Below are 57671 nucleotides of genomic sequence, written 5' to 3'. Positions count from 1 at the left end.
TTGAGCAACTGCTTGGGAATGCCCAGACCCAGCCGGGTGCCGGTGCCGCCGGCCAGCACCACCGCCACCGTCCGTGAGGGTCGCCACGGCGTCCGGTCCTCCGGCGTGGTACCCGGATCGGTGGTCTGGTCCTGCGTCATTGCCGGTCCTCGCTCTCGGGGGTACATGACTGTGGTGGTAGGTGAACGGAAGGTTCCGCCGACGCGGCGACGGAGTGAACCATAACGCGCGGGCCGCGTCGCCCCAACGGGACAACGCGGCCCAAGATCCTGGGCACGCTCGGCGACGTCGCCGCTCGTTCACCCAGACTCTACTTGCCGTTCGTAAATGCCTCGTAAGCCGCCAGCACCTCACGAGTCGGACCGTCCATCCGGATCTCGCCGGATTCCAGCCAGATGGTCCGTTCGCAGGTGTCCCGTACGGAGGAGAGCTGGTGGCTGACCAGGAACACCGTGCCGGCGCTCTCCCGCAGCTCCCGTACCCGCTGCTCGCTGCGCTTGCGGAACGCCTTGTCCCCGGTCGCGAGGGCCTCGTCGATCAGCAGCACGTCGTGCTGCTTCGCGGCGGCGATGGAGAAGCGCAGCCGGGCCGACATGCCGGAGGAGTAGGTGCGCATCGGCAGCGAGGCGAAGTCGCCCCGCTGGTTGATGCCGGAGAACTCGATGATCTCCGGGAGCTTGCGCCGTACGTCAGCCGGCGACATGCCCATGGCCAGACAGCCGAGCGTGACGTTGCGCTCGCCCGGCAGGTCGTTGAGCAGGGCGGCGTTCACGCCCAGCAGCGAGGGCTGCCCCTGGGTGTAGACGGCCCCCCGCTCCACCGGCAGCAGGCCGGCGATGGCCCGCAGCAGGGTCGACTTGCCGGAGCCGTTGGTGCCGATCAGGCCGATGGCCTCACCCCGGTACGCGGTGAACGAGACCCCGCGCACCGCGTGCACCTCCCGGACGTTCGGTGTGGAGGTGCGGGTGACCAGCCGCTTGAAGGCGGCCACCGGGCTGGTGTTGCCGGCGGAACCCCGGTACACCCGGTAGACGACGTGCGCGTCGTCCACCACCACGGTGGGGATCCGCTCCTGGATTCGGGGGAGGGTCACCGTCACATCATTGGACATTTCAAGGTTAACCACGGCCGTACTCCTGTTCGCCGCGCCAGAAGTAGAAGTAGCCACCGAGCCCCGCGACGACCGCCCAGCCGAACGCGATCAGCCAGGTCAGCGGCAGCGACTCGTTGAGCAGGTGGGTGTTCTCCAGCAGGGAGATGCGGGCCAGCTCGATGTAGACAAGCATCGGGTTGAACTGCACGATGCCCGTGGCCCAGCCGGGCAGGTTCTCGGCGAACAGGGTGACGCTGTAGAGCACGCCGGAGCCGTACATCCAGGCCCGCAGGATGAACGGCATGACCTGCTTCAGGTCGGTGGCCTTGGCGCCCAGCCGGGCCATCGCCATGGTCAACCCGGCGTTGAAGATCGTCTGGAGCAGCACCGCCGGCACCAGCATCAGCCACATCAGGGTGATCGGCTCACCCGTGGCGACCACGATGACCATCAGCACCAGTAGCGAGCCGAGCAGTTGCTGGAGCTGGGTGGCGGTGATGGCCAGCGGCAGGCTGGCCCGGGGGAAGTGCAGGGCCCGGATCAGGCCGAGGTTGCCGCTGATCGCCTGGGTGCCCTGCTGCAGGCTGACCTGGGTGAAGTTGAAGATGAACACCCCGGTGGTCAGGTAGGCGATGAAGTTGTCCATGCCCCGGCTCTGTTCGAGCACCACACCGAAGATCAGGAAGTAGACCGCCGCGTTGCTCAGCGGGGTGAGCACCTGCCACAGCTGCCCGAGCCGGGCGTTGCTGAACGAGGCGGTCAGCTTCGCGTGGGAGTACGCGGAGATGAAGTGCCGGTAGCGCCACAGCTGGCCGCTGTAGGCGACGATCGAGGGCCGCTCGCCGGCCACCCGCAGCCCGTGTCGGGCGGCCAGCTGAGCTGGGGTGAGGCCGGAGTCGGGGTCGGCCAGCAGGTTGGCCATGGGGATGGGCGCTCCGATCTGTCGTGCCGGCGTTATGTCTCGCGATGAGTGAATCTAGCGTGGGTCAGTGCGGGAGCGCCGCCCGCGGTCGCTGGCTGGACAGTAGTCCGAAATACGTCGGGACGCAACCGTAGCGTCGTTGCGCTACGCTGTCCCGGTGACAGTCGAGAAGAGTTCCAGGTGACGGCCGAGAAGAGGCGCACACCGGCCGGTGCGGCGGTGCTCCGTGATGAGATCACCACGGCCATCCGTCGTGCCCTCATGCAGGAGCTCGCCGCAGTCGGGTACGGCCGGCTCTCCATCGAGGCGGTGGCCCGCCGGGCCGGGGTCAGCAAGACCGCGATCTACCGCCGCTGGAACTCGAAGCTCGACCTGGTGCTGGACGTGGTCTCGGCCGTCGCGAGCCGGAAGCTGCCGATGCTCGACACCGGGACCCTCGACGGCGACGTGCGGCTGCTGCTGCTGGTCGTGAGCGGGGCGCTCGGCCACCCGGTGGCGTCGCAGATCATCCCCGACCTGCTCGCCGAGGCGGCGCGCAACCCGCAGATCGCCGGGACCTTGCAGAGCGCGATGAAGGACTACCAGGACCGGATCGGCAAGATCGTCATCGGGCGGGCGGTCGACCGTGGGGAGTTGCCCGGCGGTGCCGACCCGCGGACCGCGGCCGACCTGATCGTCGGGCCGATCTACTGGCGGATGGCCATCGCCCGGTTGCCGCTGGACCCGCCCGAACTGGACCGGATGGCGCGGGCCGCCGTGGCCGCCCTGCGGGTTGCCTGCGCCGTGCCGGAGAACGATCTGGCCTGAGCTGCGCGGCGTCCGGACACCGAAACGTGAACGTCGACTGGACACCCCGTGAATGGCTTTCTGCTCTTCCGTGTCCAACGGACTAGTATCGCACCCCGAACTTGCGAACAGTCCTGCAACGGGAGGATCTTCTTCATGACTGGGCAGCGCCCGGCCTTCATACCGCCAGCCCGACCGATCATCGGCGAAGCCGAGATCGAGGCGGCTGTCAGGGTGTTGCGCAGCGGCAAGGTGGTACAGGGACCCGAGGTTGTCGCGTTCGAGCAGGAGTTCGGTGAACTCGTCGCCGGCCGACACTGCGTCGCCGTCAACTCCGGCACCTCCGCCCTCCAGTTGACCCTGCTGGCGCTCGGCGTCGGCCCGGGCGACGAGGTCATCGTGCCGTCGTTCTCCTTCGCGGCCAGCGCCAACGCGGTGCGGCTGGTCGGTGCCGAGCCGATCTTCGTGGACATCGAGCCGGGCAGCTTCTGCCTCGATCCGGCGGCGGTCGCCGCCGCAGTCACCGCGCGGACCGTCGCCGTCATGCCGGTCCACCTGTACGGCCACCCCGCCGCGATGGACCAGATCATGGCGGTGGCGCAGCGGCACAGCCTGGCCGTCGTCGAGGACGCCGCCCAGGCCCACGGTGCCAGCCTGCACGGCACCCCGGTCGGGGCGTTCGGCACCGCCGGTTGCTTCAGCTTCTACCCCACCAAGAACATGCACTCCCTGGAGGGAGGCATGATCAGCACCGCCGACGCCGGGCTCGCCCGCACCCTGCGGCTGCTGCGCAACCAGGGCATGGAGCAGCGGTACGCGAACGAGATCGTCGGGGCCAACGTGCGGATGACCGACGTGGCTGCCGCCATCGGCCGGGTGCAGTTGACCCAGCTCGCCGAGTGGACCGAGCAGCGCCGGGCCAACGCCAAGTACCTCGACTCCAACATCACCGGCATGATCACCCCACCGGTGGCGGACGCCGCCCGGCACGTGTACCACCAGTACACCGTCCGGGTCCGGGGCAACCGGGACGCCGCCCAGGCGCGGCTGGACGAGCTGGGCGTCGGCAACGCCGTCTACTACCCGACCCCGATCCACCGGCTCAAGCCGTACCTGGACAAGGACGGCCAGCCCGGCCCCTGGGAACTGCCGGAGACCGAGCGGGCCGCCGCCGAGGTGATCTCGCTGCCGGTGCACCCCTCGCTGAGCCCCGACGACCTTGAGCGGATCGCCGAGGCCGCCAACCTCGCCGGTGGTGCCCGGTGAACGCGCGGCAGGGGGGCAAACTGCGCGCCGGCCTGATCGGCCTCGGCGCGATGGGGCGCAACCACGCCCGGGTACTCTCCGGTCTGGACGGGGTCGAGCTGGTCGGAATCGTCGACCCGGCCGGTGACCAGAGCGGCCTGCTCCGGGCACCGGTGCTGCCCGATCTCGGCGAGCTGCTGGCCCGGGACATCGACTACGCGGTGGTCGCCTGCCCGACCGCGCTGCACGAGCAGGTCGGGCTGGAACTCGCCGCACACGGGGTGCCCGCGCTGATCGAGAAGCCGATCGCGCAGTCCGTCGAGGCGGCGACCCGGCTCGTCGAGGCGTTCGAAAGCCGTGGGCTGGTGGCCGGGGTCGGCCACATCGAGCGGTACAACCCCGCCCTGCAGAACCTGCGCATCCGCCTGGAGGCGGGCGAGCTGGGCGAGGTCTACCAGGTGGTGACCCGGCGGCAGGGTCCGTTCCCGCACCGGATCGCCGATGTCGGCGTGGTGATGGACCTGGCCACCCACGACATCGACCTGACCAGCTGGGTGACCGGCCAGGAGTACGTCTCGGTGTCAGCCCGGACGGTCTCCCGCAGTGGCCGACTGCACGAGGACATGGTCGCGGTCGTCGGCCAGCTCACCGGCGGCACGATGGTCAACCACCTGGTCAACTGGCTCAGCCCACTCAAGGAGCGGTCCACGGTCATCACCGGTGACCGGGGCTGCTTCGTCGCCGACACCCTCACCGCCGACCTGACCTTCTACGCCAACGGCGCCATCGACACCGAGTGGGAGGCGTTGCGGGCCTTCCGCGGCGTCGCCGAGGGCGACATGATCCGCTACGCCATCCCGAAGCGCGAACCGCTGCTTGTCGAGCACGAGCGATTCCGGGACGCGGTCGAGGGCAAGGAGAGCGACATCGTCACCCTCCGGCAGGGGCTGCGCACGGTGCGGGTCGCCGCGGGGCTGCTGGCGTCGGCCACCGACGGCGTGACGATTCCGATCGACACCGGGACGCCCCGGTGAAGGTCCTGATCGCCGGCGGTGCCGGATTCATCGGCAGCACGATCGCCTCGGCCTGTCTGGACGCCGGGACCACTCCGGTGATCCTGGACAACCTCAGTACCGGGCGGGCCGAGTTCGCGGCGGACCGGATCTTCTACCGCGGTGACATCGCCGACCGGCGACTGATCGACCGGATCTTCGCCGAGCATCCCGACATCGAGGCGGCCGTCCACTGTGCCGCACTGATCGTGGTGCCGGACTCGGTCGACCATCCGCTGACCTACTACCGCGAAAACGTCGGCAAGTCCGTGGAGTTCGTGGACGCGCTCGTCGGTAACGGATGCGACCGGTTACTCTTCAGCTCCTCGGCGGCGATCTACCAGCCCGGCGACGACTTCGCCGTCGACGAGTCCTCTCCGGTCGCCGCGACCAGCCCGTACGGGCGCAGCAAGGCGATGATGGAGCAGGTGCTCCAGGACACTGCCCGGGCCCACCCTCTGCACGTCATCTCGCTGCGCTACTTCAACCCGGTCGGCGCGGACCCGAAGATGCGTACCGGGCTCCAGTTGGCCCGTCCCACGCACGTACTCGGCAAGATGATCGAGGCTGCGCGTACCGGGTCGACGTTCCAGCTCACCGGGGCCGACTGGCCGACCCGCGACGGCTCCGGCATCCGTGACTACGTGCACGTGTGGGACCTCGCCCGCGCCCATGTCCACGCGTTGCGCCGGTTCGGCAGCATCCTGCCGACCGAGGACGGCGAGCGGTACCAGGCCATCAACCTGGGGACGGGCGACGGCACGACGGTGCGCGAGCTGTTGGCGGCCTTCCACACCGTGCTGGGCCGGCCTATCCCGACTGCGGTCTCCGACCGCAGGCCGGGCGACTCGGCCGGTACCTACACCCGCAGCGAGCGGGCCCGACAGCTGCTGGGCTGGGAGCCCACCCTGTCCCTACGCGACGGCATCCGGCACTCGTTGCAGTGGGACGAGTTGCGTGAACGGGTGCTGGGCACCGACGCGGACCCGCAACTGCTGCCGGTCGGCGCCACCGGCCTATAGCGCCGGGTCGGACTGGGCGCAACCGGCAAGGTCGGGCCCGACCGTGGCACGCCAAACGTCGCGTACGGGCCTCGCTGGTAGGCAGCTATCGGCGAGGCCCGTCGCGTCCGCCGGGTCGCCGCGTCGCGCCGCCCAGCAGGGGGTCAGTGGGTGGCGGCTCCCAGCAGGAGCCGGTCGAAGCGGTGCTTGACCACGGACCAGTCCCACGCGCCGAGCGCGTACTCGGCGGCCTCCCGGCCGCTGTCGCGCCACGCCTGGTCGGTGCCGGTGGTGGCGAGGATTCGCTCGACGGCCTCCTCCGGGCTGCCGATCACCCAGTCCTGCGGGTAAAGTGTGCGCGCACTGTGCGGCCGACCGGCGAAGAAGGGCCAGTCTCGCACCACCGGAACGGCACCGCTCGCGGCACCCTCCATCAGGCCACAGTGGCAGCCCTCGCGTACCGACGAACTGAGGATCACGCCGATGTCGGTGAGCACCTTCGGCACGTTGTTCGTCGGCCCGAACCGCCGCACCGCACCGGCCGCCACCAAGTCGTCCACGTCGCGGTTGAAAGCCTCGAGGTAATGCCGGCTGGCGACGCTGACATCGGGGTTCATGTCGCTGCCGACGAGGAGCAACCGGTAGCGGTCGTCGCGTCGGCGCAACAGCCGCAGCACCTGCAGTGCCCAGCGCGGGTCCTTGGCGACCTGACCGATGCCGACCAGACCCAGCTGGAACCGGGCCTCCGTCGACTTCTCGATCTGGAAGCCGCGCAGGTCCATCGCGTTGTCCAGGACGTGCATCCGGGGCGCGTCCGGGCCCTGTAGGTATGGCACCAGGGCGGTGGTCAGGTCCTTGATGTGGTCGGCCACGAAGATCAGGTCGTCGACCCGGGAGAAGTCCACCAGGTGCGGCCAGCGGGACAGCGCCTCGTAGCTGTGCAGCCGAACGATGATCCGGGTGGTGCCCGGGTCCACGACGGTGAACAGCGCGGCGGGGGCCACACACCAGTCCACGAACACCGTGTCGGCCCAGTCCAGGTAGCCGCGGAGCCGGTCCTCGACCCTCTGGTGGTACGGAGTGTCTTCGGCGGAGAGCCGGTCCTGGAGCATGTGCTTGGCGGCCCACGTGACGTTCTTGAGCGAGGCGTTCGCCGCCAGATCCAGGAAGCGGACCTCGACGCCCGGATGCGCGTCGTAGTGTTCCCGGATCAGCTTGAGGAAGTTGTCGTTGGCGCTGGTCGCGATCAACAGCCGCAGCGGTCGGTCGGTCGGCGGTGCGGCTGCCGGCTGCTGGCGACCGCGCGGCTTGGCCAACGTGGCCGCCGCCGCGGAGCGCCGGAACGGTGCCACGAATCCTTCCGGGTCCGTCGCCAACGGAGAGCTGAGCTGGTCGATGTGCAGCACCCGGTCGAAGGCGAGAGTCATCGCCCGGTTGAGTAGATCGGCCGCGGCAGCCTGCTCGCCGACCCGGTGCCGCTGGTCGGCGACGGAGAGTAGCGCGTTCACCGCGCTGTCCAGGTCGCGCGGTGGCATGCCCGCCTTCAGTTCCCGGCTGGCCGCGTCGGCCAACATCCGGGCCCGGGCGGCCGGCTTACGCAGCTTGCTGGCCGTGGCGGCGAGGATCAACGCCTCGCCGTCGGGCCGGTCGGCCCAGGCCATTCCCTCCGCCACCTGATATGCGAACTTGGACCGCATCGAGTCGGGTATCTTCGGCGCCCGCACCGCAGTCAGCCAGAGTTGGGTGCCGGCCTTGCTGCGCATGATCGGTCGGGCGGTGGCGACGTCGACCGCCGCCTGGGGCGCGGCCTTGATCAGGCGGTGTACGCGCTGCCGGACCGACGTCGTCGGGCGTTGCATTGACTTCGGCGCTGGCTGGCCCGGCCCGTCGAGCACGGCCTGCACTGCCGCCTGGACGCCGTACCGCGCGGCGGCAGCGGGGTTGCGCTGCGCCATCCGCCACACCGTGTAGATCGCGGGCGCGTCCAGGGCGACCAGCACGTCCGCGCTGTGGGCCTGCTCTCGTGCCCAGGAGTCGCGCCACACCTGGGTCCAGACCCGCTCACCCGGCGTCGCCCGGACGGCCGCCCGGTTAGGGGTCGCTTCCGCGATGTCCGCCGGCAGGGCGCAGAGCCCGTCCAGCGCCAGGTCGGCGGGAATGTCCTCGGTGTCGAGCGCCCCGACCAGGTAGACCCGCGCGCCGACCTCGCGCAGCCGGGTCACGGCGGTGGCCAGGATCCCCGGCTTCGGTGATACGCCGGTCACCAGCAACACATCGCTCATGCGAGTACCCCGCCCCCATGGTCGGACTTGATGCCGTCCAGTGCCACACCGTCGCCGGGCAGGTCGTGGCGGGCGGCGAGTGCTCGGTCCGCCAGTTGCCGAACGCCGGTCCGCATCAGGCTCTCCCGGGTGAAGGGGTCCGCGTGGGCGCGTACGCCGGCCCGTTCGGCCTCGGTCGCCTCCAGCACCATCCGGGCGGCACGCCGGAAGCTGTCGACCAACTGCAACTCGTCCAACCCGCAGGCGCCGGTCCACAGTGGATGGCCGGCGAGCACCCGGGAGGCATCATGATCGACTTCGTGCACCGACACGATCGGCAGGCCGGTGGCCATGTACTCGTACACCTTGCCGGAGGTTACGTAGCGCCCGCCGATCAGGATCAGCACCAGCGCGTCCCAGCCGGCGTAAACCTCGGGCACCTCCGCCTTGCGAACCGGGCCACCGAAGGAGACGCCGTCGGCCTCGGCCGCGCGGATGAGTTCGGTGAGCCCGTTGGCCTCCCGGTTGGCACCGGCACCGATGTGGCCGCGGATGTCAAACCTGGCGTTACGCAGCAGCGGCTCCCGCTCGCGGGCCTCCCGCCAGGCGTCCAGCACCACCTGCAACTGCCGGGTGGAGTAGTTCACCGTGCCGAGATAACCGAAGGTCAACCCGGCCTCGGGATCCGGCTGCCGCGGCTTGATCGAAGGCACGCTGTCCTTGTCGTAACCGTTGCGTACCACGTGCACCCGGTCGGCGACGTGCGGGTACCGCTGCCGGTAGTGGTCGGCGATCGGGTCGTTGACCACCCACAGCGAGAGACAGTGGTCGAGGATGCGACGCTCCCAGACACCGGCCTCCGAGTCCGCGGCGAACGCCTCACCGCCGTTGACCACGTCGATCGACCAGCCGTCCCGGAAGTCGACCGCGTAGGGAACGCGGTGGATCTCGTAGAGCTTCCACGCGGCGGCCAGGTTCACGTACGGCACGCAACTGGCCAACAGCAGGTCGGCCGGGTGCTGCTCGTGGATGTCGAGGACCGCCTGTTCGAGCGCGGCCCGCCAACTGCCGAACACCGGCTCCGGGAAGATTTTCGTCTCCCGCTTGCGGAGGTTGCTCAGCCACTTGACCGGGCGGAGGGCGCGCTCTTCGCTGAACTTGCGAATGTCGGTTTCGAGATCCTCCCGGGCGAGCGGTAGCTCCACCACCCTGATCTCGGGATCCACCTGCTCCAGCAGCGTGACGTCCAGACCGGAGTCACGCTCCCAGGACTCGGCGGCGATCGTCACCACGGTGACGTCCCAGCCCAACTGGCGGAACTGGTTGGCGGTCTCGCGCATCCGGTAGGCGCAGCTCTTGGCCGCGGGTGGGAAGCCGATGGCCAGGTAGATCAGGTGCGGCGGGACCTTGCGGTCGTTGCTGGAAGTGTGCACGTTCACCTCTGTGCCAGGATCGAGACGACCCGTTCGGCCGCACGGCCGTCGCCGTACGGGGTGCCCCGTTCAGCGGTGGGGGCCGGGCGTGCGGCGATGTCCGCCCACTCCCCAGGGGTCAGTGCAGCCGGCTCGGGCACCAGGTGGTTCCAATCCCCCGCCAGGGTCTCGATCCACTCGGTCTCCGGCCGCAGCGTGGTGCAGGGCCGCCCCAGCAGGTGCGCCTCTTTCTGCAACCCGCCGGAGTCGGTCACCACGCCGGTCGAGCCCAGCACGGCGGCGACCATGCTGGCGTAGGGCAGTGGCCGCCCGACGTGCAGCGCACCCCGGGCCAGCTTCACGCCGTACTCCTCGGCCTTGGCGAGCAACCGCGGGTGGGCCAGGAGGGCGACCGGGACGGGCAGGTCGGCCAGCGCGTCGACGAGGGCGGTCAGCCGCTCGGGCGAGTCGGTGTTCTCGGCGCGGTGCAGGGTGGCCAGCAGGTAGGGCTCCTCCGGCGATACGCCTTCGGGCAGGGCGGGCGCAGGATGCGTGCCGGCCAGCACGGCGTCGCGTACGCCGAGGCAGACGTCGACCATCACGTCACCGGTGAGCACCGACCGCTCGGCGAGCCCCTCCGCGGCGAGGTGTCGCATCGCCTCATTGGTCGGGGCGAGCAGGAGATCGGCGGCGTGGTCGGTGAGGATGCGGTTGTGTTCCTCCGGCATCCGGCGGTTGAAGGAACGCAGTCCGGCCTCCAGGTGGGCGACCGGAAGGTGCAGTTTGACGGCGGAGACGGCACCGGCGAGGGTCGAGTTGGTGTCGCCGTAGACGAGCACCCAGTCCGGCTTCTCGGCCATGAAAACCGGGTCCAACGCGGCCATTGCCTTGCCGGTCTGCACGCCGTGCGAGCCAGAGCCGATGCCCAGATGCACGTCCGGGTCCGGAATGCCGAGCCCGGAGAAGAAGACATCGGAGAGATCCGCGTCGTAATGCTGCCCGGTGTGCACGATGACGTGCTTGTGCTCCGTCTGGGCGAACGCGGCGGCGATGGGGGCAAGTTTGATCAGTTGAGGGCGCGCTCCGACGACGCTGACGACCTTCACTCGGGTGACTCCTCCAGTGTGTCGTGAAGGGCAGCCGCGCCGGGCACGGCCGTCTGGATTGCTGCCGCCGGATTGTGCCTCAGTCCCGCGGGGCGTTCCAAATCTACCCCCACGCCGACATGATCATCCCGAGCGGCTTTCCGAGCCCCGCCGAGGTGCCTGATCAGCGCGCCCGCAGCCGGCGCCCGCCCTCGCTGGTCAGGGCGAGGCGGTCCAGATCAACAGCAGATAGCCACCGTAGTAGGCGGACAATGCTGTCAGGGCGGCCAGCGCGACCGCGGCTCTCGGCCGGGTGGTCCGGGCAAGTCCCAGCGTCACCGGCAGGAGCAGGTCGCAGGGGTCGCCGCTTGGTCATTTGTTCCGTTCCTGATGAGGTGGGAAGATTCCGCGCGGGCACCCGGAGGGCCCCTCCTCGCTACCCGGTTGGATGGCGGCAGCCGCAGGACGTCTGCGGAGCGGGACCATGCCGGGAGGGACCCTGCGTCAGAGGTACGCCGTACCTCGTCGGTCGGCGGGACGCGGCTTCTGCTGCGCGACGCCGGGCAGGGCCGTCGCGGACAGGGTGCTGACCCTACAATAACGCCGGTTCGAGCGTCCGTCGTCTCGGCCGCCGTCCGATCCGTCCGGTGGCCGCCACGGTCGCCGTGGAGGTTGCGCCACATCATGACCATCCCCGACACCCGCGACCGCGAGCCCGTCCTCACCGGGAGCGCCGAAACGGCGCAGAGCGCCGCCGGCACGCCGCCGCGCACCGAGCCGGCGACCGTCGCTGGACGCGGTGCCACCCGGCGTTGGCCGGTCGACGTGCTGGCCGCCCTGGTGTTCCTCGCCGGCGCAGTCTGGGTCACCGGCCGAGGGTGGCTCGACCCCGACGGTCGGCTGCTCGGCAGCCGCCCCGACGACCAGGGCTTCAACGAGTGGATGCTGGCGTACGCGGCACACGCGGTCAGCCACCTGGAGAATCCGTTCTTCACCACGTTGCAGAACGCCCCGAACGGGGTCAACCTGGTGGCCAACGTCGGGTTGCAACTTCCCGGGCTGGTGCTCAGCCCGGTCACCCTGCTCTTCGGCGCGCCGGTCGCCTACCTGCTGTTCATCACCCTGAATCTGGCCGGCACCGGCTACGCCTGGTACCACGTGCTCTCCCGGCACGTGGTCGAATCCCGGGTGGCGGCCTTCCTGGGCGGCGTGTTCTGCGCGTTCGCCCCGGCACTGGTCTCACACAGCAACGGTCATCCGCACATCACGGCGCAATGGCTGGTGCCGTTCATCGTCTGGCGGCTGATCGCGCTCTCCCGGGGCGAGCACGTGGTCCGCGACGGTCTGGTGCTGGGCGCCCTGGTGACCGCGCAGTTCTTCGTCAGCCTGGAGATCCTTTTCCTCACCGCGCTCGGCTGTCTGATGCTGGTCCTGGCGTACCTCGCCGTCCGGCCGCGGGACGCGGTGCGCCGTGGGCGGGCGCTGCTGCCGGGCCTGGCGATCACCGCCGTGCTGGTGGCGGCCGTGGCCGTGTACCCGCTATGGATGTACTTCGCCGGCCCGCAACACCGCAGCGGCCATCCCGGTGCCCCCGACGTGTACGCCCTCAAGCTCGGCTCGTTCGCCCGGTTCGCCACCGAATCGGTGGCCGGCGGCCCGACCAGTGCCGTGGGCTGGGCGCCGAACACCACGGAACAGGCGAGTTTCTACGGCTGGCCCATGCTGCTGCTCGCTCTCGGCGCGTTGTGCTGGCTGCGGCGTGAGGCCGTCGCGTTGGTGCTTGGGGCCGTCGGACTGGTGACGGCACTGCTGTCGATCGGCACCACCTGGACCGTCGGCACCCGCCGTACCGACGTGCCGGCCCCGTTCGCGCTCGTGCAGCATCTACCGGCGTTCGACTCCGTGGTGGTGGCCCGATTCGCACTGATCACCACGGTGGCGCTCGGGGTACTGCTGGCGATGGCCGCCGACCGGCTCGCCACCCGCCCGGGTCGGCCGTTCGGCCGGTTCGCCCGCGTGGCCGGTGCGGTGGCCGTTGCCGTCGCGCTGGTGCCGATCCTGCCGACGCCGCTGCCGGCCCGTGGCCGGCCTCCGGTGCCGGACTTCGTCGCCAGCGGGGCGTGGCGCGACCATGTGGCGCCGGGCCGCACTCTGGTGCCGGTGCCGGTCACCCGGATGACCTCGGTGTACTGGGGCTCGGCTGCGCTGGCCGATTTCGCCGTGCCGGAAGGCTACTTTCTCGGACCGGTCTCCGCGACCGACGCCACCGGCCGCTGGGGAGTGGAGCCCCAGCCCACCGCGGCCCTGCTCACGGCCGTGTCGAAGGGTAAGCGGGACACCACGGTCGGCCCGGCGGAGATCATCCAGGCGCGCGCCGACGTCCGCCACTGGAAAGCCGACGCGGTGGCGCTGCCCGATCGGGGTGCTCGGCGCCACGATGCGCTGAAGACCGTGCTCGACGCCCTGTACGGCCCGGGACAGCGGATCGACGACGTCTGGCTGTGGGACGTGCGTCCGTTCACCCGGTGAGCGTCGCGCCCCGGCCACCGGTCAGGGCGACCACGGCCAGATCAGCAGCAGGTAACCGCCGAAGTAGGTGGCGAAGGCGACCATCGCCACGAGCACGGTGGTCGCCCGCGCCCAGCCGGCCCGGGCCAGCGCCACGGCCGCCGGCAGCAGCAGCGGGAAGGCCGGCAGCAGGAACCGGGCCTTGGACTGGTAGTAGCCGGCCGTGCCCAACGTGGTGACCAGTAGCAGCCCGCTGTAGAGCAGTAGCTGCCACGGCTGCCGGTCGAGCAGGCTCAGCACGAAGAACATCAGCGCCAGCAGCACCACCAGGCTCACCACGAACAGTTGCGGCGGCGCCGTCTGCGCCAGCGCCTCGCGACCCCGGCCCACGGTGTAGACGCCGAAGTCGAAGGTGCTGCCCCAGCCGGCGGACTGGATGTGGAACCAGCCGTCCGGGCGTCCGACCTCGCTGCCCACCCAGGCCAGGTAACCGAGCCAGCCGGCGGGGGCGAGCAGCGCGGCGACCCAGGGACGCCAGCCGTCCCGGCGTCGGACGATCGCCACCAGCGCGGCCAGCCCCACCACCGGTATCAACGAGGAGGCGGTCGGGCGGGTCAGGCCGGCGAAGAGACAGAGCAGGCCGGCGGTGATCCAGTGGCCGCGCAGCAGGGCGTGGAGCGTCCAGGCGGTGAGGGCGGTGAACAGGGTCTCGCTGTACGCCATCGATTCGACGACGGCGTGCGGCACGGCCGCCCACAGCGCGGCGAGCAGTACGCCGGTGCGCCGGTCGTGCAGGTACGCGCCGATCGCGAACAGCCCCCAGGCGGCGGCCAGGCCGGCCAGCCAGGCCACGATCAGCCCCGCGTCGCGGGTGCTGAGCGGCGAGATCCGGTCCAGCGCGGCGGTCAGCCCGGGGTAGAGCGGGAAGAAGGCCATGTTGGACTGCGTCTTCTCGTACCCGTCGTACCCGTGCTGGGCGATCGCTAGGTACCAGACCCCGTCCGACTTCGCCAGGGACTCGCTGGGCGAGGCGCCGACGTGGTCGGCCCAGACGGCGACGACCACCACGCCGACCAGGCGGATCAGCGCGTACGCGGCGAGCCCGGGCAGGGCGTACCGGGCGGCTTGACGTAGTCGTCGGGCCCGACCGGGTCGCGTCGGTGCGGCAGGGGCCGCCGGTTGCTGCTCTCGCTCAGCCGTCACCACGCCCGATGAAGCCGTCCGACCGGAACCGCGCAGCGCGCGCTCGCCGCAGCCGACCCGGGGGTCAGCCGGGCCGCAGGTTGAGGTGGGGAAGGGTGCAATGGATGATCCCGTCCGTGCCGAAAGGGGACGATCCGACAGCTCCTTCGCGGTGCGGCCGGGCGGCACGACACCGAAGCGAAAACGGTCATCGGTCGTCGAACAGTACGGAGGTTAGCAATCGACGCGACAGGTCGCGGACCGCCGACCGCCACGGAGTTCGGGGCCGGGATCCTGCCGTACACTCGCTCGGGTCCGCGGGCGGGTGGCACCGGCGACGACGGAAACGGGCAACGATGGGATCTGACGACCTCGATGGGGGTGGCCTGGTGAACGCGCCGGACGTGACGGTTGTCGTCGCCGTCTACAACACCATGCCGTACCTGACCACCTGCCTGGACTCGCTGGTCGGGCAGAGCATCGGTCTGGAGCGGCTCGAGGTGGTCGCGGTGGACGACGGCTCGACCGACGGCAGCGGTGAGGAACTGGACCGCTTCGCCAAGCGGTACCCCGGCACCGTCACCGTGCTGCACCAACCCAACTCGGGTGGTCCGGCGGTGCCGAGCAACCGGGCCCTGGACGTGGCGCAGGGGCGCTACGTCTTCTTCATCGGTTCGGACGACTACCTGGGCCCGGAGGCGCTGGAACGGCTGGTGGACGCCGCCGACCGGTGGGGTTCGGACGTGGTGCTCGGTCGGATGGTCGGCACCAACAACCGCTACGTGCACCAGGCCATCTACGCCAGCACGGAGGAACAGGTCGACCTGTTCGACAGCGCGCTGCCCTGGTCGCTGTCGAACACCAAGCTGTTCCGGCGGGACCTGATCGAACGGTACGGTCTGCGGTTCCGCGAGGACATGCGGATGGGCAGCGACCAGCCCTTCACCCTGGAGGCCTGCGTACGCGCCGGACGTATCTCGGTCCTCGCCGACTACGTCTACTACTACGCGGTCAAACGCGACAACGCGCAGAACATCACCTACGCGAGTCGGTTCGAGGAACGGCTGCGCTGCGCCGAGGAGCTGATCAACTTTGTGGCCGGGTTGATCGAGCCCGGTCCCCGGCGCGACGCCGTCCTGTTGCGGAACTTCAGCTGGGAGGTGGCCAAGCTGCTGCGGGCCGACTTCCTCGACCTCGACCCATCGGTGCAGGAGCATAACCACCAGCGGATCCGCCGGTTGGCCGAGAGCTTCCTGACCGACGCCATCCGGGACCAGCTCGCCCCCGACGTACGCCTGCGCCTGCTGCTCGCCCGGCACGGGAGCCTGGCGCAGCTACGCGAGTTGATCCGTCAGCAGAGCGACAAGCTGCTGCCCGCGTTGACGGTTGACGGCGACCGCTGCTTCGCCGGCTACGTCGGCTTCCGCGACCCGGAACTGGGCTTCCCGGACGAGTGGTACGACGTCACCGACCGGGCCGCCAAACTGGCGGTCAAGACCACCGTGACCGAGCTTGCCTGGGGCCGCGACGCCGCAGGTGGGTTGACCCTCGTGATCACGGCGCAGAACCCCTGGGCGCGCATGGTCGATCTCACCGGGGACGCGGTGCGGGTCACCATCGGTGACCAGCCGGCCGTCGTCTCGCTGCGCCCGGACAGCGCCGGTACCCTGCTACGTGCGGAGTTCCCGGTGAAACAGCTGCTCGCGGCGGGTGCCCAACGGTGGAAGGCCGGCGCCAAGCTCACCGTGTTCGGCGGGCTCAGCACGGTGCCGCTGCGGGCGAAGGGTCAGCTCACCGCGACGCGCCAGGCGTTGTGGCGCGGGTTGCGGTTGCACCGAGTCACCGCCAACACGGACCGCAAGCATCAGGTGCTCTTGACGATCAAGCGCGTCAGGTACCGCCAGGTCGCCGCCACCCGTCTGGCCCGTCTGCGGCCCTCGAGAGGAAAGTAAAGCCATGAACATCTGCGTCGTCGCCCTCGGGAAGATCGGCCTGCCGCTGGCCGTGCAGTTCGCCTCGAAGGGACACCGGGTGGTCGGCGCCGACGTCTCCGAGCGGGTCGTCGAGCTGGTCAACGACGGGGCCGTACCGTTCCCGGGCGAGACGGACCTGGACGTCAAGCTGAAGGAGGCGGTGGCCGCCGGCCTGCTGTCGGCGACCACCGACACCACCGCCGCGGTGGCCGCCTCCGAGGCGGTCGTGGTGGTCGTGCCGCTCTTCGTCGACGCCGACGGGGTACCGGACTTCGGTTGGATGGACGACGCCACCCGGGCGATCGCCGCCGGTCTCAAGCCGGGCACCCTCGTCAGCTACGAGACCACCCTGCCGGTCGGCACCACCCGGGACCGGTGGGCACCCATGCTGGAGGCGGGTTCCGGGCTCACCGCCGGTACGGACTTCCACCTGGTCTTCAGCCCGGAGCGGGTGCTCACCGGTCGGGTCTTCGCCGACCTGCGCCGGTACCCGAAGCTGGTCGGCGGCATCGACGAGGCGTCCGGTGCGCACGGTGTGCGCTTCTACGAAGCGGTGCTGGACTTCGACGAGCGGCCCGACCTGAACCGTCCGAACGGCGTCTGGGACCTGGGCTCGGCCGAGGCGTCCGAGCTGGCCAAGCTGGCCGAGACGACGTACCGGGACGTCAACATCGGCCTGGCGAACCAGTTCGCCCGGTTCGCCGACACGGTGGGCGTCGACGTCATCAAGGTGATCGAGGCGTGCAACACCCAGCCGTACAGCCACATCCACTCCCCGGGCATCGCCGTCGGCGGGCACTGCATCCCGGTCTATCCACGGATGTACCTGTGGAACGACCCGGCGGCCACCGTGGTGCGTTCGGCCCGGGAGGCCAACGTCGCCATGCCGGAGTACGCCGTCGACCTGCTGGCCGCCGCGTACGGCGACCTGACCGGCGTCGGTGTGCTGGTGCTCGGCGCCGCCTACCGGGGCGGCGTCAAGGAGACCGCCTTCTCCGGTGTCTTCCCGACGGTGGGGGCGCTGCGCCGGCGGGGCGCGAAGCCCTACGTCTCCGACCCGATGTACACAAACGAGGAACTGGTGGCGCTCGGCCTGCCGGGCTACGCCGGTGAGCCGGTCAGCGCCGCCGTCATCCAGGCCGACCACGCCGAGTACCGGACCCTCGGCTCCGCCGATCTGCCCGGCGTGACGGTGCTGGTCGACGGGCGACGGGTCACCGAACCAGCCCGTTGGACGGGCGTCCGCCGGGTGGTCATCGGGGGCTGAACGAGCCGTACCCGGGGCCCGGCGGCTACCGCTCGGGCCCCGGTCGTAACCGGGTCAGTGGTCCCGTCGGGGCGGGTCGTCCAGGTCCCGCGAGACGACCTCGCCCCGCTCGTCGACCCAGCCCTTCGGCCGGGCCGGGTTGCCCGCGACCAGTTGGTAGGGTGCCACGTCCCGGGTGACCACCGAACCGGCGGCGATCATCGCGTACTCGCCGACCTCGATGCCGCAGACCAGGGTGGCGTTCGCGCCGATCGAGGCGCCACGGCGCACCACGGTGGGGGTGATCTTCCAGTCCGGGTTCTGGGCACGGGGACGGAAGTCATTGGTGAAGACCGCGCACGGGCCGACGAACACCTCGTCCTCCAGGAGCACCCCCTGGTAGACGGAGACATTGTTCTGGATCTTCACCAGGTCACCGATCGTCACGCCCGCGTCGACATAGACGTTACGACCGATGACGCAGCCGGCGCCCACCCGGGCCGACGACCGGATGTGGGCCAGATGCCACACCTTGGTCCCGTCGCCGACCTCGGCCCCCTGCTCGACGTCGGCGGTGGGATGGACGAAGACGGAGGGGGAGCTCTTGTCAGTCAACCTTCAGATCCCATCGGGTGTGCACGGTCTGGCGGAACTCGGCGCAGCATACCGGGCCGTGTGATGACCGGGTCCGGACCCGACTCCGACTACGCTCCTTGCCGATCCGCCGGCATCATCGGCCGAGCGTGCGCTGCGTACGCCCCGAGCTGGCCCCGCCCGTACGACGACGACAAGGACGCCCCGTGTCGCTGACCGACCAGGCCGCCGCCTCCTCGGCGGCGATCGACGGACCGACCGCTCCCGCTCCGGCCCGATGGCGGTCCGCCGCGGGCCGGGTCGGGGCGGTCATCGCCTGGCTGCCCGTAGCACTGACCGACGGTGGCGTCCTGGTGTTCGCGCTCTGGACGCTGCTGTACCACGCCGCGCTCCCGCTCGGCATCGCCCCGTCGTGGACGTTCCGGGTCTGGTTGGTGGCCAGCCTGGCGCTGGCCCTGTTCGTCGCGCTGACCCGATGGCGTCGCCGACGCGGCACGCCGGACACCACGGGCGGCACGCCGGACACGGCGGACAAGGGGGCGGCGTCCGACGCCGACCGGGCGGGGGCAGGCACCAGCCGGGCAGCGGTCGTCCGGCGCGGCTTGACGGCACTGGTGCTGATCTTCGGCACCGTCGCGGCGGTCACCGCCGGACTGGCCGGTACGCCGGCCGGCGCCGATCTGTCCTGGTGGGTCCCGGCCTCGGCCGGGATCGTGGCGGCCACGGGACTGGTGCTGCTGACCCGGCGGACCTGGCGGGACACTCCGGCGACCCGGTCGCCGGCACCGACCGCCTGGCAGTCGGCTTACGCGTTCCTGATCGCCGGTGGTGCCGCCGCCGCCTCGCTCGTCCTGGCCCGCAACACCCCGGACGACATCTACTACGTGGGTCGGTCGGTGTGGGTCGCGGAACGCGACAACGTTCCGCTCAACGACTTCCTGTTCAGCGAGAACGTCCTGCCGGCGATGGCGTCCCAGCCGCCGATCGCCAGCATCGAGGTGCTGGCCGGCGCGCTCGCCCGGTTCCTCGGCATCTCCGCCGCCTCGGCGACCTGGTACCTGCTGTTGCCGATGATGGCGGTGCTCGCCGTGCTGGCGCTCTGGCGGCTGGTGCAGCGCTGGGCGCCCCGGCGTCCGGTGCTCGCCTTCACCGTGGCCATCGCCTTCCTCGCGTTGGTCTGCGGCCCGGATGCCGCCCTGGGCAACTTCCACCTGCCCCGGCTCTACCAGGGCAAGGGCATGTTCGTCTCCGCGGTCGTGCCGCTGATGTGGCTCTATCTCACCCGCTGGTTCGACGACCGGTCCCGGCTGGGGCTGCTGCTGATCGCCGCGCTGTCGATCACCGCGACCGGGCTCACCACCACGGCGGCGATCGTCCTGCCGCTGCTGGTGGGTGGGGCGGCGCTGATGATGCTGCTGGTGGGCCGCTGGAAGTCGGCGCTCGCCGTCGGCGCGGCCGCGCTTACCTATCCGATCGGGGCGGTGGTGATCAGTCAGCTGGTCCTCGGTTCGGCCAACGAGGCCGCTGCCGACGTCAACTTCTACGACGCCGCGCACACCTACCGTCGGACCTTCGAGATCGGCGTCGTCGGTGTGATCGGCGGGCTCGCGCTGTGGTGCGGCCCGCTGCTGGCCCGCCGTCGCAGCCCGGCGCTGCTGGCGGCCGGCGGCACGGTCACCCTGAGCGTGCTGCTGGTGCCCGGGGTGTTGGAGTGGCTCAGCGCGCTCACCGGCATCTCCGTGGTGCTGTGGCGGGTGTCGTGGCTGCTCGCCCTGCCGGCGCTTATCGGTCTGCTGTGCACGGTCTGGCTGCCGGCGCGGCTGCCCGCCGCGCGGGCGCTGGCCGGTGTGGTGCTGGCCGCCGCGATGGTGGGCTCGTTCGCCGTCTACGCGGTGCCGATGTGGGACGAGCGCAGCGGGGTGCTGGTGCACGACGGGCCGACCTGGAAGATCCGCACGAAGCAGCTGGCCATCGCGAGGTTCGTCGTGGGCCTCGACCGGCCGGACGGTCTGGTGCTGGCCCCGGAGAGCATCATGCGGGCCATCCCGCTGCTCACCACCGAGGCGCGGGTGGTCCTGCCGCGTGACTTCTTCCTGATCGAGTACGACATCGACTCGCAGTTCTCCCAGGACCGGTTGTTGCTGACCCGGTTCGCCAATGGTGGCCCGGCCGCCCAGCGGCCCGCCGCCGAGCAGGTGGGCGCCGCGCTGGAGCGGCTGGACGTGGGCACCATCTGCGTCTACAGCCAGAACCGTTACGCCCGGCAGACCGGTGAACGGTTCGGCTACACCACGTACGCCAGGCGGACGGCCGATCCTCCCGTGCACCCGAACGCCGTCACCTGCCTGCGTCGCGGGTAGTGCGGTGTCCAGAAACGCTCACCGGGCCGCGCCGGGCCCAGCCGACGACCGGCGGCGTTCCTGGACACCGCACTCGACACCCGGGCGTCACGGCGTCGATGTCTCGCGTTAAGGTCGCAGCTGCGCCGGCGCCGGGACGTGGCGCTCGGTGCCGCCGGGCTGCTGGCCCGCCGTCGATCTCGGTAGGGAGAGCCATCCCTTGTTCGGCATGTTGACTGCGCGCGTCGGTGTGGCGGCGCGTGGGGCCCTGCTGGTGGGGGCGTACCTTCTCCTGCTCGTCACCGGCGCGTTCGGCCAGGTCGCCGGGTTCGTGGTTGCCGCCCTGGCGGCGGTGCTCGGCGAGTTCGCGGTGCAGCGGTGGTCACCGGCCACCGCGACCCTGATGGAGAAGGCCGGTCTCGGCCTGGGCTACCGGCAACTGGCCCGCGACGTGTCGGTCGTGCTGCTGGTCGTCGCCCAGGTGGCCCCGGCCGGCGGCGCACTGACCCTGCTGCTCCTGCTGCCCGCCCTGGTGTGGGTGATCGCCGTCTTCGCCGGAGCGTTCGAGCGCATCATCGACAGGCGTAGTCCCGGCGGTTCGATGGTGCGCAACATCGACCTGGGTCGGCTCGGCGGCGGGCCGCAGCTGCCCCGGTTGGCCGCCGCCCTCAGCGGTGACCGGCTGCCCTGGGTGAACGTATTGCTCGTGCCGGCGGCGGTGGCCGCGGCGCTCGCCGACACGGTGACGCCCGTCCACCTGGCCGGCGTGATCGCCGTCGGGTTGGCCGCGGTGGTGGGCGCCATGGTCGCGTCGATCTGGCTGCGGGGCCGGGGCACCGGGCACGGTGCCCGGCTGTCGGCGGTGCAGCGGTGGCTCGACAGCCACCGCCCGGAGGTCGCGCTGTACTTCGCCGGCCCAGGCAAGGACATCTACCAGGCGAACATGTGGCTCGCACCGATCGAGGCGCTGGACCGGCCGACGGTGGTCTTCCTGCGTAACCGGGAGGCCCTGGCGGAGCTGGCCGACACCCGGCTGCCGGTGGTCTGCGTCCCGCCCGGTGCGGATTTCATGAATCTCGGCAAGACCAGCGTCCGGGTGGCGCTGTATCCCGCCAACGCCGGGGAGAACATCCACATGCTGCGGGAGCCCGGTGTGCAGCACGTGTTCGTCGGGCACGGCGACAGCGACAAGGCCGCCAGCGTCAACCCGTTCTGCAAGGTCTACGACGAGGTCTGGGTCGCCGGCCCGGCCGGCCGGGAACGCCTCGCCCGGGCCGGGACCGGCGTACGCGACGTGAACGTGGTGGAGATCGGTCGGCCACAACTGGCCGGCCTGCGCACCGTCGGTGGGGGATCGGCCGAACGTCCCTTCACCGTGCTCTACGCACCCACCTGGGAGGGTTGGCTCGCCGACGACCCCTTCCACACCTCGGTGCTGCTGATGGGGGAGCGGATCGTCGCCGGGCTGCTGGCGATCCGGCCGGAGGTCCGGCTGATCTACAAGCCGCACCCGCTGACCGGGAGCCGGTCGGGGCGGGTCCGGGCGGCACACGAGCGGATCGTGCAGCGCATCCGGGCCGCCGGTGGCGACGTCGACGCGAGCACTCTGGACGGACCGGCGCACCGGGTCGTCGCCGGCCGGGTGCCCGCGCTGTTCGACTGCTTCGACCAGACCGACCTGCTGGTCAGCGATGTGTCCAGCGTGGTGTCCGACTTCGTGCAGAGCCAACGGCCGTACGTGGTGACCAACCCCGCCGGGCTGCCCGAGGACGAGTTCCGTCGCACCTTCCCGACCTCCCGTGCCGCGTACCTGCTGTCCGCCGACTGCGGGGAACTGGGCAAGATCGTGGCGGTGACCCGGGCGGGCGACGACCCGATGACCGAGGCCCGCCGGGAGTTGAAGACCTACCTGCTCGGCCCGGCCGACGCCAACCCGATGGACCGGTTCGCCGAGGAGGTCGGCCGGCTCTGCCGCTGACGCCGCGCGGGTGCCCCAGGCGGAGGCTCCGCCCCGCGCCGTTGAGCCCGGGTTTTGTCCGGTACCGGCCCGGTCCGCCGCCTCGGCGGGCATGCTCGAAGGGCAGGCCGCCGGCGAGGGGATGGGCATGGAGAGCTACCACGACGACTGGACCGACAGCCAGCGCGCGCTCTACGACGAGTGCTACCGCGCCGGTGCCGACTGGGCCGACGACCCCGACACGCCGTCGGAGGACGTGCAGCACGTGATCAACCTGGCGGAGGCCGACGACGACACCCTCGCCGACGCTGAGATCGACTTCGCGCCGCTTATCGACGCGGTGACCGAGGCCACCGGCGAGGTCGTCGCCACCGTGCCGGCCAGCCACGAGGACCCCGGATTCAAGGGCTTCGTGGACGGGGTGCGGGACAGCACCTCCGACGAAACCTTCGGGCTCTGACCCGCTGAGCCGCTCTCCCGGCACCCGGGCCTGTGCACCGGGCCGCTCGTCTGCCACCATCTGGCGCAGGTAGTTGAGCAGACCGAACGGGGGAGGCCGGGTGCGCATCCTGCTGGTCGAGGACGACCGACGGGTGGCTGCCGCACTGTCGTCGGCGCTGACCCGACGCGGGTACGAGGTGGAGCACGCCGCCACCGTCGCCGCCGCGCTCTCCGCCGCCCCCTGCGACCTGGTGCTGCTGGATCTCACCCTGCCCGATGGCGACGGCACCGACCTGTGCCGGCAGTTGCGACGGCGCAGCAACCAGCTCGGCATCATCGCGGTGACCGCCCGTGGCGAGGAGCGCGACCGGGTGCTCGGCCTCCGGCTCGGCGCGGACGACTACGTGGTCAAGCCCTTCTCGATGGTGGAACTCCAGGCCCGCATCGAGGCGGTGCTGCGGCGGGCCTCGCACGCGGCACCGGAGCGCAACCTGATCGAGGTCGGGCCGGTGTACATCGACGTGGCGGCCCGTACCGTCGCGGTGGCCGGACGCCCGGTGTCGTTGACCCGCAAGGAGTTCGACGTCCTGCTCTCCCTGGCCCGGCAGCCCGGCGTCGCGGTGCCCCGCGACCGGATCCTGCTCGACGCCTGGGGCACCACCTTCACCGATCGGCACACCGTCGAGGTGCACGTCGGTTCGCTACGCGGCAAGCTCGGTGACCCGCGTCTGGTGGAGACCGTCCGCGGCGTCGGTTACCGGCTCCGGGGCGAGTGAGGAGCCCAGGGTGCGACGGCGGCTGGTGATCAGCTATCTGCTGCTGATGGTGCTGGTGGTGGTGGCGCTGGGTACGCCGTTGGCGGTGACGCTTACCACCCGGGAGACCGACCGCGTACGGGCCGACCGGCTCGCCGACGCCACCCGCTTCGCGTCGCTGGCCGGGCCGGCGTTGCGCGACGGCACGCCCGGCCCACTCGACCACGAGCTGGGCAGCTACGACGAGCTGTACGGCATCGGTGCGGCGGTGGTGGACCGGGACCGGCGGGAGGTGGTGGCCTCGGCGAGCTGGCGACCGGCCCCGGGTACCCGGGAGGCACTTGACGTCGCGCTGTCCGGGCAGCAGGCCAGCGGGCCCGACTCGGTCTGGCCGTGGGTCGACGGGCCGATCGTGGTGGCGGTGCCGATCAACGACGGCGGCGAGGTCCTCGGTGCGGTGGTCACCGCCACCCCGGCCGACGGGGTCCGGCGTACCGTGGCCACCTGGTGGACGCTTGTCGCCGCGCTGGGTCTGCTCGCCGTGCTGGCCTGCGTGCTCACCGCGTTCGGGCTGGCCGGCTGGGTGCTGCGTCCGGTCACCGAGCTGGACGCCGTCACCCACGAGATCGCCGAGGGCGACCGTGGCGCCCGGGTGCAGCACCGGCTGGGGCCGCCCGAACTGCGTCGCCTGGCGAAGAGCTTCAACCACATGGCGGACGTCGTCTCCGACGTGATGGACCGGCAGCGTGCGTTCGTCGCACACGCCAGCCACCAGCTCCGTAATCCGTTGACCGCGCTGCGGCTGCGGGTGGAGGAACTGGGGCCGAGCGTCACCGACGAGCAGGGCCGCGCCGAGCACCGGCTCGCGTTGGAGGAGACCGACCGGCTCGCCCTGCTCCTGGACGCGTTGCTCACCCTGGCCCGCGCGGAACGCCGCGAGAACCAGCGGATCACCGTCGACGCGACGGCTGCGGCCGTGTCCCGGGTCGCGGCCTGGGAGCCGCTGGCCCGCCACCGGTCGGTCACCCTGCGTCTGGCGGCCGATCCCGGGCCGGTGTACGCACGTACCGTGCCGACCGCCATCGACCAGGCCCTCGATGCCCTGATCGACAACGCGGTGAAGTTCAGCGGTGCGGGCGGCGAGGTGACGGTGACCGTCGCGGCCCGCGACGGCGGGACCGCCCTGGAGGTACGCGACACCGGCCCGGGGATGACCCGCAGCCAGCTCGGTCGGGCCACCGAACGGTTCTGGCGGGCGCCGGAGGTGCAGAACGTCGACGGTGCCGGGCTGGGCCTGACCATTGCCGCCGTGCTTGTCGACGCCTCCGACGGCCGGCTCACCATGCACCCGAACTCGCCGCGCGGCCTGGTCGCCGCGCTGTGGTTCCCGCAGCCGGCGGCGCCGGCCGAACCCACCGGCCCGGATGCCGAGGCCGGACCACTGGCACCCACCGATCCGGCATCGTCCGCGCCAGCGGTGGCCTGAGCGTAGGACCGCGTACCCGCGGGGCAGCCGAGGTTTGCTGCGAACCGTAGTATGAGTGCTACATTTCAGCGCACAGATCGTACGGAGGTGATTGTCGATGGCTGTCAGCGCCGGGGCGGAAACCCCGACCAGTACCGCGTCGCCGACCGACCGGGGCGTCACCCTGGACGTGCACGACCTGCGGATGCGGTACGGCTCGACCGACGTGCTCACCGGCGTGTCGTTCAGCGCGCGGCGGGGCGAGGTGCTGGCCCTGCTGGGCCCGAACGGTGCCGGCAAGACGACCACCATCGAGATCATGGAAGGCTTCCGGATGCGTTCCGGCGGCCGGGTCGCCGTCCTGGGGGTCGACCCGGCACGCGGCGACGAGCGGTGGCGGTCCCGACTCGGCGTGGTGCTCCAGTCCTGGCGCGACCACAGTCGATGGCGGGTGCGGGAGCTGCTGGCCCACCTCGGCTCCTACTACGCGCCCTACTCGACCGGGCGGATCAGCCGGCCGTGGGACATCGACGAGCTGGTCCAGGTGGTCGGGCTGACCGAGCACGCGCACAAGAAGGTCGGTCAACTCTCCGGTGGTCAACGTCGCCGGGTGGACGTGGCGATCGGCATCGTCGGCCGGCCGGAGGTGCTCTTCCTCGACGAGCCGACCGCCGGGTTCGACCCCGCCGCCCGCCGCGAGTTCCACGACCTGGTGCACCGGCTGACCGACATCGACGACACCACCATCCTGCTCACCACCCACGACCTGGACGAGGCGGAGAAGCTGGCCGACCGGATCCTCATCCTGGCCGGTGGCCGCATCATCGCCAGCGGATCCGCCGACGAGTTGTCCCGCCGCATCTCCGCCGACGCCGAGGTGCGCTGGAGCCAGGGCGGGGCACGGTTCGTGCACTCCACCGCCGACGCGACCGGCTTCGTCCGGGAGTTGTTCACCCAGCACGGCGAGGACATCGCCGACCTTGAGGTGCGCCGGGCCAGCCTGGAGGACACCTACATGACGTTGGTACGCGATCACGAGTCCGGCCGCGCCGACGGCGCGACCCGCGCGTTCGAGGAGGTGGCTCGATGAGCCCGCTGGTCGTGGCCGCCCGGGCCGGTCTGTCCCGGGGCCGGATCGAGCTGCGGCAGAGCTTCACCAACGCGGAGACCCTCTGGGGGTACCTCTTCCCGACGGTCGTCCTGCTGGTGGTGATGTTCTTCCTGCGGGGTGCCAAGGTGCCGGGCACCGAGTTCTCGCTCGGCGCGCAGACGCTGCCCAGCACGCTCGGCATGACCGTGGCGTTCGGCGGGCTGGTCACCATGGCGTCGATCCTCACCGTGGAACGCGAGGACGGCACCCTGTTGCGGGCGAAGGCCACCCCGAACGGCATGTTCGGCTACCTCATCAGCAAGATCACCCTGGTCTCGGGGATGACGCTGGTGAGCGTCGCCCTGCTGCTCGTACCGGGTCTCTTCCTCTTCGACGCCCTGGCGCTCGACAGCGTGGCGGCCTGGCTGACCCTGGCCTGGGTGATGCTTGTCGGCATGGTGGCGACCATGCCGGTCGGTGCGGTCCTCGGCTCGCTGCTGTCCAACCCCCGGAACATGGGGCTGATCATGCTGCCGATGATGGGACTCATCGCCACGTCGGGCATCTTCTATCCGATCACCGCACTGCCCGGGTGGTTGCAGGCGGTCGCGCAGCTCTTCCCGATCTACTGGCTCGGTCTCGGCATGCGGTCGGCGTTGCTGCCCGAGGCCATGGCCGCCGTCGAGATCGGCGAGTCGTGGCGGCACCTGGAGACGCTGCTGGTGCTCGGCGGCTGGGCGGTCGCCGGGCTGGTGCTGGCACCGGTGGTGCTGCGCCGGATGGCTCGCCGGGAGTCCGGGTCGAGCGTGGCGGCCCGCCGCGAGAAGGCCCTGCAGCGGGTGACCTGAGGATGGGCCGTCGAGATGAGTGAGATCGTCCACAACCGCATCGCCATGCTCCGGGCGGAGCGGGGGATCTCCCGCCGTCAGCTGGCCGAGGCGTTGGGCGTCCACTACCAGACCATCGGCTACCTGGAACGCGGCGAGTTCAGCCCGAGCCTGCATCTGGCGCTGCGCATCGCCCGGCACTTCGAGGTGCCGGTGGAGGTGGTCTTCGCCACCGAACCGTTTCCCCGGCTGGGCGACCCCACGCCGCCCGCCGCGCGGTCCGCCTGACGCGTCCGGTCAGGGTTTGCTGGCCCGGTAGTAGTCGACGGCGCCCGGGTGCAGGGGCAACGGTGAGGTGGCGATGGCCGAGCGGGGGCTCATCCGGCCGGCTGCCGGGTGCGCGGCGGCCAGTTCGGAGCGGCGTTCCATCAGCAGCCGGGTCACCTCGCGAACCAGCGACTCCGGCAGGTTGGCCCGCACCACCAGGTAGTTCGGGTTGGCCACGGTGGTGACCGGGTCGACGCCGTACACCGAGCGGGGAATGTCCCGCGGTACGTACACCTCGGGGTTGCCCCGGCGCAGCCGTGCGGTCCACTCGCCGAGGTCGACGATGCGGGTGGGAGTGTCCTGGGCGAACTGGGCGACCGCGCGTACCGGCAGCCCACCGGAGAAGAAGAAGGCGTCGATCCGACCGGCGTGCAGGGCGGCCACCGAATCGTCCAGGCCGAGCTGCTCCTGCCGCACCTGCGGGCCGTCCAGTCCGGCGGCGGTCAGCAGCCGGTCCACCGTGATCTTGGTCCCCGAGCCGGCCGCGCCCACCGAGACCCGCCGCCCGCGCAGGTCGGCCAGGGCCCGCACCGGGCTGTCGGCGGTGGTTACCAGGTGCAGTAGGTCGTCGTAGACCCGGGCGACCGCCACCACCGGCGGGTCCGGACCCGGGTCGGCCTGCAACACGTCGGCCTGGGTGAAGCCGAGTTCGGCCTGCCCGGCGTTGAGCAGCTGCACGTTCTCCGCGGAGGCCGCGGTGACCAGCACCTCCGCCCGCACCTGGGGCAGCTCCCGGTTGAGGATGGCCGCCAGCGACGCACCGAAGGCGTGGTAGACGGCGGTGGGGCTGCCGGTGGCGATCCGGATGACCACCGGCTCACCCGGATCGTCGCGGCAGCCGCCGAGGCCGGGCAGGGCCAGCAGCACGGTCAGCGCCAACGCCACGCGGGCGCCACGCCACCGGGCTCGCGCGGGACAGCGGGTACGGGTCACGGGCAGCACTGTGCGCCGCCGGACCCCGATGACGCAACCCCGGGACGGCGGAGCACGGTGCGGCCGTGGGTCGGCCGCCGGTCAGGCCACCGGCCGCTGCACCGCCTCCTCCGCCGCGTACCGCAGGATGCGGTCCCGGTCGCGGCCGTGGGCCACGCTGACCAGGAAGCAGCCGGTGCCGGGACGCAGCAGCGCCGGCACATCAAGCAGGGCGGCACCGCGCACCAGCACCGCGCCGAGTTCCCGGTCGGTGATCCGCACCCCGAGGATGTGCCGCCGGACATGCCGACCACCGGCCAGCAGCGCGGCCCGCCAGGCGGCGGCGGCCAACCGGGTGCGCCACAACCGCCGCGCCGTCGAGGCACCCGGCACCGGCCCGCCGAGCAGCTCCCGCCGGCCGCGCCGCCAGCCGTTCTCCGCGATCGCCGCGTACGTCGGCCGGTGCTCCCGCCCGACGTGCAGCCGGTGCAGCTCGTACCGGCGGCGCAGCCCACCGACGGCCACCTCGTGCCGGACCGGGATGTCGAGGCGATCGAGCAGCTGCCGGGTCCGCCGCGCCGCCTCCTCCCGGTTGAACTCGATAGTCGTCGGCCGGACGGGTTGCTGCCCGGCGTGCCGGTGCCCGGCGGTCGCCGGCGGCGGCATGCAACGCAGCAGGCAGGCCGTCTCGAACGCGTCGGCCAGGGTCGACCAGGCCAGCGGAGGCGGTGCCGACGGGGGCCGGGCCGACGACGGCGCGGTGGACGCCGGCAGGGCCGATGACGGACGGGACCGGTCGAGCAGGATCGGTTCGGCAACCACCGGAGGGCCTCCTCGTCGCGTCGGGTCCTCTTACGGTGACCCGGGACACGGACCGGTGGTACCGATCCGATCCAGCCTTGAGGAAATCTTGCGCCTGGTTACAGCTCCGAAACGATCACGTCGACCTGACGCGGCCGGCCGGGCCCGGCGGCCTGCTCGCACACCGGGTACTTCAGGTCCCGCAGCGTCGTCACCAGCGCTGCCACGGAACGCGGTCGGGCTCCGGCGAGCAGCAGGTCCCGGACCAGCCGCCCCTTCGTGGCCTTGTTGAAGTGGCTGACCACCGAGCGCACCGGCACCCCGTCGACCTCCCGCTCGTGCAGCACCCGCACGGTGAGGGTGCGCTCGGCCAACTCGCCGCGAGGCGTCCAGGCCGCGGCGTACGCCCCGGAACGCAGGTCCAGCACCGGGCCGCGACCGGCCGCCGCGGTCAGCGCGGCACCCAGGTCCTGCCGCCACAGCGCCGGCAGGGCACCGACGCCGGGCAGCCGGGCCCCGATCGGGCAGCGGTACGGCGGGATCCGGTCGGTCAGCCGCACCGCTCCCCACAGGCCGGAGCTGACCAGCACCTGCCGTCCGGCCGCCCGCTGCGCCGTCGCCGGCAGGCTGGCCAGGTCGAGGGCCTCGTAGAGCACGCCGGTGTAGATCCGGCCGGCCGGCGCGGTGGCGGCCTGCCGCAGCCGAGCGTTGCGTCGCACCTCACCGTGCTGCCCGGCGCCGAGGCCGAGCGCGGTCAGCGCCGTCTCCGGCGGCCCGGCGCTGAGGGCGACAAGCGCGGACAGCACCTCCTCCCGCCGTGGGTTCAGCTCCGGCAGGGAGAGCCGGTCCAGGTCCAGTCGGCGGCCCGAGCCGGTCTCGGCCTTGCCCTCCGAGGGCGGCAGCAGGATGAGCATGGGTGAATCTAACGCCACGGCCGCAGCGGCTCCGCCGGGTGGTACACCCGGAAACCGCCGACCTCGGCGAGCAGCGCCGCCCCGGCCCGGTCGCCGAGCAGCTCCCGCAGCCGCCGGTCCGCCGGGGCGTCGGCCGCCAGCACGTACCCGGGCCGCTGCGCCCGGGCCAGCCGCCACCAGTACGCCGGGTACCGGTTCTGCCCGGGATGCAGACTGCCGTCGACCACTGCGCAGACCACCTCCTCGTCGGTGTTGAAGACCAGCCGGTTGCAGGTCCAGTACTCGCCGTACACCTCACGCAGGCCGGCCGCGCGGACCGTGTCGGCCAGCGCCCGGGCCTGTCGTTCCTCGGTACGCCCCGGAGCCGCGCCGGTGGTGGCGAAGAGCACTGTCACCACAAGCGAACCCGCCGCCAGCGCAGCCAGCACGGCGATGGCCGCCACCCCCGCCACCCGGCCCGCCACGCCGGAGGTGCCCCGTCGGGCGGCGACCGCCGCCACCCACAGCGGCCGGAGCACCGCCGGCAGCGACAGTTGCAGCACCGACAGGTAGCGGGCGTTGCCCAGCGGATCCGTGGCCGCCAGCGGGCTGCGCAGGTACGCCAGCAGGGTCAGCGCCGCGCCGGTGAGCAGCGCGAGGTGCACGACCGGGCCGACCCGGTCGCCGCGCCCGGTCGCCCGCCGGTACGCGAGCCCGGCGAGCGCCGCCGCCACCACCAGCAGCAGCGGGTAGAGCAGGCCGAACCATGCCTGCCAGCGGGCGCAGCCGTCGACCGGGCAGAGCCCGGCGGCCAGCGGTACGCCGTCCAGCAGCCCGCCGCCGAGCCGCTGCGACCACGGCGGCACCGGCCCGTCCTCGCCGCTGACCCCCCGTAGCACCGACAGGGAGTCCTGCCCGGGTGGGGCAACCAGGTTGTCCCGGATCATCGGGGCGAGCCCGACGGCGAAGCCGACGACAAGCAGCAGGCCCGCCCAGCCGAACAGCTTCCGGCGCAGCGTCCACACCAACGCCAGCCCGGCCATCGCCAGGTACGGCACGATCAGCCAGTCCGACCAGAGCGCCACCCCGGCGAGCAGCCCGAACCCGCCCACGGCCAGCGTCCGGTGCCGTATCGTGCCTCGGGCCAGCGCCACCACGACCAGCAGCATCGCCAGCACCGCCACCTTGACCTCCGGCCGCCCGCCGACCGCGGTCACCTGGTCCCGGACGACCCGCTCGGAGCCGAGCGCGAGCAGCCCGACGACCACGGTGGCGAACCACGGCGAGCCGATCCGCCGGGTCAACCGGTGGATCAACCAGAGGAACAGCGCGTAGAGCGCGAGCACCGGCAACCGCAACATCGGCCAACTCGGCCCGGTCACCGCGAGCAGCGGTGCGGCCAGGTACGACTCCAGGGTGCCCATGTACCGCTGGCCGTACAGGAAGATCGGCTGCTCGCGGCCCTGCGCGATGTGCAGCGCGGCCAGCCCGAAGGTCGCCTCGTCGCTGTTGGAGACGGGCACGGTGGTCAGCACCAGCACCAGCCGGTAACCGACTCCGATCATCCCGAACAGCAGGGCGACAAGCGCCGGCCGGTCGAGCCGTGGCCGCCACCGCCCGCGCTGTCGCCCTGGTTCCGCCCCTGCTCGTGGCACGACCTCGCCCCCGTCGTCGTCCCGACCGGAGTGTGTCACGGCGGCGACGCCGGGCGTGGCGGTTCGGCTCAGCTCGCGTGGCCGAGGTGGCTGGTCTGTGGCAGGGTTGCTTCCGTGCCACCGACTCCCGCAGGCCAACTGGCCGTACCGAACCTGCACCGGGCCGCGCGGATCGAGGACGCCGTGCACGCCCTGGTGGAACGCCGGCTGCGGCGGACCGGCTGGCGGACCAACATCATCGCGTACACCGGCTACGGCGGGCCCGGTTGGGTGCGGGTGATGTGCCGGGTGCTGCTGGGGCGGCCGGACACCCGCCAGCGCGGCCGGCTGGAGAAGGTCCGGGGCTGGCGCAGCTTCACCACCCTGCCGGCCAAGCACGTCACCGTGACCATCGAGACCGGCGGGGTGGTGCACGAGGCACAGGCCGACCGCAGCGGCTTCATCGACACAGTGGTCGAGGCGGGCCTGCCACCCGGCTGGGGTTCGGTGCGGCTGAGCATGCCCGACGCCGATCCGGTCGAGGCACCGGTGCGCATCCTCGACCCGGAGGTGCGCTTCGGCATCCTCTCCGACATCGACGACACCGTCATGGTGACCGCGCTGCCCCGGCCGCTGCTCGCCGCCTGGAACACCTTCGTCCTCGACGAACACGCCCGCGCGGCGGTGCCCGGCATGGCGGTGCTCTACGAGCGGCTGGTCACCGCCCACCCCGGCGCGCCGGTGTTCTACCTGTCCACCGGCGCGTGGAACGTCGCCCCGACGTTGACCCGGTTCCTGTCCCGGCACCTCTACCCGGCCGGTCCGCTGCTGCTTACCGACTGGGGGCCGACGCAGGACCGCTGGTTCCGCAGCGGCCGGGAACACAAGCGGGCCACCCTGGCCCGGCTGGCCAAGGAGTTCCCCGACGTCCGCTGGCTGCTCGTCGGCGACGACGGCCAGCACGACCAGGAGGTCTACCGCGAGTTCGCCGTCGCCCATCCGGACAACGTCGCCGCGGTGGCGATCCGCCGGCTGTCGCCCACCCAGGCGGTGCTCGCCGGTAGCCTGCCGGTTCCACACGACGACCACGCCGAGGGGCCGGTGGGGCAGAAGTGGCTCTCCGCGCCCGACGGCGCCGGCCTGTGGACCCTGCTACGCGGCGCTGGCCTGGTCTGAGCCGGCCCTCGGTTCGCCGGTCCCGGTCCGCCGACCGGGCCGGCGGGGCGCTGGTCGGGCGGGCTGGCGGGGGCGCTGGTCGGCAGGCGGGCGGAGCCGGTCACCCGGCCCGGCCCACCCACCGTCCGTCGGTGTCAGCCGCCCGGTGTGAGCGTGACCTCGCCGGCGCAGCCGGCCAGGGTGCGACGGTCTTCGAGCAGGTCGATGACGGCCTGCCGGTTGGCGATCCGCGCCTCCGAGAGGGCGTCCGGGTTGCGCCGCTGGCCGTCGATGAAGGCGAGGTTGTTGCGGACCGCGCCGTCGAGGCCGTCGCAGTTCTCCGCCGCGCCACCGTTGAGTGCCGCGTTCGGGTCCGCGTCGGGTACCTCGACCTCGCCGGTGCAGCCGGCCGCCGCACGCCGCTGCTCCAACTGGTCGATGACCGCCTGCCGGTTGGCGATCCGGGCCTCCGACAGCTCGTCGGGGAACACCAACTGGTCGGCGATGAACGCGAGGTTGCTGCCCACTGCGGCGTCCAGGCCGTCGCAGTTCTCGCTGGCCTGACTGGTCCCGGTCGCCACCGCGAAGGCCACCGCCAGGGTCACCCCGACCGCCGCGAACCCCGCGATCCTCCGCTGTCCTAACGAGGGCTCACTCCCACGGTCCCGGGCCGTACCCCTGCTGCTCGCCATCGATCCTCCGCCTCGTCGTCCACCTGGAACCATGGGTACGGCCGCAAGGGCGCGGGTGGTTCACCGTCCGATGATCTACCTGCCCGCCCGGCGGGTTGTTCTATTCCTGGTAAGCGTCATGTCACTCAGACAGGAAATTCTGAGTGACATGACGGCGTCGAGGACATCCGGTTCGGCGGCTCTCCGACGCGGCTAGGCGGGGCGGAGCCAGAGGGCCCCCAGCGGCGGCACGCGGAGCGCCACCGAGGCGGGTTGGCCGTGCCAGGGGACGTTCTCGGCGTGCACGGTGCCCAGGTTGCCCACGCCGGAACCGCCGTAGTGCTGGGCGTCGGTGTTGAGCACCTCCGCCCAGGCGCCGGCGGCCGGCAACCCGATCCGGTAGTCCTCAACCGGCAGCGCGGAGAAGTTGGCCACGCAGACCAGAGTCGCCCCGTCGGGCGCGATCCGGACGAACGAGATGGTGTTGTTGGCGACGTCGTCACCGGCGAGCCAGCGGAAACCGGCGGGGGAGGTGTCCTGCGCCCACAGCGCCGGGGTGTCCCGGTAGACCCGGTTCAGGTCGCCGACGAGGCGTTGCACGCCGGCCCGCGCCGGATCGTGCAGCAGGTACCAGTCGAGGCCGCGTTCCTCGCTCCACTCCCGGTCGTCGGCCAGCTCGCAGCCCATGAACAACAACTGCTTGCCCGGGTGCGCCCACATGTACGCCAGCAGCACGCGCACGTTCGCCAGCCGCTGCCAGGTGTCGCCGGGCATCTTGCCGGCCAGGGAACCCTTGCCGTGCACCACCTCGTCGTGGCTGATCGGCAGCGTGTAGTTCTCGCTCCAGGCGTACGCCAGGGAGAAGGTGAGCTGATGGTGGTGGTGCTGCCGGTAGATCGGGTCCTTCGAGGTGTAGAGCAGGGTGTCGTGCATCCAGCCCATGTTCCACTTGAACCCGAAGCCGAGCCCACCGTCGCTTGTCGCCCGGGTCACCCCCGGCCAGGCGGTGGACTCCTCGGCGATCATCACCACCCCGGCGTGGTGCTTGTAGACCGTCGCGTTGACCTCCTGCATGAACGCGATGGCCTCAAGATTTTCCCGGCCGCCGTGCACGTTCGGCGTCCACTGCCCCTCCTGCCGCGAATAGTCCAGGTAGAGCATCGAGGCGACCGCGTCCACCCGCAGCCCGTCGACGTGGAACTCGTCCAACCAGTAGAGCGCATTGGCGACCAGGAAGTTGCGCACCTCCCGTCGACCGAAGTCGAACACGTAGGTGCCCCAGTCGGGATGCTCACCCCGGCGTGGATCGGGATGCTCGTAGAGCGGGGTGCCGTCGAACCGGGCGAGCGCCCACTCGTCCTTCGGGAAGTGCGCCGGCACCCAGTCCAGGATCACCCCGACGCCGGCGGCGTGCAGCCGGTCCACCAGGTAGCGGAAGTCGTCGGGGTCGCCGAACCGGGCCGTCGGCGCGAAGTAGCCCGTCACCTGGTAGCCCCACGAACCGCCGAACGGGTGCTCCATCACCGGCAGGAACTCCACGTGGGTGAAACCCAGCTCCACCACGTACGCGGTCAACTGCTCGGCCAGCTCCCGGTAACCCAGGCCGGGCCGCCACGAACCGAGGTGCACCTCGTACACGCTCATCGGCTCCTGGTGCGGCTGCCGCCGCGACCGCCGGTCCAGCCACTGGGCGTCGGACCACTCGAACGCCGACCGGTGCACCACCGACGCGGTGGCCGGCGGCACCTCCGCGTACACCGCGAGGGGGTCGGCCTTGTCCCGCCAGTACCCGTCCGCGCCCAGCACGCGGTACTTGTACCGGGTGCCGGCGGTGGCGTCCGGCACGAAGATCTCCCACACGCCTGTCGAACCGAGCGAGCGCATCGGCCAGCCGTCGTCGGGCGCCCAGCCGGTGACGTCGCCGACCAGCCGCACGCCCCGGGCGTTCGGCGCCCAAACCGCGAACGCCACCCCGCCGTCGACGACCCGGGCGCCCAGCGCCTCCCACAGCCGTTCGTGCCGGCCCTCACCGATCAGGTGCAGGTCCAGGTCGCCGAGGGTCGGCGGGAAACGGTACGGGTCGTCGTGGCGCACGCCGTCGACGTCGAGCCGGTAGTCGAGCACCTCCCCGGGGACGGTGGCCTCGAAGACTCCGACGTCGTGCACCCGCTTCATCGGGTGCCGCTCCTCGCCGACCAGCACGCCGACGTCACCCGCGCCCCGGCGCAGGGTGCGGATCACCGTACGCCCGCCGGCCGGGTGCGCACCGAGCACGGCGTGCGGGTCGTGGATCTCCCCGGAAATCAGCTGGTCCATCGGGTGTCGTCCTTCTGGGCGGGAGCGGTAGGTGCGGTGCCGCCCGACAGGTCGGCGGGCACGTCCTGAACGGTCAGGGTGACCGGCTCGGTGCCGCCCTGACCCGGGGACCCGGCATCCGTCGGCCCGGACAGGGCCGGCCCGGTCACGGCTGGCCCGGTCGAAGGCTCCGGCGCGGTGGCCGGGCGGTGCAGGGTGAGCACGTGCGCGGGTTGCAGGTACGGGTCGAGCCGGACCGCGTTGCGCTGCCCCCAGTCGTAGCGGGCGCCGGTCAGCTCGTCGTGCACGGTGAACCGGTCGTGCCAGTCCAGACCCAGCGCCGGCATGTCCAGGGTGGTGTTGCCCCACTGCACGGTGTGCGAGTCGAACGAACAGATCACCAGCACCGTGTTGCCGGTTTCCGGATCATGCTTGGACCAGCACAGCAGGGCCGGGTTGTCGATGTCGTGGAAGACCAGGTTGCGCAGCCGGCGCAGGGCCGGGTTCTCCCGGCGTACCCGGTTCAGGGTGGTGATGAACGGCGCCAGCGAGCGGCCCCGCGCCTCGGCGCCGGCCCAGTCCCGCGGGCGCAGCTCGTACTTCTCGTTGTCGAGGTACTCCTCCGCGCCGGGGCGCGCCACATGCTCGAACAGTTCGTAGCCGGCGTACGTGCCCCACGACGGGGAGAGCAGCGCGGCCAGCACCGCCCGGATCTTGAACATCGGCGGTCCGCCGTGCTGCAACGAGGGGTGCAGGATGTCCGGCGTGTTGGGCCAGAAGTTCGGCCGCATATAGTCGGCCGCCGCCACCAGCTCCGTGCAGTACTCGCGCATCTCCGCGGCCGAGGTCCGCCAGGTGAAGTACGTGTACGACTGGGTGAAGCCGACCTTGGCCAGCCCGTGCATCATCGCCGGCCTGGTGAACGCCTCGGCGAGGAAGAGCACGTCCGGGTCGACCCGCTTGACCTCCCAGATCAGCCAGTGCCAGAAGTCGACAGGCTTGGTGTGCGGGTTGTCCACCCGGAAGATCTTCACGCCCTCGCCGACCCAGTGCCGCACCACCCGCAGCACCTCGGCGCGGATGCCCTCGGGGTCGTTGTCGAAGTTCAGCGGGTAGATGTCCTGGTACTTCTTCGGCGGGTTCTCCGCGTACGCGATGCTGCCGTCGGCCCGGGTGGTGAACCACTCCGGGTGCTCGGTCACCCACGGGTGATCCGGCGCGCACTGCAACGCCAGGTCCATCGCCACCTCCAGGCCGTGTTCGGCGGCGGCGGCGACGAAGCCCCGGAAGTCCTCAGGCGTACCCAGATCGGGGTGGATCGCGTCGTGCCCGCCCTCGGCCGCGCCGATCGCCCACGGCGAACCCACGTCGTCCGGCCCGGCGACCAGGCTGTTGTTCGGGCCCTTGCGGTTGACCCGCCCGATCGGGTGGATCGGTGGCAGGTAGAGCACGTCGAAGCCCATCGCCGCGACACCCGGCAGCCGCTCGGTGGCGGTGACGAAGGTGCCGGAGCGGGCCGGCGCGTCGACTGTCGCCGGGACCGCCCCCTCGGAGCGGGGAAAGAACTCGTACCAGGCGGAGAAGAGGGCCAACTCGCGGTCCACCCAGAGGCGGTACTCCTCGCCGGTGGTGACCAGCTCGCGCACCGGGTGCTCCCAGAGCAGGTCGGCCAACTCCAGCGCCGGACTCACCCGCTGCGGCAGCGGCCGGTCGACGTCGGTCAGGGTTTTCGCGGCCTTCTTGAGACGGGCCCGCTCGGCCTTCGGCACCAGCTTGGTGGCGGCGCTCAGCACGCGTACGCCCTCGGCCAGGTCGTTTGCCAGCTCAGCCGGCCCCTGGCCGGCGGCGATCTTCTTGGTGACGGCGTTGTGCCAGGTCAGGTAGGGGTCGCTGAACGCCTCCACGGTGAACATCCACTCGCCGACCGCGTCCGGCACGATGGTGGCGTGCCAGCGGTCCTGGCCGGGCTCACCCGGACGCATCCGGGTGAACGGGCGGGCCACCCCGTCCGGGCCGAGCCACACCACGTTGCAGCCGAGCGCGTCGTGCCCCTCGCGGTAGGCGCGGGCCGACACCGGCACCACCTCGCCGACCACCGCACGGGCCGGGTAGCGACCGCAGGAGACGACGGGGGAGACGTCTTCGATCGGGAACCGTCCGCTCACCGCCCCAACCTACTGCCCGAGATCCCCTCGCGCTCGGCTGACAACCAACGAGATCTTGGAGGGCGTGGTGTGCCCCGATCCGTGGCAGTAAAAGTGGACGACACGCCGAGGTGAAGACACCGGAACTGCCACAGATCGGGGCGGGTAGCGTGCCGGCATGATCGAACTGGTCGAGCGGCACACGGTGCTGGCCGTCGTGGTCGGGTCGCGGGCGTACGGGCTGCACGGCCCGGATTCCGACCACGACCGGCGTGGCGTGTACGTGGCACCGACCCGCGCCTTCTGGCACCTGGAGAAGCCACCCACCCACCTCGACGGGCCGGCGGCGGAGCAGTTCTCCTGGGAGTTCGAACGCCTCTGCGAGCTGGCCCTGCAGAGCAACCCGACGGTGCTGGAGGTGCTCTGGTCCCCGTTTGTCGAGACGATCACCGAGGACGGGCGACAGTTGCTGGCCAGCCGGCGGGCGTTCCTGTCGCGGCGGGTGGCCCAGACGTACGGCGGCTACGCCCGGGACCAGCTCAACCGGGTGGCGGCCCGCCGCGAACGTACCGGCGAGACGAACCACAAGCAGGCCATGCACATGATCCGGCTGCTGATCGCCGGGGTGCACGTACTGCGGACCGGGGAGATCCTGGTGGACGTGCGGCACCTGCGTGACCGGCTGCTCGCGGTGCGCCGAGGCGACCTGATGTGGGAGTCGGTCACCGGCTGGGCCGAGGACCTGCTCGCCGAACTCGCCGAGGCGGCTGCCACCACCACGCTGCCGGAACAACCCGACCGGCACGCCGTGGACCGGCTGCTCACCGCCGTACGGGAAAGGAACCTGTCGTGACAGTCGACGTGCCGGCGTGGGCCGCCGAGGCCGCCCGGGAGCTACCCCGCCCACTGCTGTTCGCCACCGTCAGCGGCGCCCACCTGTACGGCTTCGCGTCCGTCGACTCCGACCTGGATCTTCGCGCCGCGCACCTGCTGCCGGCGACGGAGGTCGTCGGGTTGCGCACCGGACCGGACACCTTGCAGCACACCGGCGTACGCGACGGCGTCGAGCTGGACGTGGTCAGCCACGATCTGCTGAAGTTCGCCCGGCTGCTGAACAGCCGCAACGGGTACGTGCTGGAACAGGTGTTGTCGCCGTTGGTGGTCGTGACCACCCCGGTGCACGCTGAACTCGTGTCCCTGGCACCGCGACTTGTCACCCGTCACCACGCGCACCACTACCTCGGCTTCGCGGCCACCCAGGAGCGGCTGTACGCGCAGACCGGAAAGCTCAAGCCCGCGCTGTACACGTTGCGGGTCCTGCTCACCGGGATCCACCTGATGCGTACCGGCCGTCTGGAGACGGACCTCGGCGTGCTGGGAAAGAGCCTGGCGTACGTGCCGGATCTCATCGCCGCCAAGCGGGAGGCCGAGCACGGGCCACTGCCCCCGGGCGCCGCCGAGCGACTCGCCGTCGACGTACCCCGGCTGCGCGCCGACCTGGAGGAGACCAGGAACGCCTCGGCCCTGCCCGACCAACCCGACCCGGCCGCCGTGGACGCCCTGCACGACCTGGTCGTACGCACCCGCCTGGCCTGATCCGCGCCACCGGCTCGTGATCCTTGCTCGCTCAAGCAGCGGTCCGCCCGGGCCGTACGTGCTGTTCGGATGCTCGGAGGACGTATCCGTCTGCTGACACGTATCGTTTGTATTACGTGATACGCGGAGGCGCCATGAAGCTCAACAGCAAGGGGCAGGTCACCATCCCGGCCGCGCTGCGCGCCCGGTACGGCCTGCACGAGGGTGACGAGGTCGACGTGATCGAGGACGGCGGTGCACTCCGAATCGTCCGGGTGAGCGGCGCGGAGAGTCGAGGGCAGCGCCTGGTGCGACACATGCGCGGGCGTGGTGGCACGAAGCAGACCGCCGGCATGTCCACCGACGACCTCATGGAGTTGCTGCGTGGGGATTGACCGACTCCGCGCCGTCGCGCACCGGCCCACCGACTCGGCCACGACCCTTGTCGACACGAACGTGCTGCTTGACATCCTCACCGACGACGCCCGGTGGGCGAACTGGTCCAGCGAGTCACTGGCCGAGGCGCGGGACAACGGGGCCCTGGTGATCAACCCCATTGTGTACGCCGAGGTGTCGGTCCGTTTCGACCGCATCGAGGACCTCGACGAGGCGCTGCCGGCCGGTGACTTCCTTCGTGAGGAACTCCCGTATGCGGCCGGCTTCCTCGCGGGCAAGGCGTACGCGAGTTACCGCGCGCAGGGCGGCACCAAGAGGTCACCGATAGCCGACTTCTACATCGGGGCCCATGCGGCCGTGTGTGGATACCGTCTGCTCACCCGCGACGGGGCCCGCTACCGGACGTACTTCCCGAAGCTGGAGTTGATCAGCCCGGTGGGTTGATCGCACTACTTCAGCAGGGAGCGGTAGAGGTCGAGGGTGCGGGCGGCGATCGCGTCCCAGGAGAAGTGTTCGACGGCGCGGTGCCGGCCGGCGCGGCCGAGCGTGGCGGCGCGCTCTGGCGCGGCCAGCAACTCGTTAAGGCGGGCCGCTAGGTCGGCCTCGAAGCGCGCCGGATCCACAGGCGCGCCGTCGAGGCCGGCCTGCTCGATCGGGACCAGCAGGCCGGTCTCGCCGTCGGCGACCACCTCCGGGATGCCGCCGGTGGCGGTGGCCACCACCGCCGTCTCGCAGGCCATCGCCTCCAGGTTGACGATGCCCATCGGTTCGTACACCGACGGGCAGACGAAGATGGTGGCGTGGGTGAGCACCTGGATCACCTCGGACTTGGGCAGCATCTCCGCCACCCAGACCACCCCGGAGCGGCTGGTCCGCAGTTCGGCGACCAGGCCCTCCACCTCGGCGGCGATCTCCGGGGTGTCCGGTGCCCCGGCCAGCAGCACCAACTGGGTGTCCGCCGGCAGCTCGCGGGCGGCCCGCAGCAGGTGCGGCAGGCCCTTCTGCCGGGTGATCCGCCCGACGTAGACCACGCTGGGCAGGGCCGGGTCGATGCCGAGGCGCGCCAGCACGTCGGTGCCCGGGTCCGGGGCGTACTGCGCGGTGTCGATGCCGTTGTAGATCACGTGCACCCGGTCCGGATCCACCGACGGGTACGCGGCCAGCACGTCCCGACGCATCCCCGCGCTGACCGCCACGATCGCGTCGGCCGCCTCGTACGCCGTGCGCTCACACCAGGAGGAGAGCGCGTAGCCACCGCCGAGCTGGTCGGCCTTCCACGGCCGCAGCGGCTCCAGGCTGTGCGCGGTCGCCACGTGCGGCACCCCGTACAGCAGCTTCGCGGTGTGCCCGGCCAGGTTCGCGTACCAGGTGTGGCTGTGCACCAGGTCGGCACCGGCGCATCCGGCGGCCATCTCCAGATCCACGCCCATGGTCCGCAGCGCGGCGTTCGTCCCGGCCAGGGCCGGCGGGTCGGCGTACGCCCGAACCCCCGGCTCGGTACGCGGCGCGCCGAAGCAGTGCACCCGCACGTCGGTGATCCGGCGCAGTTCCCGGGCCAGGTACTCGACGTGCACCCCGGCGCCGCCGTAGACCTCCGGCGGGTACTCCCTGGTGAGCAGGTCCACGCGCAGCCGTGCGGAGTCCGTCATGCCCGGCACCCTAGTGCAGAATCCGACGCCGCACCCGGCCGCGGAACTGTGCCCGTACGAGTGGTGAACCGGCACCGGTATGGATAGCGTCTGTTCATGGCTGCCAAGGTGCTCGCGATCGTCCTGGCCGGCGGAGAGGGCAAGCGCCTGATGCCGCTGACCACGGACCGGGCCAAGCCGGCCGTCCCGTTCGGCGGGATGTACCGCATGGTCGACTTCGTCCTCTCCAACCTGGCCAACGCCGGCTATCTGAAGATCGTCGTGTTGACCCAGTACAAATCCCACTCCCTCGACCGGCACATCACCAAGACCTGGCGGATGTCGACGCTGCTCGGCAACTACGTCACGCCGGTGCCCGCGCAGCAGCGCCGTGGCCCCTGGTGGTTCGCCGGCTCGGCCGACGCAATCTACCAGAGCTTCAACCTGATCTACGACGAGCAGCCGGACTATGTGATCGTCTTCGGTGCCGACCACATCTACCGGATGGACCCCCGGCAGATGGTGGAGGACCACATCGCCTCCGGCGCCAGCGTGACGGTCGCCGGCATCCGGCAGCCGCTGTCGACGGCCGACCAGTTCGGCGTCATCGAGGTAGGCGAGGACGGCCGACGGATCCGGGCCTTCCGGGAGAAGCCCACCGACGCCGTCGGTCTGCCCGACGCCCCCGACGAGATCTACGCCTCGATGGGTAACTACGTCTTCACCACCCGGGCGCTCATCGACGCGGTCGAACGCGACGCCGACGACAAGACCAGCAAGCACGACATGGGCGGCAGCATCATCCCGATGCTGGTCGAGCGCGGCGAGGCGAACGTCTACGACTTCCGCGACAACGAGGTGCCCGGCAGCACCGACCGGGACCGCGGCTACTGGCGCGACGTGGGAACCCTCGACTCGTTCTACGACGCCCACATGGATCTGATCAACGTCCACCCGGTGTTCAACCTCTACAACTTCGACTGGCCGATCTACACCGAGCAACCGCCGTATCCGCCGGCCAAGTTCGTCCACCAGTGGGGGGAGCGGGTCGGCCGGGCGGTCGCCTCGATGGTCTCGCCCGGCGCGGTGATCTCCGGCTCCCTGGTGGAGAACTCCATCGTCTCGCCCAAGGTGAAGGTCCACTCCTGGGCCCACGTGGACGGTTCGGTGCTCATGGAGGGCGTCGAGATCGGCCGGCACGCGGTGGTCCGTCGGGCCATCCTTGACAAGAACGTCCAGGTTCCCGAGGGCGCCGAGATCGGCGTGGACCTGGAACGCGACCGGCAGCGCTACACGGTCTCCGACAACGGCATCGTGGTCATCGGCAAAGGACAGAAGGTAGAACCGTGAGCGCGAGGAGTGCAGCGCAGCGGAGCCCCGCAGTCGCGAACGAAAGGTCAATACAGCCTTGAGCAGTCATCCCCGTGCCGGCCAGCCCGCCGAGCCCGCCGATCTGGTCGACGTACCACGGCTGGTGACCGCCTACTACGCCGAGCACCCCGACCCGGCCGACCCGGCGCAGCAGGTCTCCTTCGGCACCTCCGGGCACCGCGGGTCGAGCCTGCGCAACGCCTTCAACTCCGACCACATCCTCGCCGTCACCCAGGCGCTCTGCGACTACCGGCGGGAACAGGGCGTCGACGGTCCCCTCTTCCTCGGCCGCGACACCCACGCGCTGTCCACCCCGGCGGCCGTCGACGCCCTGGAGGTGCTCGCCGCCAACGACGTCACCGTGCTGCTGGACAGCCGGGACGGATACACCCCCACCCCGGCGGTGTCGCACGCCATCCTCACCCACAACCGGGGACGCACCGCCGGCCTCGCCGACGGCATCGTGATCACCCCGTCGCACAACCCGCCCGACGACGGCGGCTTCAAGTACAACCCCACCCACGGCGGCCCCGCCGACTCCGACGTCACGAAATGGATCCAGGACCGCGCGAACGCGATCCTCACCGCCGGGCTCAAGGAGGTGCGCCGCATCCCGTACGCGCGGGCCCGCGCCGCCGACACCACCGACACGTACGACTTCCTCGCCGCGTACGTCAACGACCTGCCGGCGGTGCTCGACCTCGACGCGATCCGCGCCGCCGGGGTCCGCATCGGCGCCGATCCGCTCGGCGGCGCCAGCGTCGACTACTGGGGCGAGATCGCCGACCGGCACCGGCTCGACCTGACCGTGGTCAACCCGACCGTCGACCCGACCTGGCGGTTCATGACCCTCGACGGCGACGGCAAGATCCGGATGGACTGCTCGTCGCCGAACGCGATGGCCTCGCTGATCGCCATGCGCGCCGACTACCAGGTGGCCACCGGCAACGACGCCGACGCCGACCGGCACGGCATCGTCACCCCCGACGCCGGCCTGATGAACCCCAACCACTACCTCGCCGTCGCGATCGCCCACCTGTTCCGTACCCGCGAGAACTGGGGCCCGGACGCGGCCGTCGGCAAGACCCTCGTCTCGTCCTCGATGATCGACCGGGTCGCCGCCGACCTCGGCCGACCGCTGCTGGAGGTGCCGGTCGGCTTCAAGTGGTTCGTGCCCGGCCTGCTCGACGGCACGGTCGGCTTCGGCGGCGAGGAGAGCGCCGGCGCGTCGTTCCTGCGCCGCGACGGCGGCACCTGGACCACCGACAAGGACGGCATCCTGCTCTGCCTGCTCGCCGCCGAGATCATCGGCAGCACCGGGCGGACCCCGAGCGAGCACTGGGCCGAGCTGGCCGACCGGTTCGGCGCACCCGCGTACGCCCGCATCGACGCACCCGCCACCCGGGAGCAGAAGGCGGTGCTCGGCAAGCTATCCCCGGAGCAGGTACGCGCCACCGAACTGGCCGGCGAACCCATCACCGCGACGCTCACCACCGCCCCCGGCAACGGCGCCCCGATCGGCGGGCTGAAGGTGACGACGGAGAGCGGCTGGTTCGCCGCCCGCCCGTCGGGCACCGAGGACGTCTACAAGATCTACGCCGAGTCCTTTCAGGGCCCCGACCACCTGGCCCGGGTACAGCAGGAAGCCCAAGCCCTGGTCACCGACGTGCTCGACAACTCCTGACACTGCGGCGGAGCGGGCGCCCGGGTGTGGTGACCATGAGTGACCACACCCGGGATGCCGCTGTCACGATCCGGCCGGACCGATCGACGTGGGGCGGAAGGTGTGTTCCCGACCGCAGTAGTCCGGCCTGATGCTGGGCCCGTCGAGAGACGTCCGGCAGACCTGGATGGTCACCCGGTCGATGCCCAGCACCGAGGCGTTGGAGCCGAGGACGAAGTCGAACCGCACCACTCCGTTGTCGACCCGCTGGGCTGCCTGGTCGATGGGACGATCGCCCGCGTACGCGATATAGGTGGCAGTGGTGTAGCGACGGTCGTCGCGGCAGGCGATCGGCTCGTTGGCGCTGGGCCGGTCGACGACGACTCCGGTAAGCCGTACCGCACTTGTGGGTGCGGTTGAGCGCCATTCGAGCACGCCTTCGGTGTAGCCGTAGGTGCAGTTGTCTCCGGACGGGACGGAGAAACGCTGGGAGATCGGGCTGGCGGCGGCGCTGCTGGCCATGACGGTGGCGGCGAGAAGCGCGGCGGCGAGGACGGTCGCCGCCCGCAGGAGTGCGCGGGTCATCTGCTTCCTTCCAGACTGATCGGGGTGCGGTGGTGTGTTGGGCGGGACGGGTCGCGACTGGGGGCCCGATTGGGACGGCCACCGGCACCGATTGCAGATGAAGTGAAGTCTATCGATGCAAGGGCGGAAAGTCAGCCGCCGCAGCGCAGGGTCAGCGCGGTGGGGGGAGTTCGCGGCGGCCGAGTTGGCGACGCAGGTTCTCCGGGAGCAGTTCGCGGAGCTGCTCCGGCAGCAGCGGCAGGTCGAGCAGGCTCAGCTTGAGCTGGCTGCGCTCCTGGTAGCGGGCCGGGTCGAGGCGGACCACCAGGCCGGCGTCGGGGCGGTAGCGGATGTGCACCGCACCCGAGGTCGACCCGTCCCGGATGACCAGGCCGTCCACCTCCACGGCGACCGGCGCGGATCCCGGACGTAGCTCCAGATGAATCGTCTCCTCGGGGGAGAGCACCACCGACCGGGAGATGCCCGACATCGGCGCGCTCGGGGTGACCACCACCGCTCGTGTGGCCGGGGAGACCAGCGGCCCGCCGGCGGCGTAACTGTAGGCGGTCGACCCCGTCGGGGTGCTCACCACCAACGCGTCACAGCGGTAGTAGCCGTACTGCTGCCCGTCCACCGCCAGGGTCGCGGTGACGAAGCCCTGACCGGGGTGCCGGATCAGGGCGATGTCGTTGAACGCGACCACGTCGTCGCCGCACACGTCGCAGGCCAGGCAGCTGTGCGACTCGACGGTGTACTCGCCAACCAGCAGCCGGTCCAGCGCCGCCGGCAGCTCCGGCGGCTCGACCTCCACCAGAAACCCCAACTTCCCCAGGTGTACGCCGAGCACCGGCTTCGGATCGGGTACGGCCGCCCGCAGCGCGCCCAGCATCGTGCCGTCCCCGCCGATGCTGACCAGCACGTCCGCCCCTCCGGTGAGCTGGTCCTCCGGTACCGGGCGGACGGACTCGGGCACCCGCTGCCGGTCCTGCTCGCGTACCGTCAGGGCCACCTCGTGCCGCGCGGCCCAGGCGGCGATGGTGTCCACCACCGGGGACACGTCCCGGGTGGGGTGCAGCACCAACCCGAGCCGGATGCGGTCCATACCCACAGCTCATCACAGTCCGGACGCCCGTCATGCCGCTACGCGGCAAGGCGCGCCGACGGTGTCCGACCGCTGGCGCGCCCTCGACCACCGCTACCGGCGGGGTCGGCCCGTCAGATGGTTCAGTGACCGGGCGACGAGCTCGTCCCGGGCCGCCGGAGCCAGACCTTCCAGCCCGAAGCCGAGGTAGACGGTGTCCCGGGTGACCACCGCCGAACCTTCCTCGAACGCCTGCTGGCTGCGCGACCAGTCGTTTGCCGCCGGAGCGGACCCGGCCGGCGGGCCGGCCACCGTCCAGCCACCGAGATCCGTCTCGAACGACGTCTCGGCGACGGTGGCCCCGTCGACCACGACCCGGGTGTCGTCGACGAACAGGCCGAGGCCCTGGGTGGCCCAGTCGCTGGCATAGCTGATGGAGATCTCCACCTGCCGGCCCGCGTACCCGGACAGGTCGGCCACGAACTCCTTCCAGCCGTTGGAGGTGCCGGTCGCCGCGTGCCACTGCCCGGTGCTGCCGGTCGGCGAACAGTCCGCGCCCTGGTAATGCGCGAGGAACGGGTGCAGTTGAGCCACCCAGCCGGAGGCGCAACTGTCCCCGGTCTCCTGGGTGGTCATGCCCCCGGCGTCCGGCAGCGTGGTCCAGTTGTCGGTGCCGACCTCACGCGCCTCGACGAACATGAAGTCCCAGTTCGTCTCGATGTCGAACGAGGTGAAGAAGCGCAACTCGCCGCTGGTCGCCCCCGTCAGGTCCACCGTCCGGGTCAGTCGCTTGTACGACTCGTCGGACTGTCCGCTGAACAGGTACCACTCGCCCGTACGCGGGTCGAACGGTGCGCCACCCGGCCGCCCCCAGCCCACCGGAGCGGAGCTGGTGAACTGCGGGAACTGCGCCGGCGGCAGGAAGCTCGACGTGGTCAGGAACGACGCGGTGTGGTCCTGGTTGCCCGCCGAGCCGTCGGCGTTGAGCGTTCCGGCGAAGCCGGCGAACGCCCCGTCGTCACCCCGGACCGGGTACGGCTGCCCGTCGGGTGACGTGCCGCCGTCACTGACGTAGTTGTACGCACCCAGCCAGTACTGCTGGAAGTCGTTCAGCAACGGCAGGCAGCTCGGATCGGCGGCGTCCGTGCACTCCGGTGGGGCATCCGGCAGGTAGCCGTACGAACCGTTCGCCGCCTGGGCGTAAAGCGCGTACTTGCCGCTGACCAGCAGCTTGCCGCCCTCGTTGAGGTAGTCCCGGACGGACAGTTCGATGTCCACCGCCGCCTTCGCCACCGTGCCCGGCACCTGACCCGGCTCGCGCAGGATGATGTCGTCGCCGGTCTCCCAGACCACCACCCGGTAGTGCGACAGCACACCCAGATGGTGCGGGGCGGTACGCCCCATCGCGTCGAAGTCGTACACGTCGCTGCTGCGCCCGGCCGCCTTCAGCGAGGCGGCGATCTCGTCGGCGTACCTCGCGGTGGTGGTGTCCTGGGCAGGGCTGACACCGGTGACGTCCTCCACCGCCAGCACCAGCACGTCCCCGCCGATGTCGTCGTGCACCCGGTAGGTGAAGCGTTCGCTGCTGACCTTCCCCCGACCCGGTTTGGTAGCGGTGAACCAGACCCGCACCCGGTCGCCCGGCCGGGCACCGGTGACCTTGCCGCGCAGTTCGGCGTAGTACTCGTCGTGGGTGTCGCCGTAGCGTTCACCGCCACGCCACTCGCGGACCCGGGTGGACTTCGTCCGGCCCCCGTTGATCGACCAGTTCAGCTTGACGTTCTTCAGCGAGCGCCGGGTGATCGCGGCGACCTGCTGGTTCCGGCCGTACGACACGTCGAAGGCATCCACCACGAAGTCCGGGGTGCTGCGGCCGACCACCGAGACCGGATCGTCCGGCCGGTGCGCCGACTTCGCCACCGCGAGTGCGAACGGAAGGTTCTTGGCCACCTCGGCGGCGATCAGCTTCTCGTCGTCGGGGAAGGTGAAGACGCTGACGCAGTCCTCCGGCCGCCACTGGTCGTCCGGATCCGACTCGGCAGCCGCCTGACAGGTGGACATCTCCGGGGTGAAGCCCAGGGTGCCGTAGCGCACCGTGGCGTGGCTGTCCGTGTCGCCGTTGGTGGTGTACAACTCGGCGGAAATGTCCGGGTCGTAGCCGGGTACCGCGGGGTTGGCGTCGTCCCCGGCCATTGTCTCGTAGATCACGTCGTCCGGGGTCGGCGTCGCCACCTGCCAACCCACGCCGTAGAGCAGCAACTGCGCGGCGGAGTGGTAGTTGACGAAGAACTCGAACTTGAGCCGCTTGAACAAGGCGTCGAGCGCCTTCGTCTCCGGCTCCGAGTTGGGACCGGGTCCGCGGTAGGTGTCGCTCGCCGGATCCGGCGAGGAACCCTCGTTGTCGTAGCCCCACTTGTAGCTGAAGTTACGGTTCAGGTCGACGCCGTCGGCCCCGGTGATCTGGCCGTCACCGTTGTTGTCGCGCAGGTTCTTGCGCCACAGCCGGTTACCGGGCGTGAAGGTGTGGTCGTAGCCGTCCGGGTTGAGCACCGGGACGAACCACAGCTCGGTGGTGTCCACCAACCGGGTGATCTCCCGGTCCGAGCCGTAGCTGGTCAGCACGTGATGCATCAACCGGCGGGTCATCTCCGGCGTGATCCACTCCCGGGCGTGCTGCGTGCCGGCGTAGAGCACCGCCGGCCGCTTACCATCCTTCCTGGTCTTCGCGTTCCTGGTGACCTTCATCGCGAGGATCGGCTTACCCTGGGCCGAACGACCGATGCTCTGCACCTTCGTCAGCTTCGGATAACGTGCCGCGGTCGCGGTGATCTCGTCGCGGATGCCGCCGGGTTCGCTGTACGACCGGAAGGCCCGCCAGCCCGCCGCGGCCTGCTCCCGCAGCACCTGCGAGGCATCCTTACCGCGTACCTTCTTGACCTCGAGATCGACACCCTTGCGGGCCAGCCGGTCAGCCTGCCTGCGGCTGAGCACCGTCTCGATCTCCGTCTTGCCGGACTGGTCGGGCGTCGCGCCGTGCCCGAGGTCGACACCGGCCTCCCGCAACCGGTGCAGCTGCCCGGGATCGACCGTGCCGACGTACACCTCCAGGCCGTCTCGGCCATCGCGGCCGCCCGGATCGGACGGCGGCCGTGCGTTCGCCGGTGCGGTCAGCACCAGCGCACCGACCAGAGTGAACACGCCGGCGATCGCCAGCGGTGTGCGCCTCATCCTGCCTCCTGATGTGAAGGACCTGTGAGCGGAAGCCTGCTGTCGGTGCACATCGATGTCAATGCCCGCCCTTCGCCGACGCGCTTTACGGTCCGGGATCCACACCGAGACCAAGTTCGACCGAGGCCGCTTCGGTTGTTCGGGAGCGCCGTCCAGCTGAATTGATGATGGCGGTCGATGCCGACTTCGGTTATCGGAGAAGTTCGGTGAGAACGTCCGCGATCCGTTCACCGGCGGCGCCGTCCCACAACGGCGGAGTGCGCCGTGCGGTGGGCGGGCCGGCGGCGATCGTGCTCGCCACCGTGTCGGCCAGGGCGGCCCGGGTGACCAGGCGGTTGGTGCCGTGGGTGATGGTGACCGGCCGCTCGGTGTTCGGCCGTAGCGTCAGGCAGGGAATCCCGAGCATCGTCGTCTCCTCCTGCACGCCGCCGGAGTCGGTGACGACAGCGACGGCGCCGCGCACCAGGCTGAGAAATTCGAGGTAGCCCAGTGGTTCGACGACGCGAAGCGCACGGTGCGAGAGCAACCCTGCGTCCTCGAGGTGGCGTCGGCCGCGTGGGTGCAGGGGCAGGATGACCGGGATCTGGTCGGCGACGGCGTGCATCGCCTTCACTAGTCCGATCACGTCCGCCGCGTCGTCGACGTTCGCCGGCCGGTGAAGCGTCGCCACTAGGTAATTCTCGGGAAGTGCCAGTGCAGTGCGGATTGCGGTGACGTCGAAACGATCGAGGTTGGCCAGCAGTGTGTCGATCATGGGATTGCCGACCAGGTGGATCTTTTCCGCAGCGATTCCCTCGTTGCCCAGGTGCGCCACCGCGTCGTGGCTTGTGGCGAACAACAGGTCGGACACGTGGTCGACGACAATACGGTTGATCTCCTCGGGCATGGTTCGGTCGAAGCTGCGCAGACCAGCTTCCACATGTGCAACCGGGATACCCAGTTTTGCCGACACGAGGGCTGCGGCGAGTGCAGAATTCACGTCGCCATAGACAACGGTGACACCCGGTCTCGTTTCGGCCATCAATGCTTCCAGCCCGGTCATGGCATCTGCGGTCTGGCGAGCGTGGCTTCCCGAGCCCACGCCCAAATTGATGTCCGGTTCGGGTAGGTCGAGTTGGCGGAAGAAGACCTCGGACATCCGCTCGTCATAGTGCTGTCCGGTGTGTACCAGGCGTTGGTTGAAACCCTGCTGGTGAAGCGCTCTGATCACCGGCGCTGCTTTGGGGAAGTTCGGGCGTGCGCCGGTTACATGCAGGACGGCAGCGGCTGACATGAGACTCCTTGTTAATTCGGCGTTGATCGACGAGGCGCGCCAATCGTGCAAGTTGACGAGTTTAATGCACTACCTCGATAGAATCGCGATTGACGGGTGCGGCGCGGGTATGCAACCCCGACGGGTTGCCACCGCGTACGCGATTCTTTTTCTACTTCCTAAGGCAGGCGCGCCCCGTGAAGCAGATTGTTCAGTCCGTGTCCGGCGGCGAAGTTCGGGTCGTCGAGGTCCCGCAGCCCGAACCCGGTCCCACCGAGGTGCTCGTCGCCACGCGCAGATCCCTTCTCTCGGCGGGAACCGAACGTGCCGTGCGGGAACTCGCCTCGGCGGGCCTGCTGCGCAAGGCCCGGGCGCGGCCGGACCTGGTCCGCCAGGTCGTCAACAAGGCGCGCACCACGGGCGTCCGCTCGACGTTCGCCGCCGTGCGCAGCCGGCTGGACGAGGACATGCCGCTCGGGTACAGCGCAGCCGGCTTCGTCGTCACGGCTGGCATGGCGACCGATGGCATCCGGCCGGGAATGCGGGTGGCGACAGCCTCGGTGGGACACGCCGAGTATCAGGCTGTGCCGGGTCTGCTCGCGATACCCGTTCCGGAAGCCGTGTCGGATCAGGCGGCCGCCTTCGGCGCGGTTGCGGCCATCGCGTTGCAGGGACTGCGACAGGCCGAGGTGGGCCTGGGTGGCTCGATCGCGGTGGTCGGCCTCGGGCTGGTCGGGCAACTGACGCTCCGCCTGGCACTGGCCTCTGGGCTGAACGTCATCGGCATCGACCTACGCGAGTGGACGGCCGATTTGGCCCAAAGGGCTGGCGCGGTCGGCCTGGTCGAGGCCGGTGCGGCCACGACCGAGCGCGTCATGGAGCTGACCCGTGGCCGAGGCGTTGACGCGATCCTGGTCACGGCGGCGACACCATCCTCGACGCCGATCACACGGAGCACCGAGATCGCCCGTGACCGTGCCCGGCTGGTCGTGGTCGGCGATGTCGGCTTGGAGCTTGACCGCCGGCAGTTCTACGAGCGGGAGCTCGACCTGCGGTTCGCCCGCAGCTACGGGCCCGGCCGCTACGACCGCGCCTACGAGGAATGGGGCATCGACTACCCGGTCGGCCATGTGCGCTGGACAGCTCGACGCAACATCGAGGCATATCTCGATCTGGTGGCCGGTGGTCGCGTCGCGGTGGACGACCTGATCACGCACGTCTTCCCGATCGAGCAGGCGACGGATGCGTACGACGTGCTGGCCTCCGAACCGCGCTCGCTCGCGGTGCAGCTCAGCTACGCAGCCCCGGTGGAGTTCTGCCGACAGGCGATCACGATTCGTCCGCGCCGCAGCTCGTCGCGACCGCGGGCAGGGTTGATCGGTGCCGGCAACTACGCCAAGGCAACCTTCCTGCCGGCGCTGAAGGCGGCGGGCTGGGGTGACGACTTGGCCGCCATCACCACCGCCAAAGGGCTCTCGGCGCGTCACGCTGCCGAGCGTAACGGCATCGCCCTCGTACTACCGACGACCGAGGCACTGCTGAACTGTGCCGATGTCGACGCGGTGTTCATCCTGAGCCGCCACGATTCCCACGCCCGCCTGGTGGCGCAGGCGCTGGATGCCGGCAAGCACGTGTTCGTGGAGAAGCCGTTGGCGCTCACCCAGGACGAGCTCGACGAGGTCGTGGCCGCCTATCACCGCAACTCAGGCCATCTGTTCGTCGGCTTCAATCGCAGGCAGGCGCCGATGGTGGTTCGGTCCAAGCATGTGCTGGCGGCCGGATCCGGGCCACTGACCGTCTCCTACCGAATCAACGCCGGGCCGCTGCCCGACTCGCACTGGTATCACGATCGGCTTCAGGGCGGCCGGATCCGTGGCGAGGTGTGTCACTTCATCGACCTCGCCTCGTGGCTCGTGGGCGCACAACCCGACGTTGTCCACGCGTACGGGAGCGGTCGCGGCGAGCCGGGACTGGAGGAGGACGTGAGCGTCCTGCTCGGATACCCGGACGGGTCGACAGCGACCATCACGTACTGCACCCGGGGAAACCAGCGCACCCCCAAGGAGCGCGTGGAGGTCCTCGGTCGCGGCCACACGATCGTTATCGACGATTTTCGCAGTCTGGAAGTCGATGGCCGGGTGATGCGACGGGTACCTGCCGGCAAGGGCCATCAAGAGCAACTCGCCCACGTACGCGCGGCAATCGCGGAGAACGGCTCTGACGAGCCTGATCTCGCAGCCTCGATCGGCACGACAAGGGCTGCGCTGTCGGTGGTGGCCGCCCTGGCGGGCATCCGGCCGGGCCCGTCCTACCTGCCTGCCCAGGCCGATGTCGCGACCGGTGTGAGCGCGGGATCCAGTTCGTGAACGGACGGCCGACACCTCTGTAGGACGACCGAACGAGCACCATGCCGGCGGCCTGCCGCTGGGATGGTGCTCGTTCGCATGTATGGGCTGGTCCGAACCGTTGGTACCGGGCCCTCTATCGGGCGGGTCGAATCTCGTCCAGCACTGGTTTGAGAGCGGTGTCCAGGAAAGGGGCGAGCGTCGCTGAGTACGTGGCGGTCAAGTGGTGTGCGTCGCGCCAGACGAGAACGCCTCCGATGACGGGCGCGCACCGGTCCGCAGGGCAGATCCAGTCGTTCAGGTCGACCAGGCGTACGCCGTGGAGACCGACAACTGCCTGTTCCTGAGCGGGGCCGCCCCCGCCAGCGAGGGCATCGCCCCGGGGGGTGGCGCACTTTGACAGGTGCTTCAGATTCTCGGACACGCACTCGGCGATGTCCTCCGGGTGGAGCGGTGTGTCCCGCAGCACCACTATCGGGATCTGCTCGGCGAGCAGGCTGCTCCACGTCGCCCGCAATTCGCGGACCATCGCGGATCGCCTGTTGGCCGCCGATTCGCCCACCACCGGGTATTCGGAGTGGGTAGTGATCAAGAGATCGGGTCGGTCCGCGTCGAGCAGCGCCGCCCGGACCGCCCGGTTCCACTCGAAGCAGGACGAGTAGGGCCGGTTGTCCAGGGAGATCTCTGCTGCCAGGAAGGGGCAGCCAGATTTCGTGTGGGTGACGAGGCGCCAGCCGTTCGTCTCCGCGACCTTCTGCATGGCAGGAATCCACTGGTCAGCGTGAGAGTCGCCGACGAGCACGACAGTAGTCGTCGCGTCCGCCTTTCCGTACACACAGGCTTTAGGAACCGCTGAGACCTGGTCGACATGGCAGCCCCGGTTGCGAGACAGCGGCGCATCCCGGGACGCTGACAGTGGGTCAGGGCTGATCGAGTCGACCTTATCGACCGGAACACCGGCACGGCCGGCACGGGGTGACGACCCGAGAGCCGCCGCGCCGGCCGGGCCCGCCGGTGCCGCCGGGACGGTGGCACCGGGCACCTGCCCCATGATGACTGATGGTGCAGTTGAGCCTGCGGTCATCGGGATGGCCAGTTGGAACGTCAGGCCGGCCAGGGCGGCGGCCCCGGTGCAGATGGCACCGACACGCAGGGCATTCAGGGGTCGTTCGGCGAGAATTCGCGATCGACGGACCGGATTCTCGATGAAGTGATAGGTGAGCGCGGCGGGGATCGCCGAGGCGGCGACTACCGCGAGTGCGACGCCGACGCTGAGGTCCCCGAACTGGGCTTGCGCGGCGATCAACATCGGCCAGTGCCACAAGTACAGCGAGTACGAGAGTGCACCGATCCCGCGCATCGGCTGCCGACTCAACAGGAGAGCGGGCCCACCTCGGCCGGCTGCCGGACCGAACGCGATCACCGCGGCCGTGCCCAGGGTGGGGCCGAGCGCGGTGTATCCCGGAAAGCCGGCTTCGGTATCGATCAGTACGGCTGACACACAGACGGCGATCAGCCCGATCCACGCTAGTGGGACAGCAACCACGCTGGGAGCACGGCTGAGCCAGGTCGCCGTGACCGCGATGGCGCCGCCGAGGGCCAATTCCCACATCCGGGTCGTGGTGACGTAATAGGCGGACGGGTCGACCGGCGAGGTGTGCAGTGCCCAGGCGAACGATGGAACCGCGATCAATGCCAGCCCGAACAGGTAGAGGCCGCGACGTCCTCGTCTCCACCGATGGGCCATCCACCCGAGCCCGATCAGTAGTAGGGGCCAGACCAGGTAAAACTGTTCCTCCACAGCCAGGGACCAGAAGTGCTGGACGCTGCTCGGTGCGGCGTTGGCGGCGACGTAGTCGAGGGACTGGTCAGCCATGCGCCAGTTCATCGCATAGAAGGCGCTGGCGACGACATCCCAGGCGGTCGTTGACCAGCGCGCGCGAGGCAGGAAGAAGTAGGTCAGCACCAGAGTCGCGACGAGGACCGTCCCGGCGGCGGGAAGCAAGCGCTTCGCACGCCGAGCATAGAAATCGGCAAGTGAGAGTCGGCCGCGTTGGTCGAGTTCCTTGAGCAGCAGGCCGGTGATGAGGAAGCCCGAGATGACGAAGAACACGTCCACGCCAATGAAACCGCCGGGTAGGTAGGGCACCCCGGCATGACCGAGGAGCACCAGCAGCACGGCGACGGCTCGCATTCCCTCGATGTCACCACGGAAGGAAGGCGGGACGGGCGATGCCGACTTGGGTGGCGTCGGCGTTACGGTCCGGGGCTGCGCCCACAGATCACTTGGTATAGCCACATGCGACACATTACGTGCGCCTTGACCCTGATTTAGTCCGCTCTGCACGATAAGTCGCTTCCATCGGGAGTTCGGCTCTTTCTAGGCTCGCCCGTTTCGTTGACCACGGATGCGAGCAGGCGCGCCAAGGCATCCGACATCGCCGTGCGCGACTGATTGTGTTGTATCCACTGGCGGCCTGCCGCCCCGAGCTTGGCCAACTCTGCCGAGCCCGCCTGAGCCACCTGTCCGAGGCCGTGGGCGAGGTTTCCCGGCGCCACCACGTATCCGGAGCCGGCGCCCGCCACGAGATCGCCGACAACTCCCGGGCTGTTGGTGATGATTGGCAGCCCGGCGGCCATGTAGTCGAACACCTTGTTTGGACTGACCCCAGCCCGGAACAGCTCGACGTCGGCGAGGACGTGCACACCGACATCCGCCGCGTGGAGGATGTCTGGCATCTCGGTCTTCGGTACCGGGTCGAGAAACCTCACATTATGGATGTCATACGCTGTCGCCTGTAGGCGTGGCTTGTCCACGCCCGACCCCACCAGTACGACGTCCAGCTCCGGCACCGCCCTGGCCGCGCACAGGAGCAGGTCGAGTCCATTGGCGGGGCCGTGAGCGCCGGCGTAGACGGCGGTGCGGCGGGTGAACCCGTACCGGCGCCGCAATTCGTCGCGAGGCGCACTGGGCACGAAATCCGCCGGGTCAGCCGCGTTGGGGATGAATGCGATCCGCTCCGGCTCAACGCCCTTGCCCTCGATCACCGACCGCAGACCTGGTGCCATGATGACCACGCGGCGAGCGCGTCGGTACAGGAACAGTTCCACGCGCTCCAGCACCCGGTATGTCAGGGAGGACTCCGCAAGCTTGCCCATGTCAACCAGGACGCGCGGCCAGAGGTCCCGGATCTCCAGGACGAACGGTGTACGTCGAATCGCCGCCACGATCCAGCCAGATAGGCCGGCTAGCAGGTGGGGTGAGGACGCGTACACCAGATTGGGGCGTGGTTGCCCGAGGCCCGCGGCGGCGGCCGTCACCGCGTAGCTGGCCCAGTTGACCACCCGGCCCAGGCCGTTGCCCCGATATGGCGTCACCGCGACGGGACGAAAGCCCGGCTCCGCTCGCTGCGGCTGGCCGGTTGCCATGTTGAGGCGACCGGCGATGACCACGTACGACCACCCTGGCAGCCGGCTGAACAGCTCAACGTGCCGAGTTCCGCCCGGATATCCCCGGGGTACCGCGAAGTGATTGAAGACGAGGACGCTGCGTCGATCCATTACGCCGCTCGCACCTCGTGAACGACGCCTGAGGCTTCGTGGGTCAGTGCGAGCCGGGCGGCGGCCTGCTCCCAGACCACCTGGAACCGGAGACCGTCGAAGGTGGCTGGTTCGGCGCTCGGTGCGGGCAGGGCCCCGAGCCCCCAGACGGTGGTGGCGGTCCGGCTCTCGGTGATGATCCAGCTCGCTGGCTCCCATTGCCCGTACGTGCGGCTGTGCCAACCCGCGAACGGTGCCGGCTGCCCCCGTACCACCGCGTGTGCATCCAGTCCGACGAGATCGACCTTGCTTGCACCGGTGAGGAGAACGTTGCCGTCGACCGCGACGTCCGGGTGTAGTGGGATGGTCAACGACCAGGACTCGGCGGCGGCCGGTGGATCGGCGAACTCGATGATTGCCACGTAATGCTCAGCCACCACCACCGCGCGGCCGACGCGGACCGGCCGCTGGCCGTGGGTGTACGCGTCGTGCCAGCCGAACAGCACGGTGTGGTCGGGTAGTACCAGCGGCTGCCCCAGATACCCGCGGCCGGTGTTCAGCCACCGGAACGCGCGATGCGGAACCAACTGATCGCGCCCGTCCGGCCGGCGGACCGGATGGGCGGCAGAGGTGCGTAGTCCGTTCCGCACCTCAAGTGGCCCGTTGTAAGTACCTGTGCCCGGGTCGGCAATCAACCACCTGCCGTCATGCTTTATCCACACCGAGGTCAGGTCGGCGTGCCCGTGCGAGGGGCCGGCATCCACCTTGAACCAGAGCCGCCAGGGCCCCCGGTCGACGCGGGCGATACCACCGGACGCTGTGGCCGACGGCTGGCGGCGGGTGATCGAGGCATTCCTCCCGGGCGAGACCCCATTGCCTGGTGCGGGTGCGTACCATGCCAGTTCGTCAAAGTCGGCGTACCAGCGCTGCGGTACCCGCTCGCCGGAGAGCACCAGGCCCAG

Annotated in this window: 46 protein-coding genes (2 of these 46 running past the window's edge); 23 read left to right on the top strand and 23 right to left on the bottom strand. The window is 70.6% G+C overall.

Annotated features, from left to right (window positions below):
- The 3 genes from ACFY2A_RS04235 to ACFY2A_RS04225 all read right to left on the bottom strand — a co-directional run.
- Window positions 1-140 carry the 5' end (the start) of a D-ribitol-5-phosphate cytidylyltransferase gene (locus ACFY2A_RS04235; protein ID WP_387168210.1) on the bottom strand. Its footprint begins 1366 nt before the window's first position, so only the first 140 of its 1506 coding nucleotides appear in the window; its start codon is at window positions 138-140; its stop codon lies beyond the left edge, outside the window.
- 170 nt (window positions 141-310) lie between these two features.
- A complete protein-coding gene (locus ACFY2A_RS04230) occupies window positions 311-1111 on the bottom strand; it encodes an ABC transporter ATP-binding protein (RefSeq protein WP_363919105.1) in 801 nt (266 codons plus the stop codon).
- A gap of 7 nt (window positions 1112-1118) precedes the next feature.
- Window positions 1119-2015 carry an ABC transporter permease gene (locus ACFY2A_RS04225; RefSeq protein WP_363919103.1) on the bottom strand — a complete coding sequence of 299 codons (897 nt, stop codon included), beginning with the start codon at window positions 2013-2015 and terminating at the stop codon, window positions 1119-1121.
- A 180-nt stretch (window positions 2016-2195) separates the two neighbouring features.
- Between ACFY2A_RS04225 and ACFY2A_RS04220 the strand changes: the two genes are divergently transcribed.
- The 4 genes from ACFY2A_RS04220 to galE all read left to right on the top strand — a co-directional run bounded on the left by ACFY2A_RS04220 (window position 2196) and on the right by galE (window position 6120).
- Window positions 2196-2822 carry a TetR/AcrR family transcriptional regulator gene (locus ACFY2A_RS04220; protein ID WP_363919101.1) on the top strand — a complete coding sequence of 209 codons (627 nt, stop codon included), beginning with the start codon at window positions 2196-2198 and terminating at the stop codon, window positions 2820-2822.
- Between the two features lie 135 nt (window positions 2823-2957).
- Window positions 2958-4067, top strand: coding sequence for a DegT/DnrJ/EryC1/StrS family aminotransferase (locus tag ACFY2A_RS04215; RefSeq protein ID WP_387168205.1), 1110 nt, complete (start codon window positions 2958-2960; stop codon window positions 4065-4067).
- Window positions 4064-5080, top strand: a complete 1017-nt coding sequence (locus tag ACFY2A_RS04210; RefSeq protein WP_387168202.1) for a Gfo/Idh/MocA family protein — start codon at window positions 4064-4066, stop codon at window positions 5078-5080. Before ACFY2A_RS04215 ends, ACFY2A_RS04210 begins: the two co-directional genes overlap by 4 nt.
- Entirely contained in the window at window positions 5077-6120 is a 1044-nt protein-coding gene (galE, locus tag ACFY2A_RS04205) for a UDP-glucose 4-epimerase GalE (RefSeq protein ID WP_387168199.1), read from the top strand. The genes ACFY2A_RS04210 and galE overlap by 4 nt, the downstream gene beginning before the upstream one ends.
- 143 nt (window positions 6121-6263) lie before the next feature.
- On the opposite strand, the gene ACFY2A_RS04200 is transcribed toward galE, so the two are convergent.
- From ACFY2A_RS04200 to wecB (ACFY2A_RS04190), 3 genes are read right to left on the bottom strand one after another with little or no spacing between them, the layout of a single operon-like run.
- Window positions 6264-8381 carry a glycosyltransferase family 1 protein gene (locus tag ACFY2A_RS04200; RefSeq protein WP_387168196.1) on the bottom strand — a complete coding sequence of 706 codons (2118 nt, stop codon included), beginning with the start codon at window positions 8379-8381 and terminating at the stop codon, window positions 6264-6266.
- Window positions 8378-9799: a glycosyltransferase gene (locus tag ACFY2A_RS04195; RefSeq protein ID WP_387168194.1), complete on the bottom strand. Its 1422-nt coding sequence runs from the start codon at window positions 9797-9799 to the stop codon at window positions 8378-8380. The genes ACFY2A_RS04200 and ACFY2A_RS04195 overlap by 4 nt, the downstream gene beginning before the upstream one ends.
- Entirely contained in the window at window positions 9796-10878 is a 1083-nt protein-coding gene (wecB, locus tag ACFY2A_RS04190; protein ID WP_387168191.1) for a non-hydrolyzing UDP-N-acetylglucosamine 2-epimerase, read from the bottom strand. The genes ACFY2A_RS04195 and wecB (ACFY2A_RS04190) overlap by 4 nt, the downstream gene beginning before the upstream one ends.
- Window positions 10879-11541: 663 nt before the next feature.
- Between wecB (ACFY2A_RS04190) and ACFY2A_RS04185 the strand changes: the two genes are divergently transcribed.
- Window positions 11542-13386 carry a hypothetical protein gene (locus tag ACFY2A_RS04185; protein WP_387168188.1) on the top strand — a complete coding sequence of 615 codons (1845 nt, stop codon included), beginning with the start codon at window positions 11542-11544 and terminating at the stop codon, window positions 13384-13386.
- Window positions 13387-13407: 21 nt separating this feature from the next.
- On the opposite strand, the gene ACFY2A_RS04180 is transcribed toward ACFY2A_RS04185, so the two are convergent.
- Window positions 13408-14568, bottom strand: a complete 1161-nt coding sequence (locus tag ACFY2A_RS04180; RefSeq protein WP_387168185.1) for a hypothetical protein — start codon at window positions 14566-14568, stop codon at window positions 13408-13410.
- 368 nt (window positions 14569-14936) lie between these two features.
- Between ACFY2A_RS04180 and ACFY2A_RS04175 the strand changes: the two genes are divergently transcribed.
- Both ACFY2A_RS04175 and ACFY2A_RS04170 read left to right on the top strand, forming a co-directional pair.
- Window positions 14937-16499 carry a glycosyltransferase family 2 protein gene (locus tag ACFY2A_RS04175; protein ID WP_387168566.1) on the top strand — a complete coding sequence of 521 codons (1563 nt, stop codon included), beginning with the start codon at window positions 14937-14939 and terminating at the stop codon, window positions 16497-16499.
- A gap of 4 nt (window positions 16500-16503) precedes the next feature.
- On the top strand, window positions 16504-17787 hold the full coding sequence (locus ACFY2A_RS04170) for a nucleotide sugar dehydrogenase (RefSeq protein WP_387168182.1): 1284 nt from the start codon (window positions 16504-16506) through the stop codon (window positions 17785-17787).
- A 54-nt stretch (window positions 17788-17841) separates the two neighbouring features.
- Here ACFY2A_RS04170 and ACFY2A_RS04165 read toward each other — a convergent pair whose 3' ends face one another.
- Window positions 17842-18381: an acyltransferase gene (locus ACFY2A_RS04165; RefSeq protein ID WP_387168179.1), complete on the bottom strand. Its 540-nt coding sequence runs from the start codon at window positions 18379-18381 to the stop codon at window positions 17842-17844.
- Window positions 18382-18566: 185 nt separating this feature from the next.
- Between ACFY2A_RS04165 and ACFY2A_RS04160 the strand changes: the two genes are divergently transcribed.
- The 8 genes from ACFY2A_RS04160 to ACFY2A_RS04125 all read left to right on the top strand — a co-directional run bounded on the left by ACFY2A_RS04160 (window position 18567) and on the right by ACFY2A_RS04125 (window position 27522).
- Window positions 18567-20720 carry a DUF6077 domain-containing protein gene (locus ACFY2A_RS04160; protein WP_387168176.1) on the top strand — a complete coding sequence of 718 codons (2154 nt, stop codon included), beginning with the start codon at window positions 18567-18569 and terminating at the stop codon, window positions 20718-20720.
- A 199-nt stretch (window positions 20721-20919) separates the two neighbouring features.
- Window positions 20920-22677: a CDP-glycerol glycerophosphotransferase family protein gene (locus tag ACFY2A_RS04155; protein WP_387168173.1), complete on the top strand. Its 1758-nt coding sequence runs from the start codon at window positions 20920-20922 to the stop codon at window positions 22675-22677.
- Window positions 22678-22768: 91 nt separating this feature from the next.
- Window positions 22769-23116, top strand: a complete 348-nt coding sequence (locus tag ACFY2A_RS04150; protein ID WP_363919081.1) for a hypothetical protein — start codon at window positions 22769-22771, stop codon at window positions 23114-23116.
- A 100-nt stretch (window positions 23117-23216) separates the two neighbouring features.
- Window positions 23217-23873: a response regulator transcription factor gene (locus ACFY2A_RS04145; RefSeq protein WP_281561887.1), complete on the top strand. Its 657-nt coding sequence runs from the start codon at window positions 23217-23219 to the stop codon at window positions 23871-23873.
- Between the two features lie 10 nt (window positions 23874-23883).
- Window positions 23884-25338 (top strand): sensor histidine kinase, encoded by a 1455-nt coding sequence (locus ACFY2A_RS04140; protein WP_387168169.1) that lies wholly within the window; start codon window positions 23884-23886, stop codon window positions 25336-25338.
- 97 nt (window positions 25339-25435) lie between these two features.
- Window positions 25436-26407, top strand: coding sequence for an ABC transporter ATP-binding protein (locus ACFY2A_RS04135; RefSeq protein WP_387168166.1), 972 nt, complete (start codon window positions 25436-25438; stop codon window positions 26405-26407).
- Window positions 26404-27255 carry an ABC transporter permease gene (locus tag ACFY2A_RS04130; RefSeq protein WP_387168163.1) on the top strand — a complete coding sequence of 284 codons (852 nt, stop codon included), beginning with the start codon at window positions 26404-26406 and terminating at the stop codon, window positions 27253-27255. The genes ACFY2A_RS04135 and ACFY2A_RS04130 overlap by 4 nt, the downstream gene beginning before the upstream one ends.
- Before the next feature lie 15 nt (window positions 27256-27270).
- Entirely contained in the window at window positions 27271-27522 is a 252-nt protein-coding gene (locus tag ACFY2A_RS04125) for a helix-turn-helix transcriptional regulator (RefSeq protein ID WP_363919075.1), read from the top strand.
- Window positions 27523-27531: 9 nt separating this feature from the next.
- Here the strand turns inward: ACFY2A_RS04125 and ACFY2A_RS04120 are convergent, their stop codons facing one another.
- The 4 genes from ACFY2A_RS04120 to ACFY2A_RS04105 all read right to left on the bottom strand — a co-directional run bounded on the left by ACFY2A_RS04120 (window position 27532) and on the right by ACFY2A_RS04105 (window position 31822).
- Window positions 27532-28503, bottom strand: coding sequence for a TAXI family TRAP transporter solute-binding subunit (locus tag ACFY2A_RS04120; protein ID WP_387168159.1), 972 nt, complete (start codon window positions 28501-28503; stop codon window positions 27532-27534).
- Between the two features lie 72 nt (window positions 28504-28575).
- Entirely contained in the window at window positions 28576-29295 is a 720-nt protein-coding gene (locus tag ACFY2A_RS04115; protein WP_387168156.1) for a hypothetical protein, read from the bottom strand.
- Between the two features lie 98 nt (window positions 29296-29393).
- Window positions 29394-30188, bottom strand: coding sequence for a peroxide stress protein YaaA (gene yaaA / locus ACFY2A_RS04110; RefSeq protein ID WP_387168153.1), 795 nt, complete (start codon window positions 30186-30188; stop codon window positions 29394-29396).
- 8 nt (window positions 30189-30196) lie between these two features.
- Window positions 30197-31822 carry an ArnT family glycosyltransferase gene (locus tag ACFY2A_RS04105; RefSeq protein ID WP_387168149.1) on the bottom strand — a complete coding sequence of 542 codons (1626 nt, stop codon included), beginning with the start codon at window positions 31820-31822 and terminating at the stop codon, window positions 30197-30199.
- Between the two features lie 114 nt (window positions 31823-31936).
- On the opposite strand from ACFY2A_RS04105, the gene ACFY2A_RS04100 reads away from it, so the two are divergent.
- Window positions 31937-32977, top strand: coding sequence for an App1 family protein (locus tag ACFY2A_RS04100; RefSeq protein ID WP_387168146.1), 1041 nt, complete (start codon window positions 31937-31939; stop codon window positions 32975-32977).
- Window positions 32978-33111: 134 nt separating this feature from the next.
- Here the strand turns inward: ACFY2A_RS04100 and ACFY2A_RS04095 are convergent, their stop codons facing one another.
- The 3 genes from ACFY2A_RS04095 to ACFY2A_RS04085 all read right to left on the bottom strand — a co-directional run bounded on the left by ACFY2A_RS04095 (window position 33112) and on the right by ACFY2A_RS04085 (window position 38087).
- Window positions 33112-33648, bottom strand: coding sequence for a hypothetical protein (locus ACFY2A_RS04095; RefSeq protein WP_387168143.1), 537 nt, complete (start codon window positions 33646-33648; stop codon window positions 33112-33114).
- Between the two features lie 192 nt (window positions 33649-33840).
- A complete protein-coding gene (glgB, locus tag ACFY2A_RS04090; RefSeq protein ID WP_387168140.1) occupies window positions 33841-35943 on the bottom strand; it encodes a 1,4-alpha-glucan branching protein GlgB in 2103 nt (700 codons plus the stop codon).
- Complete coding sequence (locus tag ACFY2A_RS04085; RefSeq protein ID WP_387168137.1) at window positions 35931-38087, bottom strand: alpha-1,4-glucan--maltose-1-phosphate maltosyltransferase; 2157 nt, start codon at window positions 38085-38087, stop codon at window positions 35931-35933. The genes glgB and ACFY2A_RS04085 overlap by 13 nt, the downstream gene beginning before the upstream one ends.
- A 157-nt stretch (window positions 38088-38244) precedes the next feature.
- Between ACFY2A_RS04085 and ACFY2A_RS04080 the strand changes: the two genes are divergently transcribed.
- The 4 genes from ACFY2A_RS04080 (at window position 38245) to ACFY2A_RS04065 (ending at window position 40481) form a co-directional block, all read left to right on the top strand.
- Entirely contained in the window at window positions 38245-38919 is a 675-nt protein-coding gene (locus ACFY2A_RS04080) for a DNA polymerase beta superfamily protein (RefSeq protein ID WP_387168133.1), read from the top strand.
- Entirely contained in the window at window positions 38916-39662 is a 747-nt protein-coding gene (locus ACFY2A_RS04075) for a DNA polymerase beta superfamily protein (protein WP_387168131.1), read from the top strand. The genes ACFY2A_RS04080 and ACFY2A_RS04075 overlap by 4 nt, the downstream gene beginning before the upstream one ends.
- A 134-nt stretch (window positions 39663-39796) precedes the next feature.
- Entirely contained in the window at window positions 39797-40036 is a 240-nt protein-coding gene (locus ACFY2A_RS04070; protein ID WP_164445328.1) for an AbrB/MazE/SpoVT family DNA-binding domain-containing protein, read from the top strand.
- Window positions 40026-40481, top strand: coding sequence for a type II toxin-antitoxin system VapC family toxin (locus tag ACFY2A_RS04065; RefSeq protein WP_387168128.1), 456 nt, complete (start codon window positions 40026-40028; stop codon window positions 40479-40481). The genes ACFY2A_RS04070 and ACFY2A_RS04065 overlap by 11 nt, the downstream gene beginning before the upstream one ends.
- A 5-nt stretch (window positions 40482-40486) precedes the next feature.
- Here ACFY2A_RS04065 and glgA read toward each other — a convergent pair whose 3' ends face one another.
- On the bottom strand, window positions 40487-41686 hold the full coding sequence (glgA, locus tag ACFY2A_RS04060; RefSeq protein WP_387168124.1) for a glycogen synthase: 1200 nt from the start codon (window positions 41684-41686) through the stop codon (window positions 40487-40489).
- A 96-nt stretch (window positions 41687-41782) separates the two neighbouring features.
- Here glgA and glgC point away from each other — a divergent pair, with 96 nt between their 5' ends.
- Both glgC and pgm read left to right on the top strand, forming a co-directional pair.
- Window positions 41783-43015 carry a glucose-1-phosphate adenylyltransferase gene (glgC, locus tag ACFY2A_RS04055; RefSeq protein ID WP_363919049.1) on the top strand — a complete coding sequence of 411 codons (1233 nt, stop codon included), beginning with the start codon at window positions 41783-41785 and terminating at the stop codon, window positions 43013-43015.
- Window positions 43016-43073: 58 nt separating this feature from the next.
- Window positions 43074-44720, top strand: coding sequence for a phosphoglucomutase (alpha-D-glucose-1,6-bisphosphate-dependent) (gene pgm, locus ACFY2A_RS04050; RefSeq protein ID WP_387168121.1), 1647 nt, complete (start codon window positions 43074-43076; stop codon window positions 44718-44720).
- A gap of 63 nt (window positions 44721-44783) precedes the next feature.
- On the opposite strand, the gene ACFY2A_RS04045 is transcribed toward pgm, so the two are convergent.
- The 4 genes from ACFY2A_RS04045 to wecB (ACFY2A_RS04030) form a co-directional block, all read right to left on the bottom strand.
- Window positions 44784-45284, bottom strand: a complete 501-nt coding sequence (locus ACFY2A_RS04045) for a hypothetical protein (RefSeq protein WP_387168118.1) — start codon at window positions 45282-45284, stop codon at window positions 44784-44786.
- 151 nt (window positions 45285-45435) lie between these two features.
- Window positions 45436-46365, bottom strand: coding sequence for an NAD(+)/NADH kinase (locus tag ACFY2A_RS04040; protein ID WP_387168115.1), 930 nt, complete (start codon window positions 46363-46365; stop codon window positions 45436-45438).
- Window positions 46366-46458: 93 nt separating this feature from the next.
- Window positions 46459-49572, bottom strand: coding sequence for a M14 family zinc carboxypeptidase (locus ACFY2A_RS04035; protein ID WP_387168111.1), 3114 nt, complete (start codon window positions 49570-49572; stop codon window positions 46459-46461).
- Between the two features lie 190 nt (window positions 49573-49762).
- A complete protein-coding gene (gene wecB, locus ACFY2A_RS04030) occupies window positions 49763-50845 on the bottom strand; it encodes a non-hydrolyzing UDP-N-acetylglucosamine 2-epimerase (RefSeq protein ID WP_387168108.1) in 1083 nt (360 codons plus the stop codon).
- 176 nt (window positions 50846-51021) lie between these two features.
- Between wecB (ACFY2A_RS04030) and ACFY2A_RS04025 the strand changes: the two genes are divergently transcribed.
- On the top strand, window positions 51022-53190 hold the full coding sequence (locus ACFY2A_RS04025) for a bi-domain-containing oxidoreductase (protein ID WP_387168105.1): 2169 nt from the start codon (window positions 51022-51024) through the stop codon (window positions 53188-53190).
- Window positions 53191-53305: 115 nt separating this feature from the next.
- Here the strand turns inward: ACFY2A_RS04025 and ACFY2A_RS04020 are convergent, their stop codons facing one another.
- The 3 genes from ACFY2A_RS04020 to ACFY2A_RS04010 all read right to left on the bottom strand — a co-directional run.
- Window positions 53306-55363 carry an acyltransferase family protein gene (locus ACFY2A_RS04020; RefSeq protein ID WP_387168102.1) on the bottom strand — a complete coding sequence of 686 codons (2058 nt, stop codon included), beginning with the start codon at window positions 55361-55363 and terminating at the stop codon, window positions 53306-53308.
- Between the two features lie 137 nt (window positions 55364-55500).
- A complete protein-coding gene (locus ACFY2A_RS04015; protein ID WP_387168099.1) occupies window positions 55501-56622 on the bottom strand; it encodes a glycosyltransferase family 4 protein in 1122 nt (373 codons plus the stop codon).
- A gap of 107 nt (window positions 56623-56729) precedes the next feature.
- A protein-coding gene (locus ACFY2A_RS04010) for a heparinase II/III family protein (RefSeq protein ID WP_387168096.1) crosses the window boundary here: on the bottom strand, window positions 56730-57671 show its end. It continues 1062 nt past the right edge of the window; 942 of the gene's 2004 nt are visible here — the last part of the coding sequence; the start codon falls outside the window, past its right edge; it ends in the stop codon at window positions 56730-56732.

Origin of the sequence: Micromonospora sp. NPDC000442, assembly GCF_042898635.1 — a bacterium.
GTDB lineage: Bacteria > Actinomycetota > Actinomycetes > Mycobacteriales > Micromonosporaceae > Micromonospora.
This window is presented reverse-complemented; position numbering and strand designations above follow the sequence as displayed.

Coding starts and splice junctions, on each gene's coding strand:
- ACFY2A_RS04080 (WP_387168133.1), top strand. CDS start 38,245: ATGATCGAACTGGTCGAGCGGCACACGGTGCTGGCCGTCGTGGTCGGG.
- ACFY2A_RS04040 (WP_387168115.1), bottom strand. CDS start 46,365: ATGGACCGCATCCGGCTCGGGTTGGTGCTGCACCCCACCCGGGACGTG.
- ACFY2A_RS04130 (WP_387168163.1), top strand. CDS start 26,404: ATGAGCCCGCTGGTCGTGGCCGCCCGGGCCGGTCTGTCCCGGGGCCGG.
- ACFY2A_RS04185 (WP_387168188.1), top strand. CDS start 11,542: ATGACCATCCCCGACACCCGCGACCGCGAGCCCGTCCTCACCGGGAGC.
- glgB (WP_387168140.1), bottom strand. CDS start 35,943: ATGGACCAGCTGATTTCCGGGGAGATCCACGACCCGCACGCCGTGCTC.
- ACFY2A_RS04035 (WP_387168111.1), bottom strand. CDS start 49,572: ATGAGGCGCACACCGCTGGCGATCGCCGGCGTGTTCACTCTGGTCGGT.
- ACFY2A_RS04215 (WP_387168205.1), top strand. CDS start 2,958: ATGACTGGGCAGCGCCCGGCCTTCATACCGCCAGCCCGACCGATCATC.
- ACFY2A_RS04095 (WP_387168143.1), bottom strand. CDS start 33,648: ATGGCGAGCAGCAGGGGTACGGCCCGGGACCGTGGGAGTGAGCCCTCG.
- ACFY2A_RS04070 (WP_164445328.1), top strand. CDS start 39,797: ATGAAGCTCAACAGCAAGGGGCAGGTCACCATCCCGGCCGCGCTGCGC.
- yaaA (WP_387168153.1), bottom strand. CDS start 30,188: ATGCTCATCCTGCTGCCGCCCTCGGAGGGCAAGGCCGAGACCGGCTCG.
- ACFY2A_RS04230 (WP_363919105.1), bottom strand. CDS start 1,111: ATGTCCAATGATGTGACGGTGACCCTCCCCCGAATCCAGGAGCGGATC.
- ACFY2A_RS04200 (WP_387168196.1), bottom strand. CDS start 8,381: ATGAGCGATGTGTTGCTGGTGACCGGCGTATCACCGAAGCCGGGGATC.
- ACFY2A_RS04170 (WP_387168182.1), top strand. CDS start 16,504: ATGAACATCTGCGTCGTCGCCCTCGGGAAGATCGGCCTGCCGCTGGCC.
- ACFY2A_RS04225 (WP_363919103.1), bottom strand. CDS start 2,015: ATGGCCAACCTGCTGGCCGACCCCGACTCCGGCCTCACCCCAGCTCAG.
- glgA (WP_387168124.1), bottom strand. CDS start 41,686: ATGACGGACTCCGCACGGCTGCGCGTGGACCTGCTCACCAGGGAGTAC.
- ACFY2A_RS04045 (WP_387168118.1), bottom strand. CDS start 45,284: ATGACCCGCGCACTCCTGCGGGCGGCGACCGTCCTCGCCGCCGCGCTT.
- wecB (WP_387168108.1), bottom strand. CDS start 50,845: ATGTCAGCCGCTGCCGTCCTGCATGTAACCGGCGCACGCCCGAACTTC.
- glgC (WP_363919049.1), top strand. CDS start 41,783: ATGGCTGCCAAGGTGCTCGCGATCGTCCTGGCCGGCGGAGAGGGCAAG.
- ACFY2A_RS04150 (WP_363919081.1), top strand. CDS start 22,769: ATGCTCGAAGGGCAGGCCGCCGGCGAGGGGATGGGCATGGAGAGCTAC.
- ACFY2A_RS04020 (WP_387168102.1), bottom strand. CDS start 55,363: ATGCGAGCCGTCGCCGTGCTGCTGGTGCTCCTCGGTCATGCCGGGGTG.
- ACFY2A_RS04125 (WP_363919075.1), top strand. CDS start 27,271: ATGAGTGAGATCGTCCACAACCGCATCGCCATGCTCCGGGCGGAGCGG.
- ACFY2A_RS04135 (WP_387168166.1), top strand. CDS start 25,436: ATGGCTGTCAGCGCCGGGGCGGAAACCCCGACCAGTACCGCGTCGCCG.